Genomic DNA, 41,456 nt, shown 5'->3' on the forward strand with positions numbered 1-41,456 from the left:
CTCTCCGTGCGTGAGGATCGGCTCGGCCCATCCGAGCAACCCTCGTCTTTAATCGCACGAAAGGGCGGCCCACCGTTCTCCGCCTCGGAACATGACGTCTAGCAGGCGCTGGATATTATACTCGAACTTGCCGCCTTTGCTTAGGGGAACGACCAGCCCAACGTCTTCATGAGCCCGCGGATCTGGTTTGAGAGTTCGGTGGTGATCCTTACCAGCCTGGTCCGCGCGGCCACCAGCGTGCGGATCAGCATGCTGTCATAGCCCTTTACCCCTACCTCGCGATAGAAGCCGACCTCGGCCAGATGCGCCAAGCCATCGGCATCGTTGGCGTCCGTTTTGTTCGGCGCCATGTCGAGCGCGGTCTTGGCATGCCGGGCGTCGATGCAGATCGCCGGAAGCCCTTCCGCGCGCAATGCGTGATAGAACCACACCGACAAAGGACCGGTCTCGAACACCACCCGCTCTGCCCCTGCCGCCCGCTTGCGGACGACTTCCGCCACCAGGCTCGGATCGGAGGGGCATTTGCCGCGCCAGATCCGCTTGCCGCCACGCCGCACAGAAATCGCCGTCTCTTTCCAACGACACGTCGAGACCGATATATTCACACTGGTTGTTCTCCGTTGGATGCTTGGGCCCGGCATCCAGTCGTGAATGGCTGGCGGGTGCTCTTCACCAGAACAACCGACCTCGTCCAGAAGCTTCGGCCCGGGGGCGAGGATCGGTCCAGAAGGGGGCTAAAGATTGCAAGCGCGCGCAAGGCCACAACCGTGTCGTTTCAGAACCGAGCGTCGACGAAGTGTGCCAGTTGGGCACCCACCTCATAGTAGTTTTCCTTGAGCGCGCGGAAAGCCGGGGTTTCCGGGATAGTGACGGGAAGTGGCAGATCCGCGTCTCCGACATTCCCGAGAATATGGTCGGCCAGCACACGCCCAAAGACCGTGGCTGGCGAAATGCCACGGCCATTATAGCCGCAGATGCTGACTACATTCGATGCGAAGCGGTGAAAACGAGGCAGATGGTTACTTGTTGTTCCAATCATGCCATACCACTCGGCTTCGAATTCAACTGCACCGATCTGCGGAAAGAGCTTGCGAATGGCACGCGTAGCCCATGCTCGGTGGATCCTGGCACCCGTACCCCCGAGCGCACCGATACTGCCAAAAACCAACCGTCCCTCTTGGTCCAGTCGAAACGAACTCAAGATCTTCTTCGTATCCCAGCAGCCCTCGCGGTTGGGGAGAACCGACTTCTGTAGTTTGTCTGAAAGCGGCCGGGTTGCCACATTGAAATAAGGAAGATGTATCTGCTCATGCCTAAGCTCTTGCCAGGGCGCTTTAGTGTAAGCGTCCGTTGCTACTACGATCCAGTCGGCCTCGACCGATCCGCTCGCTGTGCGCACCGTCCACTTACCGTTTGATCGCCCGGTCCCGGTGACCCGACTTGAACTATATACCTTGGCTCCTGCAGAGACAGCAGCGCGTGCAAGTCCTCGCACATAACCGAGTGGCTGGATAGTTCCCGCGCGCAGGTCGAGAAGTGAGCCGGAATAGGCTGTTGTACCAATACGTGCCGACGTCTCCTCTGCATTGAGGAGCTTCACGGGCGCGCCCCGTTTCTGCCACTGCCGCTCACGTTCCCGGAGCTCATTTAGTCCCGCTTCCCCGACAGCGCAATGAAGCGTACCGTTCCTCACTGCCTGGCAGTCTATGGCATGCTTGTCGATCAGAGACCAAACTTCGGCAGGCCCATTACCGAGAAGGTGGAGCACCTGTTCACCGAAAGGTGCCCCTAGACTAGATTTCACATCGTCCGGCTTCATCCAGAGGCCGGCATTGACTAAGCCAGCATTGCGCCCCGAGGCGCCAAAGCCAATCTCCATTGCCTCAAGCACGCTTACCTTTACACCGGCTTGCGCCAGGTGCAATGCCGTCGAAAGTCCTGTGTATCCGCCGCCAACTACGACTACATCTTGCTTATGGGCGTATTGGAGAACGCTTGTATGTGGAGCCTTTGGCGCGGTTCGCTCCCAGAGTCCATGGGAACGACTGTTATTCAGCATGATCATCCTTTCATACTCCCGTTCACACGGCAAAACGCTGGGTGATGGCAATTTGTGGTTCGTCGCGGAGCGATGCGCGAGGGAGCATTGGGTCGTCCAACCCACTAGTTCGGCGGCATCAAGAAATTTCGCGCGGAGTCACAGAGGATGACAGCCCCTATCGACAGTGCCCGTTCATCGACCCGAAATCGCGGATGGTGAAGCGGATAGACCGCGCCAAGCTCCTCATTGCGGATGCCCAGCCGGAAATAGACCGAAGGACACTTCTCGCTGTAAAAGGCGAAATCATCGGCGGCCGTCCAACCCGGCGCGCTCAGCATATTGTCCTGCCCCAAAAGGCCGGCACCGGTTCGGCGGATGATCTCTACCATGTCCGGGTCGTTGATGACCGGTGGTTCGCCACGCCTCAGGTCCACCTCGGCACTGGCGTTGTGGCTTGAAGCCACGCCTTCTACAATCTGACGCAGCCTCTTCCAAGCATGCTGGCGGGTCGCTTCATGCCCGCTGCGGATCGTGCCCTTCAGCTTGGCCTCGGCGGCGATCACATTGTAGGCGCCGCCGCCTTCGATGCCAGTGATGGAGACGACCAGCGGGTCATACGGATCGATCTCGCGGGACACGATCTTCTGCAGCTCCGTCACTATCGAGCAGGCGACGGCGATGGCGTCGACGCCTTCGAACGGTTTTGCGGCGTGCGCGGAATTGCCGGTGACCGTGATGTCGAAAATATCGCACGCAAGCGTATACGGCCCCGCGCCGACCGCGATCATTCCGGTCGCGGTATAAGGATCGACATGGATGCCGATTGCCGCGTCGACGTCGTCCAGCAGCCCTTCTTCGACGACCCGGCGGCCGCCGAGCGGCTCAGCCTCCTCGGCAGGCTGGAAGATAATGCGAACGGTGCCGCTGAACGATTGCTTCTGGCGCTCCAGGAGAACGCTGGCGGCGTAGCCCATTGCGGCGTGAGCGTCATGGCCGCAGGCATGCATGACGCCCTTGCGCTCGGAGCTGAACGGCACGCCCGACGTTTCCATGATCGGCAGCGCGTCGATATCGGCGCGGATGACGACCTTGCGGTTCGACGGGCCGGCCGTGCCGACCACGTCGACGGCCAGGCCAAAACCGGCCACGGGCCTGATCCCGCTCAGTCCAGCGTCCTCCAGCGCCTCTCTCAGATAGGCCTGCGTCTCGCGCTCTTCGTTCGAGAGCTCCGGGTTGCGGTGAAGATGGCGCCGGACCTCCAACAACCGCTGCTCTAGCTTAGCGTCCATCAATCCGTTGCCGGCTTCAGCGTTTGACATGGATCTCTCGCGGGAACTGGGTCAGCGTTTCACAGCCGGTGGCGGTGACGAGGATCGTTTCGCTCACTTCGATCCCCCAGCCGTCCATCCACATGCCGAGGATGGAATGAAGCACGTTGCCCGGCTTCAGGATTGTCTTGTCGCCCTGGCGCAGGCTGATCGTGTGTTCGCCCCAGTCCGGCGGATAGGCGGCGCCGATCGAATAGCCGATGCGGGACTCCTTCTTCAGGCCGTAGCGCTGGATAACTCTCCGCCAGCTCGCCTCGACGTCTTCCGCCACGACGCCAGGCCCAATCGTCTCAAGCACGGCCTCCATGCCCTCGAGCACGGCCTTGCCAGTGTCGCCGACCTTCGCAGGCATGGCGCCGAGCTGAAGCGTCCTCGCCAGACCGGCGGCGTAGCGGCGAACGACACCGGCAAGTTCGAGCGCGACGGTTTCGTTGTCGCCAAAGCGGCGGTCGCTCCACATAATATGCGGCGCTGAGGCATTTTCGCCACCCAGTATGGTCGGCGGCACCGCGGTGATGTCGCCAGCGAAATCAGGCGAGCCGGCTATTTGGGCGGCCTGAATTTTCGCGATGGCGTCGCATTCGCGCACGCCCGGTGCAATGACGTCATAGGCCGCGCTAACCGCCGCCTCGGCAAGGCGAGAGGCCTTGCGGAGGTAGTCGATCTCGGCGTCCGATTTGACGCTGCGGATCCAGTTCACCAGAAGGTCGGCGTCTTGAAAGATCGCATTGGGCAGGCCCCTGGTCAGCCGCGCATGCGCCTTTGGGGAATAGTAGTAGGCCTCGAGCTCAATACCGATATTGCCGCGTCCCCAGCCCTTCTTCGTGATCCAATCGGCAATCCAGTCCATTGGATGGCGGTCGGCGCGCTGGACATGATCTTCCGGGAAGCCGACGACGTTTTCGGGCTTCATCCACGCCGTCAGCAGCCCGCCCGCTGCATCCATGGCGCGGCCGATCCAGACCGGCTCCTCGTCGGCGAGCGGCACCAGCACCATTTGCGGCGTATAGAACGACCAGCCGTCATAGCCGGTGATATAGTGCTGGTTGGCGACGTCGTTGACGATCAGCAGATCGAGGTTGCGGCGCGCCATTTCCGCGCGAATGGCGGAAAGCCTGTTCCGGTATTCGTGCGGGGGGAAAGGCAATGGGATCATATCGAGATCATCTTCCCTATCATTGGAGTGTTTATCTAGCGTCAGTGTTGGCAAGCAGGCGGGCTGAGCCGATTTGCGGCTAAAATCTACAAGAGCTCGCCGAACCCGCACCTCTTCGAATGCCCTTCGCTCGTTTGGTACGCTTAAGCATTGATCAAAAGCGCACCGTAGCCGACCTCAAGGCCAACACAGCTCGCGGCTAGTGGCAATTGGGCACCCTTTCGCTACGTCCCCACGATCGACTTGGAGGGCTCTATTTTCATGCGGACGGTTCAACCGCATTTTTTTTCGTTGGTAGACTGGTAATCGTGATTGATGCGGCGCGCATCCGTAAGCCTCGCGGTATGCTTTCGAGAAGTGCGATGCAGAGACAAAGCCGCAAGCCATCGCAATTTCAACAACCGGCAGACGCGAGCTGATGAGAAGCAGGTGCGCGCGTTCCAGACGAAGATCCAAGTAATAGCGGCTCGGAGCACATCCCAGTTCCCGCCTAAACAGCCGCTCGATTTGACGCCGCGATAGGCCGGCTGACCCCGCAATTTCGTCCAGTAGCAATGGCTCCGTGAGGTTTGATTCCATCTGGTCGATTACCTTGATGACCGCTTGGTGATTGAGTTGCACTCGAGAATGACGGGGTAGACGTTGGCGGTCGCCCGCTGCACGGATCCTGCACGCGATAGCTTTTTCGCAAATACGGTTGACGGCTGTCGTCCCATGATGCTGATTAACCATGCCGAGAAACATGTCAAAGGGGGCGTCGCCCCCGGCACAAGTGTGTAAGTGCCCGTCCTGTTCGAACGTGGTTTGAGCGGCTAGCACACTTGGGAACCGCTCAGAGAACATAGGAAATTGCTCCCAGTGAACCGCGCAACGCCGCCCTTCTGCAAGACCCGCTCGAGCAAGCACAATCGTACCACTACCTATCCCTATAAGGCTCCCGCGGCGGTTCCGACACTCTCGTAGCCAGGCATCAAGCTGTTTGTGCGGACTAGGAGCATTGCGGCTGCCGACAACCACAACAGCCGGTGCTGAGATCGATCGACGAGCTCTTTCACGCTCGATTAATAACGAAGAATCGGCGCAAACCAACAACCCGCAACTCGAGGCCGCAGGTTGCCCGTCATCCGAAATGACCTGCCAGCTATACACGTCCCGCCCCAACACCTCATTGGCGAGCCTCAGCGCTTCTACTGCCGACGAGAAGGCCTGGAGCGAAAAGGCCGGCAGGAGGTAAAAGTAAAAATTTCGGCATGTGGACTGCAAGTCTAGCATCCCGGCTGGTTCCTTTCCCGTATTCGACAGCATTCTAGCGATAGCCTGCCGGCCCGAGGCGATCGCCTCGGGATCCGAGCTAGGCTCTGCTCTCATGCCTGGGCGCTTTCGGCGCAGCCCCGTTGCGGTCGGGCCCGATTATTCTCCGATAAGCCTCACTTGATCTGCCCAATCACGTTGTCACCGGTAAAGGCTCCGTAGAGGGGCCCAAGCTGCGCCTGTTGAACGATCGGGCAGACCTTCAGGGCATCTCGCCACCGCCAATTCGGCTGCCGCCCGTCTAGATGCTAACCCCGTCCCGCGTAAGCTCATCCATGACGAAGCGCACTGCGCTTTCGGCGATTGCAACAATCTCTTCCGTCTCACCCTTGGTGGTAACGAGCGGTGGGGCAAAGCCAAGGATATCGCCATGTGGCATGGCGCGGGCGATCAGACCGCGGTCGCGCGCTGCCTTGGAGATGCGCGCACCAACCTTGAGGGTCGGATCAAAACGCTTCCTGTTGTCTCGATCGGCCACAAACTCGATTGCGCCCATAAGGCCAACGCCGCGCACTTCGCCGACAATCGGCAACTGCGCGAATTTCTCCTTTAGCTGCGCTTGGAAGAATGCACCAACGTCGCGAGCATTCCCCGGAAGGTCTTCTTTCTCGACGATGTCCAGAACTGCGTTGGCCGCGGCAGCCCCGATCGGGTGACCTGAATAGGTGTAACCGTGCGAGAATGCGCCGACTTTGTCCGCCCCGTCCTCCAGAACCTTGTAGACCTTTTCACCGACGATTGCAGCGGAAAGTGGGAAATAGGCCGAAGTCAGACCCTTTGCGATCGTGATGAGGTCTGGCTCGATGCCATAGTGCTGCGAGCCGAACATGGAGCCAGTCCGGCCGAAGCCGGTTATGACTTCATCTGCAACGAGCAGCACATCGTGCTTCTTGAGCACGGCCTGGATTGCTTCCCAGTAGCCCTCCGGCGGAGGCGTGATGCCGCCGGTGCCGAGCACCGGCTCGCCGATGAAGGCGCCAACATTGTCCGGGCCTAGGCGTTCGATCAGCTGATCAAGTTCCTCGGCGCGGCGCACTGAAAATTCGCGTTCGGACTCGCCTGGGTTTGCGCCCCAGTAGTGATGAGGAACACCAGTGTGAACGATCTGCGGGAGCGGGAGGTCCATGTGGTCATGGTAGAAGCTCATGCCCGTCATCGAGCCGGAGACGACGCTGCAACCGTGATAGCCGCGTTCACGCGAGATGATCTTCTTCTTATTCGGTTTGCCGCGAAGATTATTATAATACCAGACAAGCTTGGCCTGGGTCTCGTTGGCGTCCGAGCCGGACATGCCGTAGAACACTTTGCTCATCTTGCCAGGCGCCATCTTCACGAGGCGATCGGAGAGGATCGCGAGCTCGTCCGTCGTGTGCGCCGCATAGGAGTGATAATAAGCTAGGCGATAGGCCTGACGCGAGATTGCTTCTGCCACTTCGGTGCGGCCATAGCCAACGTTGACGCAGTAGAGGCCGGCAAAACCATCGATAAATTTGTTGCCGTGCGCGTCCTGAATGCGAATGCCCTTGCCCGCCTCGACGATGATCGGATCGCCTAGTTTTCCGGCGGCAAAGTCCTTGAGCTGCGTGAAAGGATGTAGAACAGCGTTTCTATCCCTCTCGCTGATATCCCTGATGTTGATAGTCATAGCGCTTTCCTTTCAGGCTGCGATGTTGCCGATGCACACGTATTTGGGTTCGAGATATTCGGCGAGACCGTGTCTTGAGCCCTCGCGGCCGAGTCCGGATTGCTTCCATCCGCCGAAGGGTATGGGAGCGCCAGTAAATTTCGGGGTGTTGACGGCAACCATGCCGTACTCCAGTTGATCGGTCAGCCGCAGGGCGCGGTTGAGGTCCCGCGTATAGACATACGCCGCAAGACCCATTTCCGAGTTGTTGGCTCGGGCGAGCATTTCCGCCTCGTCGTCGAAAACCAAGATTGCCGCCACCGGACCGAAAGTTTCTTCCTTGGCAATCAGCATGTCGTCCGTGACGTCGGCGAGAACAGTTGGGGTGACGAAATTGCCCCCGAGCGGACTGTCCTGTCCGCCAACAACGATGCGGGCACCGGCACAAAGAGCTTCGGAAACCTGTCGCCTGCACTTTTCGGCGACAGATGGTTTGGCCATTGGGCCAATGTTGACACCAAGCTCGAATCCGTGCCCGACTTTCAGTTTACTGGTGGCCTTCGCGAATTCTTCCACAAAGCGCAGATAGCTTCCCCGCTGGACATAGATCCTATTGGCTGCCAGGCAGTCCTGACCGGATGTGGCGAATTTGGCTGCCATGCATCCAGCCACGGCAGTCTCCAACGGTGCGTCATCGAAAATGATAAAAGGAGCATTGCCGCCAAGTTCAAGTGAAGCCTTCTTGAGGGTTTTTGCCGATTGCTCGAGCAGCATACGACCGACCTCGGTCGAGCCCGTGAAGGAGAATGCCCGCACATCGCTATGATCCAACAGCTGTTTTGAAAGCAGGGGAGCCTCTCCCGTGATCACTTGAAACACGCCGGCTGGCACTCCTGCCTCCTCGGCAAGACGGGCCAGCGCCAGAGCTGACAAGGGCGTTTCCGGGGCGGGCTTGACGATCATGGTACAGCCTGCAGCTAGCGCGGCGCCAGCTTTTCTTGTGATCATTGCCGACGGGAAATTCCATGGCGTGATTGCGACGGTCACTCCAATCGGCTGCATCCGCACGGCCAACTGACTTCCGGCAAGATGGCTCGGAATGGTCTCGCCATATGCCCGCTCGCCCTCCGCTGCAAACCAGTCAAGAAAGCTAGCGGCATATGAAATTTCACCCCGCGCCTCGGCCAAGGGTTTGCCTTGCTCGGCGGTCATGATCGCGGCAAGGTCTTCCGCATTCTCACGCATCCCAGCGGCCCATTTCTGCAGGTGTGCGCCCCGTTCCGCAGGAAGTACATCGCGCCATCGCAGAAATGCGGTTTTCGCAAAGTTGACTGCGTTGTCCACGTCAGACGTGTCACAGGCTGCCACCAGAGCGAGTTCCTCGTCAGTAGCCGGGTCCAGCACCGAGAGTGTCTCAGCCCTGGAGAGCCAAGCGCCCCCCACATAGGCGCATTTTTGCAGAAGGTCCTGCCGTTTGAGCCCCCTTAGTGCGGCGGTTGCTGAACCTTTCATGTGTAACTCCGTCAGTTTTCGATTTTACATCAAACTAACCGCGCGAGTGGGTCGGTTGGCGGCGCAATTCCAGGCCATCAAGGCGTTCTGCTGCGAACAACGGGCATTTTTCTGCGGATTTATCCATCTTATCTTTGTCTGTCGTGCCACGACCACCCACCAAGGAACGCTTTCAATAAGCCTCACGCCACGGAACGTGAATTAGTACCAGCTGGTTATCAGCCCTTGGGGCGGCGCTGGCCGGCTGCAGGGATGTTCCGCGTTTGTCTCCGGAGCACAGCGGGGGACGCGGATGTGCCTCCCGCTTGTTTCGGACAAGTGCGAGGTGCGGCGTCGCGCCGATATCTCCGCGAGTTCAGGAGATCACGAAGATGGCGCGTTGTGGCTGGGCAAGTCGTCAATACGTCGGCGCCGGGCTTTAGGTTCTCCGTCGGTCCCTTGAAAACGAACACTGAAAATGCTGCGAAGGAGCGCAGAAGCAGAAGGATGCGGTTCACAACACCGGCGTGTACCCTGGAGCGTTTGCTTATTGCCGGAGGCAGCGTAACAACGGCGAGTAAGCCGACAAATATGCAGAATAACTGCGTAGTCGTCTCACAACGAGCACGATCTCGACGAGCCTCCTCCTTTAACCTGTCACAAACGAATATTATTGCCTCGCCGGCGCGGCCGCGTCGGGCGGAGGATCAATGCCCAAACCATCGGAATACCTTGGCGCGACCCCTGCCAAATTCGAACAAGGATGCATATGATCACCAACTCGCCCCTTCGCCCTCGGGAGCTACCCAATCGCAGTTACGAGATTCTCATCTTAGGTGGAGGAATCGCGGGTTTGAGTGTCGCGTATCACCTCGCAAAAAACGGTAAAAAGGATGTCGCGCTTTTAGAGCGAAACACGCTTACATCTGGCACCACGTGGCATGCCGCTGGCTTGATCATGCAAACGCGCGGTACTCACGCGCTCACGGAGATTGCGAAGTACAACGCGGAACTCTACTCCGCTCTGGAGTCCGAAACCGGACAAGCGACGGGGTTCAAGCAAAATGGCACGCTTGGGGTCGCTAGAACCAAAGAGCGCCTCTATGAAACTGCACGCAATGCATCAATTGCTAAGAGTTTTGGGCTTGAGGCCCACATGATTTCGCCGAGCGAGGCTAAGCGGCTATATCCGGCCCTCAATCCGTCTATCATCGAAGGTGCAGTGTTTATCCCTGGAGACGGCCAAACCAATCCAGTCGACACATGCATGGCTTTAGCAATTGGCGCCAAGCAAAACGGCGTGAAGATCTTCGAGAATTCTGATGTTAACGACCTTTGGCAGACTTCAGAAGGTTGCTATCAGATCCGAACTAATGAAGGTGTCGTTGAAGCTGAAATTCTCGTACTCGCGTGTGGGCTTTGGACCCGCGATCTTGCATCCAAGCTAGGTGCGCGGGTCCCCTTGTACGCCGCAGAGCACTTCTATGTAGTGACCGAACCTATGGATTTTGTGACGCCGACCTTGCCTGTGCTGCGCGACACGGACGGCCACGTCTATTTGAAAGAAGACACAAGAAAGCTTCTTGTGGGCGCCTTCGAGCCGTGGGGGAAGCCGCTTCCGATGGAAAAGCTTCCGAAAGGAACAGCCTTCATCGAGCTCCGCGAAGATTGGGACCACTTTGAATTGCCGATGACCAAGGCAATAGAGATTGTTCCTGAGCTCGCGAACGCAGGCATCGCCAAGTTTTTCAACGGCCCTGAAAGTTTCACTCCAGATCTTCTGTTTATGATAGGTGAAGTGCCCGGACTGAAAAATCTCTACGTTTCATCTGGGTACAACTCGGAAGGTATTGAGTACGGTGCTGGAGCGGGGCGAGCTCTGGCGGAATGGATCATTGCTGGCGAGCCCCAGATGGATACCAGCTTCATCGATGTCGCGCGGTTTCATCCCTTCCAGATCAATAAAAGATACTTGCACGATCGTACAGTCGAAGTGGTGGGTCTTCACTACAAGATGCACTGGCCGGCTTACCAGCCGGAGACCTCCCGTGGCGTTAGGAAAAGTGCACTTCATGATCGATGGGCTAAGCTTGGAGCCAGCTTTGGTGAAGGCATGGGTTGGGAGCGTCCGCTGTGGTTCGCGGGGGAGGGGGAATCGACGAAAAACCTCTACTCCTACGATGAGCCGAACTGGTTCAAGTATACGAGTCAAGAGTGTAAGGCCGCTCGTAACGAGGCCATCCTGTTAGACCAAAGCTCATTCGGCAAGCATCTAGTGCAAGGTGGTGATGCGTGTCGTTTCCTTCAGTGGCTTTGCGCGGGCAATGTGGATGTGCCCATTGGAAAGCTCGTCTACACACATATGCTCAATCAAAAAGGTGGAATCGAGACAGACATTACAGTAAATCGGTTGTCACAGACAGAGTTTCTGATTATCTCCTCCGCGACCGTTCATCCTCGGGATAAGGCTTGGATTACAAAACACGTTAGGGATGACTGGAATGTTACGGTCACTGATGTCACGTCCGCTTATGCAGTCCTATCATTGCAAGGACCTAAATCCCGGGAGATTCTGTCCCAAGTTACCGATACAGATTTGGCAAATTCAGCGTTCCCATTCGCTACAAGTCAGGAAATCGATGTCGGGTATGCTCGCGTAATAGCCAACAGGCTGACTTATGTCGGGGAGCTTGGTTGGGAGCTGCATATTCCGACCGAGATGGCTCAGCACGTGTTTGATGTTGTTTGGGAGGCCGGCCAAGCCTTTGGCCTAAAGGCTGCAGGATACCACGCGCTTGAACATCTACGATCCGAACGCGCTTACCGAGAATACCAGCTGGATCTTACACCCGTCGACACGTTGCTCGAGGCCGGCTTAGGATTTACAGTTGATTGGAATAAAGAAGGTGGATTTATTGGGTGGGACGCGTTAACCTGTCAAAGAAATTCCGGCCCACTAAAGAAAAGGCTGGTATCGTTCAAGGTTCGCGATCCGAAACCCGTTTTATTTCATGAAGAACTTATCCGCTGCGACGGGGAGATCGTCGGCTATATTTCGTCCGGCGTGAAGAGCTTCACAATTGGAACTTCAATAGCAATGGGATATGTAAACCATCCCGCCGGTGTCACTAAGGATTTAATCGAAAACAGTCGATGGGAAATCGAGATCGCCGGTAAACTCTACGAAGCCGACGCGTCACTCCGCGCGTTTTTCGACCCAAATGGAGATCGAGCTAAGCAATAATGTTGCGCCGCTGCAGAGGAGAGGGAAAGTAGCTCTTCCGTGGTTGTGATGAAACCAGGTCAGCTAACACGCCCGAGCCTTCAAGCGTCCGATCTATGCCGGTGACCTTGCCCCCAGTTTCTATCCAGTTTTGAGTTCGTTTCCGGCGTGGGTTGTGCCCTGCTGGGCGGGTGAAGCGACGGGCGCTGTCGCGGAGCCTTTGGCATAGCGCAGCGCGAGCGACCGTCGCGGATTGAAAGTGCTGGCGAACTCGGCCGGTGTCTGCTAGGCGATTTGGGAGTGCGGCCGTGCGGTGTTGTAGTCGGCGCGCCACAGGGCGATGGCTACGCGCGCCTGAGCCAGCGAGGTAAACAGCGTCTCGTTGAGCAGTTCATCGCGCAGTCGGCCGTTGAAGCTCTCGATGAAGCCATTCTGCATCGGCTTGCCGGGCGCAATGTAATGCCATTCGACGCGGTTCTGATCCGCCCAGGAGAGGATGGCGTTCGAGGTGAATTCGCTGCCATTGTCGCTGACGATCATCCTCGGCCGGCCGCGCTCGGTAATGAGCCGGTCCAATTCGCGGGCAACCCGCATGCCCGAGAGAGACGTACCAACGATGAGTGCCAGGCACTCTCTCGTGCAGTCGTCGACGACGGCCATGATCCGGAAGCGGCGCCCGTCGGTGAGTTGGTCCGATACGAAGTCGAGCGACCAGCGCTCGTCGGGCCTCAGCGGCACCAGCATCGGCGCCCTGGTCCCGATCGCCCGTTTGCGGCCGCCACGGCGGCGAACGGCGAGCTTCTCCTCCCGATAGAGCCGGAACAGCTTCTTGTGGTTCACGATCAGGCCCTCCCGCCTCAGCATCACGAGAAGACGCCGGTAGCCGAGCCGGCGACGCTCCTGCGCGATCGCCTTCATCCGCTCGCGAACCTCGCGGTCGTCCGGCCTGCTGGTCTCGTAGCGAACCGTCATGCGGCAACAGCCGATGGCTTTACACGCCCGCCGTTCGCTCATCCCGAAGCCTTCCTTCAGGCGAGCGACAGCTTTCCGCTTGGCCGCGGGCGTCACCATTTCTTTCCCACAAGATCCTTCAACGCGGCATTGTCGAGCATGGCGTCGGCCAGAAGCCGCTTTAGCCGCGTGTTCTCGTCCTCCAGCGCCTTCAGTCGCCGAGCCTCGGAGATATCCATGCCGCCGAAGCGGGCCTTCCAGTTGTAGATCGAGGCGTCGCTGACCCCGTGCTTGCGGCACAGATCGGCAACCGATACCCCGGCCTCGTGTTCCTTCAAAATTCCGATGATCTGCTCTTCAGAGAAGCGGCTACGTTTCATCTCCTGGTCCTCTCGATGGGCCAGAACGAACTTCAAACCGGATTAGATCAGAGGGGCAAGGTCACCGGCAGTGTGCCCGCCGCCGCCTTCTAGGCCACCTCCCAAAGCAACGCGGCTGCCGTCGAGTTCGTCTCGGCGGCAGCCGGCCCAAGGCTTCCAGCTTCGTCGCAAGCAAGCTCTCCGAGACCGGCTGCAAAGTCATCATCTCGGGCAACCGCGCGTTGGGCACAATCCCCAAGCAAGCCTCGTCGGCCCCGGGCGGACCTTACCGTAGTCTTGCGGGATCGCGAGCGGGTCCGCCCCGACCGCTTAAGCCAAGTGGACACCTCGAAAAACCGGAAATCGAGGACGCATTTTGATTCACTTCGTCTGGTGATTTGCACGGAGGGGTTGAATGCGAGGGCAGGCTGGGTTCTGGGACATTGACGAGCGCTCTGTCCGGCTGAGCGAGGCCGGCGATCCACTGGAGAAGTTGAACGGGGTGGTCAAGAACGGCTACGTCTCCGACATTCATCACAAGAAACCGAAAGGCCGGCCGATGAGCGAGGCGATGGCACTGGCCGATGGCCGGCGCTCAAAGATCCGCGCTTTCGTCGAGCACGTCTTTGCGCAGCAGAACTCCCGCATGGGCCTGTTTGTCCGCACGATCGGCATCGCCCGCGCCCGCACCAAGATCGGCATGGCCAACCTCGCCTACAATCTCACCCGCTTCGTTTGGCACCAAGGGCGAACTCCCCCCGCATGACGGCGAGAGCGGCGGAAAACGTCGCCGCGATGCCGAAATCGGCAACCAGCATCAGCCCCAACGATAATCCAGCCACCGCCGCGCTTCAGGCTGTTCGCAATCTCATTGCCGCACCACCCACCTCTGGAAATGCCGGTGGTTCGAGATGTCCAAGTGCGGAGGCTGTCGGCATCATAGGCTTTGTCGGCCAAGAGCCTTTTTGGGCCTTGGCCACCATGTCGATCAAGGGAATGGCTATGGTGATGTCGGTCGATGTGCCAGGCGTTAACGCGAAGGCTACCGGTCTGCCTCGGTCATCGGCCAAAGCATGGATTTTGCTTGTTCTTCCACCACGGCGACCAATCGCTTCCGAGAACGCCCTCTTTTTGAGCCTGCCGCAGAGCGATGCGCCTTGACGTGACTGCGATCGATGGCAAGCTCATTGGGAACAGGTCCGGCAGCGGCCATCTTGGCCGGAAGGCGAGTGAATGATTGCAGAGGGAGCTCATGCGCAATCCGGTGATCACGGCGCGGATTCCGAAGCCTCTTCGACAGGTACGGCGAATCCGGCTTTGACACGGTCCATAATCACCATCGTCTTTACCCCCTTGATATCAGGGTTCTCATAGAAAAATCGGCGGGTGAACTGCTCGTAATCCTCCATGCTCCGCGCAGTCACGTAGAGAACGAAATCGGCATCTCCGGTGACATAGAAACCGCTGACGACCTCGGGTGACGATTTAATAACCCTCTTAAATCTGTCAATAATGTCAGCGCGCTCTCGCTCGAGGCTGACTAAAACAAGCATTTGAACTAGTCTGCCAACCGCCTTCGGTGACACGATCGAGACGTCAGCTTCGATTATGCCTTCAGCCCGCAGCCTCTTCAAGCGCCGTTGACAGGCAGTAGCAGACAAGCCAGCCATTTCACCGACAACTTCAGATGTCAGCCGATTGTTTTTTTGCATTATCTCAAGAATACGAGCATCAATTCGATCATACCGCATATCACCCCCAGCGATCAGCCGTTTTCGCCACAATATCCATGGTTTGTTCAAGGAGAGCGCCCATCAGCAGTCGGGGGCTACGACATCGTAGCACTATCTCGAACAGACTGGCGATTCAAGCCAAAATGAACTGGATCGGTTGAGCCTCAATGTGCGTACACGCCCAACCTGCTCTGTAAGCGCCGTGCTCGTCTGAACATGGGGCTTTGACGGGTTCAAGTCTCGTAGTCACACTGCACAGGCCGGAATAGCTTGGGTTGGAACGAGAACGCTCACCTTGACCCGACTTGCGCCCACCTCCCAGGGCGGACCTGCCCGGGGCCGCTAGCTTAATTCTTCAGGGCGCCTCTTTGCTCGGTGTCGAAGCCGCCCGCAAAGTCGCTCTCCGCTCCGAGTGAAACAATTTAGTAAACTGCACAAATGGACCGGTTCGCCTGAGGCGCGCCGCGCAGCTCGCTCGTATGCTGCGAGGAAAATCTTAAGGCGCATGCCCACTTTCCGTGGCTTTGCCGTCGGTCAAGAGCTGCGACAGTGCGTCAGCAAGGAGTTTGCGTCGATCATGCAGGAAAACTCCTCCAGGTTCTGGAGCGCGCACAATTTCGACGTTAGTCGCGGCTTTTCTGAGATAATAGAGCGTAAAGCTAATGTAACCTCAACGAAATAGAAATGGTTGGCATCAACAACAAAGGAGGAGGAACTATGAACCGCAAACCTTTCTTGGCGACGTTGTCCACTGTCGCAATCGCGGCGCATTCGTAAGCCGCCGAGCTTTGGGGCGCAGTCGCCGGGCGATCTGCGAGTCCGGCTCTACGGCAACGTCGGAAGGGCCAACATTGAAGCCGTTCGAAGCTGAGACCGGGATAACAGTCACCCCGATCACCGACGACATCACATTGGCCCAGCTTGAGTTAATGACAACACAGAATAATGTTACAATCGATGTGATTGCTGAGAGCCCCGCCTCAATGCTCGTGGGGGAAAGGGTTATCTCGAGAAGATAGACTATTCGATATACCGAAAGGAAGAGCCTCGGCGGTCGTACTCGAGGTCGGCGCACAAAGCCGGAAAGACGCCGATGATCAACGACCCCTCGGATTATCGGCTCGACGCCATACCCTTCGGCGGTTTCAAATACGGCAGCATGGGCAGGGAAGGCGTGCTTCGCCTATGAGGACATGACTCAGCCCACCGTCGTTGGCATCAATCGGGGATAAGCAGAGTTCTCGAAGGATGATATCGCAGCCATGAAAGCACAAGTGTTGTGCGAAGCGCAAAAGGCTCCAGCATTCAGGGGCTTGGACTCTTCGGAAGGCATGATCTTGGGGACCGACACTATTTATTGTGACTACCGCACCGAACATGATCCACTAGGTTCCATGAGCGTACCGGTGGATCGTTACTACGGTGCACAGACCGCCAGAGCGGTGGAGAACTTTCCCATTTCGGGCATTGCTATCAAAAGCATGCCGTTCGTAATTCAGGCGTTGGCCCATGTGAAGATTGCGGCTGCGCAGGCGAATTGCGAGGAGGGCGTCCTCGTCGCGGATAAGCGAGACGCCATCGTTGAGGCTTGCAAGGAAGTGCTTGACGGGAAGCACAATGACGAGTTTCCCGTCGACGTATTCCAAGGCGGCGCGGGCACCTCGACAAACATGAATATGAACGAAGTTCTCGCTAACCGGGCGAGTGAGTTGCTGGGGGGAGTTCGCGGCGAAGGGCGGTTGGTTCACCCCAATGATGAGGTCAATCGTTCCCAATCGACGAACGATGCATACGCCACCGCTGTGCGCCTGTCGGTGATTCCTGCAAGCCGCACTCTGCGCGGCGCGCTCGTCGTTCTTGCCGATGCCCTAAAAGCCAAAGCGCAGGAATTTGAGCATATCCGCAAGCTCGGTCGCACGCAGCTTCAGGACGCGGTACCAATGACGCTTGGTCAGGAGTTTGGGGCTTTCTCGACGACGATTCTCGAGGATTGTGAGCGCCTGAAGGAGACCGAGCAGCTTTTCCTCGAAGTCAATCTCGGCGGAACTGCGATCGGAACAGGTGTTGCAGCGACGCCATCTTACCGAGCCCGCGTGCTGGAGCATCTGTCGCGCAATACCGAGCTCCCGCTGATTGGCTCGAAGGATCTCTTCGAGGCAAGCTGGGACATGGGCGCCTTCATGTTCCACATGGGGCTGCTGAAGCGGACCGCTGCAAAACTGTCAAAGATCGCGAACGATTTCCGGCTCTTGTCAAGTGGTCCGCGCGGCGGCATCGGCGAAATCCTACTTCCAGCACTGCAACCCGGCTCATCATTAATGCCTGGCAAAGTGAACCCAGTAGCGGCCGAAGCGCTCAACCAAGTGTGCTTCTTTGTCTATGGGATGGACACGACAGTCGGAATGGCCGCCGAAGCCGGTCAGCTACAGCTCAATGCCATGGAGCCAATTATCGTCTTCAGCATCCATAATGCCATGGAGCTCCTGCGTAAGGCCGTACTGACGTTCACGGCAACCTGTGTGGAGGGCGTCAGGGCCGACGCTCCCAAGTGCGAAGCGAATCTGAAAAGAAGCACTGCGTTCGCAACGGAGCTTGTGACCACCATGGGCTACGAGGCGGCTGCTAAGATCGTGAAGGAGAAGCTGGCGAGCTGAGGGTTCGGGCTGAGTTGGCTGAAGAAGGTCATCTGGTGATTAGAAGCGAATAGACGTGTGTTTCCCCGGCCCTCTAGGGCAACTTGGCTGTCGTCGAAGAAGCTCCGGCGGCAGCCACTTTTTTCGCAAGGATTACTCCGCTCGCCGCCGAAGTTTGGCACGTAAATGTACCCAGACAGGTTGGATCCTCCAGGTGGTCCGTAATATATTTTTTCGATCTGTTATAATATTGCGGTATATCAGCGGCACGCACAGCTCGAAATATCTTCAATGTTTTTTTTGCAAACGCAATAACGCCGCTAGTCGTTGGCAAATCGGACATGTCTGCACGGCCTGCACAAGGTGGCAGGCGAACGGTTGTGCAGGCTGATAGCGCGACAACGAAATCACCGACGCGATCATGGAGAAAACGAATGCAGCAAGGCTGGACAAGCTGACTGATCTCACCGCAATCGAAGGCGATGGAAGCAACATCGAGAAGGCTCTGGCGGGGCTGGCTGAAAAGATCGGCTTTGGCGGCTATGCGTTTCTTTAAGATCTAGCCCGGTCATATGTTTGGCGATCTCGAACTATCACCCAGATTGGCAGTCCGAATACGAAGCTATTCCCGCGGACGCGGCTCCCCTCCGCACGGACGAACGCGCGACTGATGACGATTGGACGCGACCCCCTCACCAAATCGGAAACCGTCACAATAGCTGCCATCGAACAGGGCGTTCCATCTCTCGTCGATGCGCGGTAGATCATCGCGGACTTCGACGCCATGATCCGCAAGAAGGACGTGAAGGAGTTGACGTCGTGGCTTGAGCGCGCTTCAAAGCCTCGTGGCTTCTTTCGGCAACGGCGTCACAAAAGACCAACAGGCGGTCCGGGCCGCGATCGTATCGCCGCGGCCCAACGGGGCAGACCGAAGGCCAGATCACACAAGCCGGATTGATCGGGGCGACCTGACCTTCGCCTACAGAAAATGTGCGTCAGAGCCCCATTTGTACGGCTATCCAAGGTCCCCGGTTCGGCGCCGTTACGACCGCGCCTCACCATCATCACCTCAAACCTGCCCTTTTGAAGACCGACGTCAAGCGTTAGCCTGATTAGGCCGATCTCCGCATATTTTCCTCGCTATTTGATAAAACATTGCAGCCATTGAGCGTATAGCCCCTCCGTTTGCAGTCAATCGGCGTGAGGCGCGTTATACATTTAATCTATAGTTCACCCTGAACAACACACGTTGAACGTCGTGGGGTTGGTTTTGGGCAGAAGACCTTCGTAACTTGGTGGGCGCTTCTGCCGCGGGATCCGCTGTTCGAATCGATAGCCGATGCAAAGAAAGGCCGGGACAGACCATGGGACTCGTGTGCTTAGTGCATGGCGCCCTCGATAGGAGTTTTCAGGATGCAAATCGTCAAGGATGTCAACTTGGATTGAGGATTCTATGAAGAAAAATACGCACGAGAACTGTCATCCGGTCCAACACGGTGGCGGCTTTGATATGGTCGGTTCGGTCGCAACGAACGTTGCGGATGGTTTCACGATGGTAGCGGTTGGCGACCTTATTGTGACGCGACCGCTGACCAAATGCCAAGATGCCGGCTTTGGTGCTGTCGTCGAAATCCTTCATGGTGCTGATGTCACATTTGGCAACATGGAAACCAATATTTTCGATGTTCGGTCGTTTGCCGGAAGCCCGGCAGCCGAGTACGGGGGAGCATATCATGCTAGCCTGCCGGAGCTCGGGCCTGATCTTAAAGCAATGGGATTTAACCTGCTTAGTTATGCGAACAACCATTCACTTGACTGGGGCGTTGAAGGCATGCGTGAGACGTGTCGGGCGCTTGATCAGAGCGGGATCGTTTATGCGGGTGTGGGCGAGAACCTAGCACAAGCAGGTGCCGCACGCTTTCTCGAGACTACACGAGGCCGCGTGGCATTGGTGTCCCTTGCTGCATCGTTTACGCCGCTGTCTCGCGCGTGCGATTCCGCTGGCGAGGCGCCGGGCAGACCAGGGCTTAACGGCCTTCGTGTGGTTCGACGTGTCGTGGTCTTGCCGGAAATGCTTGAAAGCTTGCGTCAACTACGTGATGCATTGCCCGATTCCAAACCTGGAGTTCGATCGACCCCCGATGCGGTCTCAGGGACGACAGAGGAGCGGCCCGAGCAGGTCGACGATGGTGAGAATACATCAGGGGTTGTTGTTGCTGGCGTGACATACAAGACGGGCGACAAAGTTGGCTACAGCTATGAAGCGGACCCTCGCGATGTCGCTGACATTCTACGAAACGTTCGCCGGGGCAAGCAATTCGCCGACTTCTGTATCGTCACGAATCATGGTCACCAGCCAGGGAATTGGAGCCAGGAGCCGCCTGATTACGAACGATCGTTCGCGCATATGCTCATTGATGCCGGAGCGGACGCGTATATCGTACATGGACCGCATCAGTTGCGAGGCATCGAGATCTACAAGGGTCGGCCGATTTTCTATAGCGTCGGAAACTTCATCATGGATGATCTCCGGACTCCCATAGGGGCTGACATGTTCGCCGCTCACGGTAAGGATCCCAGAAACGACACGGATGCCGAGGTGTCCGTGGCCGAGATGACACGGGGATTCTCAAATCCCGTTTTCTATGAGAGCGTTGTTACCGTCAGCAAATTTGAGCAGAATAACCTTGCCGAATTGCGGCTGTATCCGATCGAGCTTGGTCACACAAAGAGGTTTGCCAATCGAGGCGTCCCGCGGCTCGCCCGAGCGCCGCAAGCAAGAGCCATTCTGGAGCGCCTACAGAACCTCTCCAAGCCATTCGGGACCGAGATCGCCATTGAGAACGATATCGGTTGCATCAGACTGCGGCCAAGTTCGGCGTGAGGCAGGTACATTAATCGATGGCTTTCCATTCAAGCCTCGATATCAAAGGTGGCTGAATGCCATCCGCGCTCAAAGGAGAGTCTGTGGTATTCGCACGGACACAATTGCTGAATCATCTGCCGTCGGCACAACTGGTCCTCTCTGCCTGCCCTATGTACCCGGTGGCCGTCGCCAAACGGCAGCCTCTGAGATTGCCGTCATCATTCTAGTTACGGCCACTTCATTACCGCGTGCGGCGTAGCTGTGTACGTGCCAACCCGGGAGGGCTCAACAAGTGCCAAAGATAAACCGCGAGCGATTGCTCTCAGATCTCAGACGGTTCGCCCAATTCGGAGCATACCGGACAGGTGTCCATCGCCCGACCTATTCGCAAGAGGACATGGACGCACGCCGTTGGCTTGCTCAGCAATACGAAGCCTTAGGCCTTGAGGCCCATATCGACGGGGTTGGCAATGTGTTCGGCATGCCGCGCTCCCCACGTCAATCGCTGTTGATCGGATCGCACGCAGAGTCCCAGAACCATGCAGGATGGCTCGATGGGGCGCTTGGCGTGATCTACGGCCTTGAGATCGCCCGGGTCTTCGCGGAAACACCGGACTGCGCCGGTCTTCCCATCGCACCGGTCGCATGGGCGGATGAAGAAGGCCACTACGTCTCGATGCTCGGCAGTCGTTCATTCGTCGGTGACATCCAAGAAGCCGAGATCGACCGCGCGGTGAATGTCGATCACGGGCTGCCACTCAGGGAAGCGCTCCTTGCGGCCGGCCTGTCCGGCGTGCCCCGATCTCTGGGGAAGCCGGGGCGCTACGTCGGTTATCTGGAAGCACACATAGAACAGGGCGACGCGCTGGAAGCCTCGGGCAAACGGATCGGTGTTGTCACGAGCATCGTCGGGATCTGGCAGTACTCAATCGTCTTTCACGGCCTCCAGAATCACGCCGGCACGACGCGGATGGCTATCAGAAAGGATGCCGGCGTCGCTGCAGCAATGCTGGCCATGGCCATTGCCAAGCGCTTTCCAAAAGTCGCCGGTCCGCGTACCGTCTGGACCACAGGCCGCATTACGCTGGAACCGGGCGCTCCCAGCATCATTCCGGGCAAGACAGAAATGCTGTTCCAATTCCGGGATTCAGAGATGGCGGTGCTTGAGCGCCTCGATGCGGTACTAAGGGAACTGGTGGAAGAGACCGCGATGAGATCCGGCTGCCGTGCTGAGATCGAGCGGACCGAGACCGGCAAGCCATGGCAGATGCATCCAGCCTTCCAGACAGCGATAGAGAATGCGGCCGCACGTCATGCACCCGGCGCGTATGTGAGGATGCCAAGCGGGGCCAGTCACGACGCACAGATTGTGGCTCGCAAGCTGAGGGCCGCTATGCTTTTTGTGCCAAGCGTAGGCGGTATTAGCCACTATTGGACTGAAAACACAGACGATGCCGACTTAATACTCGGTTGCCAAGTACTGGCTGACGCCGCGGAGATGATCCTGCGTGGCGAATCAAGCTAACAGCAACAACTGTGCGTCGGAGTCCTCTTCCGTGCTGGTCTAGCCTGTTACGATGGCTGCGCGGCAGATCACACCCGCCAAATGCGCAGAAGTTGGACTTGGGCGAATGTGCGAGTGTCACCTGAATAGTCGTTAGGATATTTGCGGCGGCGGCCTGCCGGCCGAAAACTCCTCAGTCCTCTACCTTTTCCTTTTCACAGGCAAAAATATGACATCTTCTGACGTTTTGAACGCAGTATTCGAGCATATCGAGGCGAACCGCACCTCCTTCCTCGATCGCCTGATCGATTACCTTCGGCACCCGAGCATCAGCGCCGAGAATGTCGGCATCGCCGAAGTCGGCGCGCTGCTGGTCGAGATGCTCACCGGGATCGGGCTCGAGACCAGCCTAGTGCCGACCGCAGGGCACCCGATGGTGGTCGCGCGCTGGGAGAAGGCTCCGGGCAAGCCGACCGTTGTGCTCTACGGCCATTACGACGTGCAGCCAGCGGACCCGATTGAGAAATGGCACACCCCGCCTTTCGAGCCGACCATCCGTGGCGGGCGCGTTTACGCACGCGGCGCGGGTGATAACAAGGGCCAGCATTTTGCACAACTCCTGGCAATTGAGTCCCACCTCAAAGTGCATGGCGCGCTTCCGTGCAACGTCATCCTGCTATTGGAAGGGGAGGAGGAGATAGGCAGTCCGAACATTGCGGATTTCGTGCGGGCTAACAAAAATATCCTGAAAGCCGATCTTGCCGTCACCGCCGATGGCCCGCGTCATGCCAGCGGCGCCCCTGTAATTAAGTTCGGTTCGCGTGGCGAGGTGTCTTTTGAACTGCGCTGCCGCCACGCTAACAGCGATTTGCATTCGGGAAACTACGGCGGTGTCGTGCCCAACCCTATCTGGACCTTGGTGCATTTGCTCGGCACGATGAAGAACGCCGATGGTGAAATCACAATCGAAGGTTTCCACGACGAAATTGAGGCACCTTCACAAGAGGAACTGACCGCAGTCAAGCGCTTGCCGCTCGATATCGAAGCGTTCAAGCAGAAGCTCGATCTCTCTAGGCTGGACGCCCCTGAAGAAAGGCCCTTCTACGAACGTCTTTGCTTCCGGCCGACCCTGACGATCAATGGCTTTCATGGCGGCTACGGCGGCGCCGGGGCCAAGACGGTCTTACCAAGCGAAGCTTTCGCAAAATGCGATATTCGACTCGTTGAAGCGCAGGACCCTTCTGACATCTTCCGCAAGGTGGCTGACCACGTAGAAAAACATGCGCCTGATGTGCAGGTTGTGGCGATGGGAGATATGTTTCCCTCCAAGACATCGATTTCGTCCCCTTTCACAGCGCCACTGTGCCGGGCTTTCGTGGCTGCGCAAGGCGTTGAGCCTCTGCTAATTCCGGCCGGATTCGGGAGCCTACCCGGATATGTTTTCACTGGTATCCTCGGTATACCTGCTTTCGTCACACCTTACGCGAATCACGACGAAGCAAACCACGCGCCGAACGAAAATCTAGAGCTCAACTGCTACTACAGTGGAATTCGCACGGGCGCTGCGTTGTTGCACGAACTTGGGCTGTTGCAACTTCATGTGCGCGAGGGCAATGAAGCGCAATAGATGGCCTTGGTGAGCTTCGAGTAGCTCAGATGGAGCACTCTCCTCCACGTAATGGCGACGCGACGGACGTCTTGAGAGTCACCGCTGTTCTCAGGCCCGGCCTTGAGTGGTGCGGGGGCGCCCAGGGCAGCAGGTCGTCGAGTTGGCTTTGCGGATGGCCGGCGACGATGCGGGTGATGACGTCGGTGAGGTAGGCGTACGGGTCGACGCCGTTGAGTTTTGCGGTTTCTACGAGCGAGGCGATGGTCGCCCAGTGCTCTCCACCGCCGTCGGAACCGGCGAAGAGCGCATTCTTCCGATTGAGGGCGATTGGCCTGATCGAGCGTTCGACCACGTTGGAGTCGATCTCGACGCGGCCGTCGTCGAGGAAGCGACCAAGTCCGGCCCAGCGCGAGAGCGGGTAGCGGATTGCTTCGGCGAGCTTGCTCTTCTGGCTGACCAGGGCGAGCTTCTCGCGCAGCCATGGCTGGAGGGTATCGATGACGGGGCGGCTTCTCTCCTGGCGGGCGGTGCGCCGCTCTTCGGGCGAGCGTCCCCGTATCTCGCTCTCGATCCTGTAGAGCTCGGCGATGCGCTGGAGCGCCTCCGTGGCAATCGGCGCGGGTCCGGACTGGGCCAGTTCGTAGAAGCGTCGACGGACATGCGCCCAGCAGAACGCCAGGCTCACGGCATTGCGCTCGGCCAGCGCCCGGTATCCGGCGTAGCCGTCGACTTGCAGGATCCCAACGAAGCCCTGAAGGTGGCGCAACGGCTGTTCAGCCTTGCGGTCGGGCGCATAGAGATAGGCGACGCCGGGTGGAGCGATCCCGCCCCAGGGGCGATCGTCGCGGGCGTAAGCGAACAGCTGGCCCGTCTTGGTGCGGCCGCGCCCGGGATCGAGCACCGGCGCCGTGGTCTCGTCGGCGAAGAGCTTGCCGGACGCCTTCAGCCGCTCGAACAGCCGCTCGTGGATCGGCCGGAGCAGGAAGGCTGCCTTGCCGACCCAGTCGGCGAGCGTCGATCGATCCAGGTTCACGCCTTGGCGGGCATAGATCTGCGCCTGGCGATACAACGGAAGGTGGTCAGCGTACTTGCCGACCAGAACATGGGCGACGGTCGCCTCGGTCGGGATGCCCCCCTCGACAAGCCGTGGCGGAGCCGCCGCTTGCACAACGACCTCCTCGCAGCTCCGGCAGGCATACTTCGGCCGGCGCGTGACGATGACGCGGAACTGGGCCGGCACGATGTCGAGGCGCTCGGAGCGATCCTCGCCCATGACGTGCAGCATTCCCTTGCAGCACGGGCAGACCTTGTCGGGGATGTCGATGACCTGCTCGATACGTGGCAGGTGCGCGGGCAGTGAACTGCGGTTGGCGCGGCGCTTCCTGGCGCGAGCCTCGCGTTTAGCAGGATCGGCGGTGTCCTCCGCGGCGAAGCCCTCCGCCTCGACCTGCTCGGCCTCTTCCAGGCCCAGCAGCAACTGGTCGACCGGCAGGCTCTCTGCCCTGCGGCCGAAGCGGTGGCGCTGCAGTTCCTTGATGATCTGGCGCAGCCGCTCGTTCTCGGCGCGCTCCGCCGCGAGCATCGCCTGAAGCGCGATCGGATCGTTGGTCTGAGGCTCGGCCGGGTTGCTCACAAGGCCGATTCAATCATGCATTCCAATGCTTTGCCAGCGCCTCTAGCCATGGAATCAACTTGCCGCGACCGGCGCGCGCGTCTCGCGGGCGTCATGCACGCGCCTCCAATCCAACCCTTCCAGGAGCGCCTGCAATTGCGCCGCCGACAACCTCACCACGCCATCGGTGATGGCAGGCCAGCAGAACTTCCCGTCGCCAGCAGGCACACGCCGGTGCCGTCGAAGTACACCAGCTTGACCCGGTCGGCGCGCTTGGCCCTGAAGACGTAGACCTCGCCAGAGAACGGATCGGCGCCCATCGTCTCGCGCACCAGCGCCGCCAGGCCTTCGGCCCCCTTGCGGAAGTCCACCGGCTTCGTCGCGACCATCACCTTGACCACACCCGTCGGCCCGATCACGACGGCGCCTTCAGCCCACGGATCACCGCCGCCACCGTCCTGGCGTCGGCGCCACGACCGACCCGCATGGCGACGCCGTCAACAGCTCTATCACGCCGGTTTCTCGCGCGGCCTTCCGCTGCCGTGTCGATCTCGTGCGCTTCCCCGCCGGTTCGGGCTCCTGTGCCGCGACCACCGCTGGAACAAACAACGGCTCCGGTGCCGGCGCATTCGCCAACGGCACCCGCGCGGACCGGCGCCAGGCGAACAGCTGCTGCGGGGACAATGCATGTCGCCGAGCCACCGCGCTCACCGTCTCGCCAGCATCGTAGCTTTCCGCCACGATCCGCGCTTTCTCCTCCGGCAACCATTCGCGCCGCCGTCCAGAACCCGTGAATATCTCAAGCCGTCGAACCGGCTCCTCGTCCCTGGACTTAAGCGTAAGCTCTGAAATCGTCATGTGTCGAAGCCCTCAAAGGCTCCGAGCATCGTCGCTCACGACAACGCGCGAAAGGTGCCAACGGGATAGCGCTTACAACGAAGTAACGGCGGTCGGGGTTGATTTGGCAAAGCGTGTTTTTCAGGTTCATGGGGCGGGTGCAAAAGGCCGCCCTGTTTTCCAGAAGAAGCTTCGCCGTGAGGAGGTTCTGAGCTTTTCGCCAAGTTGCCGCCTTGTGTTGCCGGCATGGAGGCATGTGCATCATCGGGTGCGCGAGATTCGCGCTCTTGGCTATGACGCCAAGTGATTTCCGGCTTGGTACTTTAAGCCCTATGTGAAGTTATGGCTAGGTGAGCATAACTTGACTTGGACTAACCCGCTCCGCGATTGCGGAGCGGCAAGGAGGGTGTGGTGGCACCTGGCAAAATGTTCAACCGCCCGCCCGCACATGGAAAAAATTCTGACACTCCCGCCGACAGGAGGGGCGGTTGTTGCGTTTCGAGGACGCCGCGGCGATCGTTTGAAACTTCTCTATTTTGATGGCCAGGGCTTTTGCCTTTTCAAAAGCTTATCGCCATGCATAGGCGGCTACTCTAGCAAGCCGGCGGATATAAACCTTAGCTGAAGTGTGTTTGTAACCAACCTGGGAGAAATGCGCCGCAATGCGGTCCATCTCTTCACCTAGCGCCCCGCTGCGAAGGCGCCTGAACACACTCGGATATTTGAATTAAGTTCCAACATACCACTCTCTCAGGAATACCGTGGCCGAGGAAACCGTGACCAGATACTATGTGGCGGCAAAGCTCACCAGCATGGCTGAATGGCAGGCTTCTGGCGCATGCCGCCACATACCGAAGTCCGGCACGTAAAATGGGATCGGCACCCCCAACTGTTTACGCACCAGCGATAGCGACGGGCAGTAGAATCCCGCTTCGCCCAACGTTCATCACAGCATCAAAGCTTGCGCGCGACTGAAAACCTGCTAGGCGGCCACCGAATACATAACAATCTATTCCATACGGCATTTTTTTTAACGACCGGCTTGGCTGGTGCAAAGCCGTAACCTCTCCGGGCCTGACGTACTCTTGAACGACGTACGGGTCGCGGCTGGCCCGATCCATGTGTTCCTCCCACACCTCGGAGGATGTGAGACGTCCAACCAGGACATGCTCGCCGCGCGTCGCGTTCGAAGGCTTCAGAACGAGGTTGGCCTTGTTCTCCCGGATGTGGCCGATGAGTCCGATCCGACGCCGTTCCGGGTCAGTTGTTGCTCCCGCTCTAACAAGACGGGTCCATGGAATATGACGTGAAATAAACTCGATCTGCTCGGCGTTGAAGTTCGAGCTGAATCGATCATCGCTGAGTACAGCAAGGATAGCCTTATCAGATAGTACGCACTGGGCGATCCACGGGTTTATTGAAACTACTTCGTGAGCCGCGCACGCGTGTAAGTAGGCCATACATTCCGTAGATTTAATCGTTTCTCTGACATCAAGTTTATTGTAAACCAGTTCTATGAGTTCGCCATCCGGCCCGACTAAACCACTAGGCGTTCGCTTCATTGCGGTAACATCTAGCAGCGCGGCTTTGACACCTGCGTCTCTTAGGCCGTTCACCATCCACTCTACTTCGTTTGTAAAGCGGCCGCGAAAGTTGACTACGGCGGCGGTTCTGAGTTCGCGGCCAGTCGTAGCACGATAGGCAGACGCCAGTTCCCAGACAAAGCAGTTGGGATCTTTTGCGAAAGGCTGCTTGCCCACGTCGAGCAACAGGCCACGTGTCAATGGGTTGGGTATCCGGGTCCAGACTTTCGCGGCGAGGCCGTTCTGAATAACCCCGCCAGGCCCTTCGGTGTTCGTTTCAATTATTTTATAATATCCATCGTTGCCAATAAGGCCATCCAGGCGGCATATTCTTACAATCGGCCGATGTTTTGGAAGACGAGTAACCAAATGCCGCAAATGTTTGTAGGTTGGAAACAAATCTTGCACGTCTTCATTGCAGCAATACATCTCGGCGGCGATATCAAGCAGCTTGACTACCATCTCAGCGGTAGCGCTGAGGTGATTTGCCAGTCCGCAGTCTATCGCGAGGGGCCGGAGACATACGGGATACGCCCGCCCCTCAAAGTGCATGCCCGCCTCTGCAATCGCGCTGGACAGTTCGTCTTGAGCGTCCCAGATCGCGCCTGAATCGCGAGTTGCGAACTCGCAGAGTCGGCGCTCAATTCGTGCATCCGCCTGGCTGATTGCAGGCGCTATTGCAATTTCCGCGGGGCCTGACCCCATCTGAGTTGTCATGAGCAGCTCCTATCTAGTGGCCTTGTGGTATTGCGTTTGCGAGAACCGACATATTCTTGGGACAGTGCGAGTTTAGCTCTGGGATCGAGCCGGTCTGGCGTCAGCAGACGGCCGGAGCGCGCGAATCTCAGCTTCGTATGGCGTACTGGGTCGGGCCATTTTCTGCCCCGTTTGGTCGCTGACAGGACTTAAAAGATAGTGTGTTGACGTTTTTCAGAAACTGCCAAATCTGGTGGCTTGACGCTTCCAGAGACCGCTGCCTCTCTTCGCTGATGTCGAACCACGTCGGCCCACCGCTACTGGCGGGCTTCGGTAACGGGGTCGGGTGCAGTCAAGTCCAAAAGAGATGGCAGCGAGTGGTTCGGCAACAGACTGTGTCGGCCGATTGAGGACTGTTCATTCCGAGCGCGGATCGTGTCCCAGAGAGTGGTGTAGCTGACGGCTTGGTCGCCGTGCTCTCCGGTATGGGCCGGGCTGATCAGCGTGCCACTGCTGGCAGGCTGATGAGGGGATCATCACTCATTTGGCTGATCGTTTCCAGGGTCATGTATCTGGCGCGCTGCACGGCCCATTCGTCGTTCTGTTCGAGCAGGATCGCGCCAACCAGGCGGACGAGGGCGTCGTCATTTGGGAAGATTCCGACGACCTCGGTGCGCCGCTTGATCTCGCCGTTGAGACGCTCGATCGGGTTGGTCGAGTGCAGCTTGGCGCGGTGCTCCTTGGGGAAGGTCATGTAGGCCAGCACGTCGGGCTCGGCGTCGTCCATGATTGTCGCCAGCTTCGGCACCTTCGGTCGGATCTGGTCGGCGACGGCGCGCCATTGTACGGACGCGGCCTCAGGCGTCTCCTGGGCGAAAGCGGTGGCGATGAAAGCGGAGACGACCCTGCGGCCGCTCTTACCGGCATGGGCCAGCACGTTCCTCATGAAGTGGACGCGGCACCTCTGCCATGTCGCGCACAGCACCTTGGTGACGGCCGCTTTGATGCCTTCATGGGCATCGGAGACGACGAGCTTGACGCCGCGCAGGCCGCGACGTGTCAGTTTGCGCAGGAACTCCGTCCAGATCGGCTCGGCCTCCGACGTGCCGACCTCCATGCCCAGCACCTCGCGCCGGCCGTCCGCACTGACGCCGACAGCGATGATGACGGCGACCGAGACGATCCGGCCGCCGCGGCGAACCTTCAGGTAGGTGCTCAATCCATAGGTATGGCCAGTCGCCCTCGATCGGCCGCTCGAGGAAGGCCTTCACCTTGCCGTCGATCTCCTCGCACAGCCGCGAGACTTGGCTCTTGGAGATGCCGCTCATCCCCATGGCCTTGACCAGGTCGTCAACCGACCGGGTCGAGATGCCTTGCACATAAGCTTCCTGGATCACTGCGGTCAGCGCCTTCTCGGCCATCCGGCGCGTTCGAGGAAACCCGGGAAGTAGGAGCCCTTCCTGAGCTTGGGGATGGGCAGTTCGACGGCGCCGGCCCGCGTCTCCCAGTCCCGGTCGCGGTAGCCATTGCGCTGGGCGAGCCGCAGCGGGTTCTTCTCGCCATAGGCGGCGCCGGTGGCCGTGCCCACCTCCATTTCCATCAGCCGCTCGGCGGCAAAGCCGATCATCTCCCGCAGCAGATCGGCATCCGGGGTCTTCTCCACGAGCGTGCGCAGGTTCATCATGTCGTCGGTCATCGGTGGTCCTTCCGAAATGGGTTGGCGTCAACAACCAAACCCTACCGGAAAGCGCCGATGACCACCGCAAAGCCGCTCGCTCGCTACAGCGCTACCAACGGCGCGCTCGCGAGCGGCTTCGCTACCGCCGAGCTACACCACCTGTGGGGAGTACGTCATGCCAAGCTGATGATTGCTTGTGGGTGCAAGTCCCATCCGGCCAAAGCCGTAGCGGGCAAGCCGGGACCCAGTCTTGCGGGCGTGGCGGCAACGCGGGGTCTGAAGTGTAGACAGGAGCCATGCGGGGTGCGGGAATGAGCCTCGAAAGGTGAATGTTCGCGGAGGCCGAGTGTGTTCCCTATTCACTAAGGCAATATGAGCATCGTCGCTACGCGAGACGATGCCGCTCCGCCGGGGTCGATGGCCGGATCACGCATGGAAGGTAATCATCGGAACATGAGAGGCCCGACCGGGTCCGCTGGATTGGTCTCCAGCGGGGGACAGCAGCAAGGTACTGCCAGAGCTGCCGTCCGAGCTGAGGTCGGGAGTCGGACTGGTTCATAGTACCCGTGAAGCCGTCGAAGGAAACGAGGCGAGTGGAGGGAAGGGACCAGCCTGAGGGGAGCCTGCGCGAGGAGGCCAAGGTCCGGACACAGAGCCGGGTTGCCTTGCCGCTGAACCTCGAGCGGGTGAACGCGGCGGCCAAGCATGCTGCCCAAACCCGGTTCACGGCCCTGCTGCATCACGTCGACGAAGAAGCCCTTTACCGGGCGTTTCGGCGACAGAAGCGACAGGTGAGTGCTGGGGTCGATGGGATGACCGTGGCGAAATACGAAGAGGGTCTGACGGATAACATCCGTGATCTCTGCGAACGGGTCCACACCGATCGCTACCGGCCACAGCCGGTGCGGCGGGTTTACATTCCCAAAGCCGATGGCGGTAAACGGCCTCTCGGGGTGCCGGCGCTGGAAGACAAGATCGTCCAAAGCGCGGTGGCCGAGGTGCTGAGTGCTGTCTACGAGGTCGACTTCCTGGGATTCTCCTACGGCTTCCGGCCGGGGCGGAGCCCCCACATGGCGCTTGATGCCCTGCATACAGCGATCATGAGCCAGCGTGTGAACTGGGTGCTCGATGCCGACATTCGCAGCTTCTTCGACTCGGTCGACCACGAGTGGCTGCTGCGGATGGTGGCGCACAGGATCGCTGATCGTCGTATCCTACGGCTCATTGGGCTGTGGTTGCGGGCTGGCGTCCTTGAGAGCGGCGAGAAGCAAGAGACGGACAGGGGTACCCCGCAAGGGGCGGCCATCAGTCCGCTCCTCGCCAATATCTTCCTGCACTACATCCTCGATCTCTGGGCCCACCAATGGCGTCGCCGCCATGCACACGGTCGCGTTGTGATCGTGCGTTACGCTGACGACTTCGTCATGGGCTTTGAGAAGAAGGCCGATGCAGAGGAGATGCTGTTGGCCCTCAAGGCGCGGTTGGCCGGCTTTGGCCTGACACTCCACGAGGACAAGACGCGGTTGATCGAGTTTGGGCGGTTCGCGGCCCTCTCACGACAGCGGCGTGGCGAGCGGCGACCGGAGACCTTCGCCTTTCTGGGCTTCACCCACTACTGCGGGCGGACCCGGGATGGCCGGTTCATCGTGAAGCACAAGACGGAAGGGAAACGCCTGACGCGCAAGCTGAAGGCGCTGCGCCAGGATGCCTGGCGGCTCATGCACGCGCCAATGGCTGCGCAGCACAGGTGGTTCGCCGCCGTTCTGCGTGGACACTACGGCTACTACGGCAGGCCGCACAACTATCCAGCGCTCAACGGATTCCATCGGCAAATGCGCCGGATATGGCTACGGTGTCTGAGACGGCGCAGCCAGAAAAGCCGGCGCATGGGCTGGTCGGAGTTCGAGGCCCTGACGGCGCGCTTCCCCCTGCCAACTCCGCGCATCACTCGAACTTGGGCGCAAGCACGGATATGACGCGGGTTACCCTCGGGAAGAGCCAGGTGCGGGAAATCCGCCCGCCCGGATCTGTGAGGGCGAAAGCCGAATGGCTGAGCTACTCGACCACGACCCGAGCGCGTGATCGCGAAAAGAGCGCTGGATCGCATCCCTTCTTCTGAGACCACCTCGGGTTCATGCTTCGGTCCGTGGTCAGCGCGAGGGCTGCCATCATGATGCTGGTCCAGTGTGTTAACCCGATTTGCCCATCTCGTAAGCAGCGGGCCAGCCTCCAATCCGATCACTACTATCTCGTCGCCCAAGGCTCGAAGGAAGTCGTGGAGTGCCTTTGGTTCACTCGGAACCTGGGCCTCCTTCACGATCTTTCCATGTTCTGCGGCGTGGCAATCAACGTGAGGCTTCTATCCCAGGTTGCTATGTCGTGTTGTACAACCGGAACAGACCACACTAAGCCCTGGGTAACATCACGCCCACAGAATTCGCCGTCAAAAATGCTGCTGGAAAAACAGGCCGCATTAGGCAGAAATGTAGCTTCGGACTTTCCGTCGAACTGGAGGTAACAAGGTCTCAGAGTCCGCATACGAAGAAGGCAACATGATTGGCGCGCGCGCGTGGGCGCGGCGGGCTCTATGATGGCGTTGTGTGACGGTCAGGCGGCCTGCTGATCGGTGGCTTGTCGGCTCACGCAGGCGCTTCCATTCCTAGGGTAGTAGTTCGTGCAGACGCGAGGCGGGAACATCCGCAATGCGGGCCAGGGCGTCGGCAAGCCAGGCTTTCGGGTCGACGTCGTTGAGGCGTGCCATGAGGTATAGGTCCATGTGCGCCCGGTCGCGCACTTGTCCTTCGCCAGGATGCGAATGGTGGTTCGTCCCCATGAGGGCGCTCGGCCGCGAGCACATGGCCTCGACTAGCTGGAAGAGCGGCATGACGGCGATGGTTCCGTGGCTGTCGACCTGATCGGCCAGCGTCGACAGCGGCAGGTCGATCCCCTCGGCCACTACATCGGATGGAGCGAGTACGAACGGAACCAGGAACTGCTCGCGGCCAATGCTTATGACACAGCCGGCGGCGTCAAGTCGGGCCGCGGCGGTCGCGCGCTGCTCCCGGGTTTCATCTCCTGTGGTCAATGCAGGTGAAGACTGGTTGTCATGTATGCCGGACGCGGCCAAGGTTATCCGGTATATCGCTGCGAGCGCGGCAACCTCATGATGGCCCAGGCGCGATGCATGTCGTTCAACGACTTTCGCACCGACGCGGCGGCGACCCGCGAATCGCTGGAGGCGGTTGCGCCGATGGCGATCGAAGCGGCGTTGCGCCAATGTTCGGCGACGATCAGATCTTGCTTGGCGCCACCTGGGCCGGGAGATACGGCCTCAGATTGCTCCTACTCGTCAGGGGTCGGAAATGGTGTGATGGACCAATCGATCAAGTCGACGGCATGCTGAAGTATCGCCTCGGTCTGCGCATGGGTAGGTGAAGCGGCGATGACATGTCCGATACAGTCTCGGTAGTCGCCTTTTCTGACGATCGGCGTATTGGGTTTAACATAGAATTTGGCCTCGGCGACACCTGATACGGCAGCCGCTTGACTGTCGCCACCGATCCAATCGAGGGCGCCATCGCGTTCAGCCACCAGGAACCGCGCGGCCGCAGTGTGCGAACGCCTTTTACGCAAATCGCATTCGTCGCCGATGACAAGCTTGATGTGTTCGGTGATTAGATCGACACCGTAAGCCAGCTGAACCAGTTGGGGAGCGGGAGTGCCATGAAGCCGCGGATTGACTTCAATGACGACTGGGCCATCCTTCGTCCACCGGAATTCAATGCCCGTTGGCCCCCAGCCAAGGCCGAGAGCTCGCAAACAGCTTAATGAAACTTCGGCGATGCAGTTACTCTCCTCATCAGACAGAAGGGCCGGCAAGGTGAACTGGCGATAGACAAAATGCGGAGGAGGGCCGAAGTCACAGGTGCCAATCCCAATCACCTCGTTTCCCATTATTTCAACGGTATAATGGGGGCCTTGTGCGAATTCTTCGACCAGGATACTCGGCGAGGATCGCCATAGGTGCTTCTCGCCCAACAGATGGGTCGTATATTCGGCTATGTCGTCGAGGTTGCGGCACAATCGGACTCCAATACTGCCGCCGCTGCCCACGGATGGCTTAAGAATCACCGGCAGGCCGATCTCCGCGGCAGAGCTTTCAACATCCCTCGCATTTGCTGCCAAGCGATAGGCAGGCATTGGAACGCCGGCCTCCGCGAGGAGTTGATGTTGAGTAAATTTGTCCTGGCATTGTTCAATGGATGCGGGATTCGGTCCCGGTAGATCGAAATGCCGGCAGAGCTTGCCAACTGTCGCGTAGGCCGCAGATTTGCCCACAATACCAGCAATATCATAGATCGCACGTATCCGGGAACATTCGAGGATCAGCGCATCGAGATTGCTTGTATCGACACGCATTGTCTGAATCTTTTCCACCGCAAGATAGTCGTAGCAAGTTGGGTCAGCCGAAAGGATAATTGGATGAAGGCCAAGACGCTGGGCCGCTTGGACGTATAGCAGACCACAACCCCATGGACCGCCTTCAACCAGGATGAGCGCTTTTCTTCCCATTGCTGTTGAGCCTCCGTTGCGAGCTATGCGGTGGTCAGAGTGTAGATCGGCATCAGCTATTTTGGCCGTAGCAGTCCCTTAGACCTACGATGAAGGTACCATTGTCGGCGCTCTGCAGTCGGCAAAGATTCGGTAAAATTAGGTGAAGGATCTGTTGCAACATGTTGGTTGCCGGCGGTGTGGAATGGAGCGTCTCGAGGATCTGATCTGGGCCGTGACCGATGCCGTTCTGGAGGAAGTGGCCGAATGGCAGAACCGGCCTCTCGATGCGGTCTATCCGCTCGTCTTCTTCGACGCGATCCGGGTCAAGCATCAGGGACGAGGGCTTCGTGCGCAACAAGGCCATCTACATCGCGCTCGGCATCCTGCCCGACGGCACCAAGGAGATCCTCGGCATCTGGATCGAGCAGACCGAGGGCGCCAAGTTCTGGCTGCGCGTCATGAACGAGCTGAAGAACCGCGGCATCGCCGACATCCTGATCGCCGTCGTCGGCGGCCTCAAGGGCTTTCCCGAGGCGATCGGCGCCGTCTTTCAAAACACGACGGTCCAGACCTGCATCGTGGGCCTGTTGAAGAAGTGCCGTCACGCTCTTTGATACCACTAAAACCGAGGGCGTGTGGATCTCTCGGGACAAGTCCGTCGGGAGCCTGATGACTGGGCGGACAGTGGACGGCGTATAGGGGGGATGAGCCGGATGCAGGCTTTTGCGCGGAACTGCAGGAACCAGGTCCTGATGGGAGCCGTGTGAGCTGAGAGGTTCACGCACGGTTCTGAGAGAGCGGAGGCGCGCAAGCGTCTCCGCTACTCGCCAACGCGCGTATTTTGACCGTTTTCAAGCACTTGTCCCTGGCTGGCGGCACCGCGGCCTGCAGCGGTGCTTGACCATAAAAGGCGATGTGGCGCTCCAGCATCGGCAGCAACCGCTCGCTGTCGCGCGAATTGCCGCCTCGATCACCAGATCGAGGACCATGCCGCTCCTGCCAGTGATCAGGTTGAGCTTCGGCGTCGCGGCTGCCTTAGACGATGATATGGGCATGGGGTTCGAACAGGCTGATCAGCTTCTCGCCAGCCGGTACCGGCTCGCCGGCCAGCACCCGCCGTTCGCTCTGATTGATAATACGTTCGATCAGCGGCCGATAGTGGCGGACCTGGCTCTGCCACAGTTCAATAAACGGATTGCCAAAGGTCGCGTGTGCGATCGCGATCAGCTCACGGTTACCCATGGCATCTTGTACGCTCATCGAAAAGCGGCGCCATACTGCTGTTAACTCACGAGACCATTTGGTTTGAGCTTTCCTTTTGGCGACATCAAGTCGCCTCGGACTCCAGAGCATAGGCGCCGGTCTCATCATGCACCTCGCGGCCGGTCAACGGAGGGTCGAAGACGCAGACTAGAACCAATTCGGTCTCGGCACACAGCAGGTGAGCGTCATGCTTGTTAAGCGCATAAATGATGCCCGGTCGTACGACATGTACCTCATCCGCCTGGAAGTCCGCAATGGAACCCGTTCCAGAGATGCAGTAGACCGCCTCGAGGTGGTTCCGATAGTGCATCTTGAGCCGAGCGCCCGGCTGGATCGTGGTGATATGAAAGGAGAAGCCCATCCCATCGTTCTTGAGGAGCAACCGAATGCTTTCCCAGCTCGACGTCTCAACACGCCGGGCTGTCAGTTTCTCCTCATTGAGATCCCTGACAATCATGATTCACCTCGTACGCTGCCGTATTCCTGACGCCGATCACGCTTTCGATCGCGTGGTCGAGGATGTCGAGGCCGTGGCTAAGCTGATCGTTCCCAATGACAAGGGGCGGCAGGCATTTCACGACCTCGTCTTTGGGACCGGCAGTCTCGACGATGAGGCCCGTCTGGAAGGCGGTCCTGACGACCTGACGGGCAACCTCGCCAGACTTCAGATCGAGGCCCCTCATCATGCCACGACCCTTGGCTGATATTCGCCCTGGACCGTACTTCCGTGCGATCTGCTCAAGTCGGTTTTTCATCAGATTGCCTTTCTCGCTGACGGACACTGCAAAGCTCTCCGTTCGCCAGAAGTGCTCGAGGGCTGCTCTGGCGGTCACGAAAGCATGGCAATTCCCGCGGAACGTGCCGTTGTGCTCTCCCGGCTCCCACCTGTCGAGTTGTCGATCAATTAGGACGAGGGCCATGGGTAGGCCATAGCCCGATATCGATTTCGCCATCGTGACGATGTCCGGGCGGAGACCGGCCGCCTCGAAGCTGAAGAATGCATCGGTCCGGCCAACGCCCGCCTGAACGTCATCTACGATCAGCAGAGCTCCGTGTTTGCGCGCAATGGCCGCCACCTTGCGCAGCCACTCCGTGCCGGCGACGTTCAGGCCGCCTTCGCCTTGAACTGTCTCGACAATCACCGCCGCCGGCGCGTCGACTCCGCTGGAGGGATCTGAGAGCAGGCGATCAAGATAATCGGCGGTGTCTACAGCGGATCCAAAATAGCCGTCATAGGGTAGCCGCGTGACACCGCCGAGCAGCTGACCGGCGGCCGCGCGGTGGTATCGGTTGCCGGTGCAGGAGAGAGCGCCAAGGCTCCCGCCATGAAAGCCATTGGTGAAGGCTATGATGTTGGGCCGACCAGTGATCTTGCGCGCTAGCTTGAGGGCTGCCTCGACCGCGTTCGCGCCGGTCGGGCCTGGAAACTGCACCACATAGTCTAGTTGTCGCGGCCTAAGGATCGTCTCCTGGAATTCTCGCAGAAAGGACTCTTTGGCTTCGTTATACAGATCGAGGCCATGGGTGATGCCGTCGCCCTCAATGTAGTCGGCGAGCGCGGATTTCAGCTCTGGAGGATTGTGCCCGTAATTTAAACTCGAGCAACCCATGAGAAAGTCGATATAGGCCGTCCCATCTCGCGCAAATAGATGAGTCCCTTTTGCCTTCGCGAAAACTACGGGAAAGCTTCGGGCGTAGCTGCGCACTTCAGACTCAAGATGATTGAAGATAGCGAATTCCTCCTCGTAATCTGGCGCACTTTGGAGAATCGTCGTTTCTTCCTTACTTAAATATTGACTTGGCATGCCAACGGGAATGGTTGCGGGACATAGGGAGCGTTCGATAGGGCCGATCGCTATCGTGTACTCGCTCTCATGCTGTCCCTTAAAATGAATATCGCGATCGAACCGCACAGCCTGCCGGATTGACGCGCGCAAACTCCGAGCCACACCTGCGAAGAGCAACTTGGACGTCGTGTTGCGAAGCGTCACCGTGGCCTTGATGTGCGTCACGCTCTCGCAAGATGGCCTGTTCAGGGCTGAGATGATCAGCCCTTTGCCCACCCCCAAGTTGCGTACCTCAGGATGCACGGCAATCTGCCAAATGAAGAGCGTCGACGGCTCGCTTGGCCGCCGGTAAGCGGCCAGCCAGCCAACGATCTCTCCAGCTCGCTCCGCGAGCACGCAGGTATCGGCGAAATCTGTGCAGAGCAGGAGCTCACAGTAAAACGAGTTGCGGTCTAGTTGCGGGCAGAGCGCGATAAGACCCCGCACATCGGCTGCATGACTGTCTGTCGGTTTTCGGAATGTCACTGGCGGCAACTGCACGCTGCGTGGCAACGAGAAGCGCTGGCTATCACTGACCATTCGAACCCTCCCGGCGAACACCAGTGCCGCCTCGCGTCGTGTTTCACGAGAGGACTTCTCAAAAGTCATACCAACTGCGCCGAGGGAGCCTTAGACATATTTTTCTCCGTTTTGTTCAATGACTTGTACCCGGAGTGCAGCATGCAGCCAGGCCGAAAACAATGTGTCGCGGATTCGACAAACACGACAGTAGGTGTCGGCTGCCCCCCGTTTTCTCAGGAATGGTGACGGGGTGAGCGAGGCATGTTTTTGGTCTGCGACTACATTTCGAAGAGGTACTTTGCCGTGGATCTGGCCGGAGTGACTATCCCATCGTATTCCAAGATCGTGTCCACAGACGTGGTGTAGCTGACGGCCTTGATCACCGTGCTCTCCGGCATGGGCCGGGATGATCAGCGCGCCACTGCCGGCAGGCTGGTGACGCTGCCCGCCTGTCGGAACAATCTGGTTCCAACAGGCTGCGACATACCAGCCGCCAGCGCAGTATCGCTTATCATCCTCTGCGCTTTCCCCAACCAGAATCGTTGGAGTTCAGATCGCCCCGCAACTGGCGGCCGTCTCGGTGACGGCAGCGGCGCTCGTCCAGAACGGTGTGATCGTCGCTTTCGAATGCCCATCGCAACCTCCTTCGTTCAGGTGTTGCGATGACCGCTTGAACCCGCCCAATATACGAGCGAGTGCAGTTCCAGCGGCTGATGACCGACCAAGGCATCACCTGTTCGATGAGCTGGTCCGGCAATGTCTGGGACAATGCGGCGATGGAGAGCTTCTTCTCGTCACTCGAAGCCGAGAGAGGACGGCCCGCAAGGTCTACAGGACGCGGGATGCCGCCAGGGCGGGTTTGTTCGACTACATCGAGCGCCATACAATCTCAAGCGCCGCCACTCGACGCTGGGCTACCCCCCCCACAGTCGCTCTAATGCGGTTCAAGTCACCCACGTATATTGGTAGCTATGACGACCTTGAGGGCAAGCTATATTCGCTCTCGAAACGAAAATGTTGAAATAAAAATCACTAGAAGGGTTTGAGTGTTGTTCCGGAGAGGCGCGCCCGACTAATGACGGATTGGCGTTTAACGGAAAGCTGCTCCGTTGTCGGTAGGGCAGGGTGGCAGGCATAGTGACGATGGTGATGTTGCGGTTCGGCCGAAGCCTCAATGGCGGTGCTGCCAGTTTGCGGTAGAACCGCGAGCCTCACAGGCGAGCGAGGATCGCAGGAACGCTTAAATATCAGCATTAGGAAGGCGCGACGGTGAATAAGATCTTTGATCACAGCAACGTTATGTATGTGAAAAATGTCCCTCGAAAAGGCCGCGGTGTATTTGCTAACACCCCGTTCACGGCTGGAGATGTAATTGAACGAGCGCCAACGTGGGGATTTAATAGTGCGGAAGTCGCACTACTAGATCGTACAGGTTTGTTTGAATATTACTTTGTGCGTCATGATAGACAACTTAAAAACGATTCTAAGGCCGGATACGTTATTTTCGGATTTATTTCAGTAGTGAATCACTCTTCGCTGCCGAACGCGAAAATATTTTGGTCGGATGAAGATTCTGGCGCGTGGGCTACGCTTGTAGCAGCAAAATACATAAAGGTTGGCGAAGAAATAACCCACCACTATACGAATATCTCTTCTTATCCACATTATATCAAATTCATTGAATGAAGCGCATTCGCCAGGCGGGATCCTGAGCACCCGCGCAATATCCTCGGGATGGGGTCAGCACCTTCACCTCGCGGCACACTGTGCCCGTTTCGTCGACGATGCAAATGCGGTCTCCTTCACCGAGACGTCCAATCCTGCACAATGTTTCATGCTACGCTTCTCCTTCCCGATAGCTTGTGGCTGTTCCAGGGAACCGACCACGGTTTATCATCAGCTCGAAGCGCAGCAACTTGATGGCGTCACCGCCAAACGATGAGGCTCAAGCCGAATACCCCAACTGTCGATCATGCCCGCCGTGGGACTGGCCTCGCGCCCGGCTCGTTCACGATCCACATCGTGGACGGTCTGAACAGAAACCGTCGCGCCAGTTCTCGCAACCAGCCATAGACCGTCTGCCAGGCTCCAAAGTGGATCGGCAGCATCCGCCAGCCGCAACCCGAACGGACCAGGTAGCGCACCGCATTGATCACCTCGATAATCAACCTCGCGCGGACGGCCACGCCGCCCAGGCTTGGGCATCAGCGGCGCGAACTGCTCCCACTCCTCATCCGTCAAATCAGACGGGTAGCGCTTGGTCTTCTTGGGATCTGGGCCATCCGGCCACGGCTCTCCTTTGTCCACATCCACAGCTTGAATCAGGCAAGCCCACATGCTCGACGCCCTCCAGCGCGATCCGATCCCGCTCGCCGACCGTGCTTACGACAGCGACGCCATTCGCGGCCTCGCCGCAGAGAAAGGAGCCTGGCCAACATCCCGCCTAAGAAAACCCTAACCGGCAGCTTCTCTTTCAGCGCATGGGTCTACAAACAGCGCAACCTCGTCGAGCGATACTTCAACAAGCTCAAACATTTCAGAGGCATAGCGACCCCAACGACCGCGATCCGCGAAACTTTCTCGCAGCGATCAAACTCGCTTCAGTTCGCATATGGTTGCGGGCTTATGAGTCTGCGGCCTAGCTAGTCTCTCATGTTCCCTGTCAAGGTTGAAGGCAAGAAGGCTCGCCTGCTTGGCAGGTTTGCGAAGCAGTCGGACCGGCTGAAGCTGCACAGGGCTGGGGGTGGAGCTCAGAGACGACGGTTGATCAGACTCTCATCCGCGGGTTGGGTACCGGCCTTCCGTATCTTCGTCTCGGGGCTGTCCTCGGTCTAGAGGGCGGGCGTCGGGCGCATCGGCTTGGCCACATAACTAGCGACGGGAGTTCCCCACCGTGGCCCCACCCCCAACACTGTGCAGCGGGTTGGGTCGAGACCGGCTATGACGGCGCGACCTCCCGACCGATGGCCCACAAGAAGGCGGCCATCTCGCGTGCGATCGCAGCCACGACCACCGGCGGCTTCTTGCCGGCGGCGCTGAGGCGACGATAGCGGGCG

Annotated in this window: 22 protein-coding genes and 16 pseudogenes; 14 read left to right on the forward strand and 24 right to left on the reverse strand. The window is 58.7% G+C overall.

Annotated elements, in window-relative coordinates; all coding sequences use genetic code 11:
* Positions 1 to 99 precede the first annotated feature (99 nt).
* From NKK51_RS30085 to NKK51_RS30115, 7 genes and pseudogenes are all read right to left on the reverse strand, one after another.
* Positions 100 to 645, reverse strand: a pseudogene (locus NKK51_RS30085) (IS110 family transposase); the annotation flags it as partial.
* A gap of 130 nt (positions 646 to 775) precedes the next feature.
* Positions 776 to 2,059, reverse strand: a complete 1,284-nt coding sequence (locus NKK51_RS30090) for an NAD(P)/FAD-dependent oxidoreductase (RefSeq protein ID WP_352555864.1) — start codon at positions 2,057 to 2,059, stop codon at positions 776 to 778.
* 104 nt (positions 2,060 to 2,163) lie between these two features.
* Complete coding sequence (locus NKK51_RS30095; protein WP_352555833.1) at positions 2,164 to 3,360, reverse strand: M20 metallopeptidase family protein; 1,197 nt, start codon at positions 3,358 to 3,360, stop codon at positions 2,164 to 2,166.
* Positions 3,347 to 4,525, reverse strand: coding sequence for a M24 family metallopeptidase (locus NKK51_RS30100; protein WP_352555835.1), 1,179 nt, complete (start codon positions 4,523 to 4,525; stop codon positions 3,347 to 3,349). The genes NKK51_RS30095 and NKK51_RS30100 overlap by 14 nt, the downstream gene beginning before the upstream one ends.
* A gap of 177 nt (positions 4,526 to 4,702) precedes the next feature.
* Positions 4,703 to 5,893: a GlxA family transcriptional regulator gene (locus tag NKK51_RS30105; RefSeq protein WP_352555837.1), complete on the reverse strand. Its 1,191-nt coding sequence runs from the start codon at positions 5,891 to 5,893 to the stop codon at positions 4,703 to 4,705.
* Between the two features lie 184 nt (positions 5,894 to 6,077).
* A complete protein-coding gene (locus NKK51_RS30110; protein WP_352555839.1) occupies positions 6,078 to 7,481 on the reverse strand; it encodes an aspartate aminotransferase family protein in 1,404 nt (467 codons plus the stop codon).
* A gap of 12 nt (positions 7,482 to 7,493) precedes the next feature.
* Entirely contained in the window at positions 7,494 to 8,972 is a 1,479-nt protein-coding gene (locus tag NKK51_RS30115; protein ID WP_352555840.1) for an NAD-dependent succinate-semialdehyde dehydrogenase, read from the reverse strand.
* Between the two features lie 748 nt (positions 8,973 to 9,720).
* Here NKK51_RS30115 and NKK51_RS30120 point away from each other — a divergent pair.
* Positions 9,721 to 12,195 carry a GcvT family protein gene (locus NKK51_RS30120; RefSeq protein WP_352555842.1) on the forward strand — a complete coding sequence of 825 codons (2,475 nt, stop codon included), beginning with the start codon at positions 9,721 to 9,723 and terminating at the stop codon, positions 12,193 to 12,195.
* A 120-nt stretch (positions 12,196 to 12,315) separates the two neighbouring features.
* Here NKK51_RS30120 and NKK51_RS30125 read toward each other — a convergent pair.
* A pseudogene (locus NKK51_RS30125) lies at positions 12,316 to 13,505 on the reverse strand (IS3 family transposase).
* 496 nt (positions 13,506 to 14,001) lie between these two features.
* Between NKK51_RS30125 and NKK51_RS30130 the strand changes: the two are divergent.
* A pseudogene (locus NKK51_RS30130) lies at positions 14,002 to 14,250 on the forward strand (IS5/IS1182 family transposase); the annotation flags it as partial.
* Positions 14,251 to 14,399: 149 nt separating this feature from the next.
* Here NKK51_RS30130 and NKK51_RS32460 read toward each other — a convergent pair.
* Both NKK51_RS32460 and NKK51_RS30140 read right to left on the reverse strand, forming a co-directional pair.
* Positions 14,400 to 14,712 (reverse strand): annotated as a pseudogene (locus NKK51_RS32460) (transposase); the annotation flags it as partial.
* Positions 14,713 to 14,752: 40 nt separating this feature from the next.
* Complete coding sequence (locus NKK51_RS30140; RefSeq protein WP_352555866.1) at positions 14,753 to 15,235, reverse strand: Lrp/AsnC family transcriptional regulator; 483 nt, start codon at positions 15,233 to 15,235, stop codon at positions 14,753 to 14,755.
* 1,244 nt (positions 15,236 to 16,479) lie between these two features.
* Between NKK51_RS30140 and NKK51_RS30145 the strand changes: the two genes are divergently transcribed.
* The 6 genes and pseudogenes from NKK51_RS30145 to NKK51_RS30165 all read left to right on the forward strand — a co-directional run bounded on the left by NKK51_RS30145 (position 16,480) and on the right by NKK51_RS30165 (position 23,847).
* Positions 16,480 to 17,871 (forward strand): aspartate ammonia-lyase, encoded by a 1,392-nt coding sequence (locus NKK51_RS30145; RefSeq protein ID WP_352555844.1) that lies wholly within the window; start codon positions 16,480 to 16,482, stop codon positions 17,869 to 17,871.
* A 400-nt stretch (positions 17,872 to 18,271) separates the two neighbouring features.
* Positions 18,272 to 18,406, forward strand: a complete 135-nt coding sequence (locus NKK51_RS30150) for a hypothetical protein (RefSeq protein ID WP_352555846.1) — start codon at positions 18,272 to 18,274, stop codon at positions 18,404 to 18,406.
* Between the two features lie 78 nt (positions 18,407 to 18,484).
* Positions 18,485 to 18,810, forward strand: a pseudogene (locus tag NKK51_RS32465) (ISL3 family transposase); the annotation flags it as partial.
* Between the two features lie 493 nt (positions 18,811 to 19,303).
* Entirely contained in the window at positions 19,304 to 20,734 is a 1,431-nt protein-coding gene (locus tag NKK51_RS30155; protein ID WP_352555847.1) for a CapA family protein, read from the forward strand.
* Positions 20,735 to 21,008: 274 nt separating this feature from the next.
* On the forward strand, positions 21,009 to 22,241 hold the full coding sequence (locus NKK51_RS30160; protein ID WP_352555849.1) for a hydantoinase/carbamoylase family amidase: 1,233 nt from the start codon (positions 21,009 to 21,011) through the stop codon (positions 22,239 to 22,241).
* A 208-nt stretch (positions 22,242 to 22,449) separates the two neighbouring features.
* Complete coding sequence (locus tag NKK51_RS30165) at positions 22,450 to 23,847, forward strand: M20/M25/M40 family metallo-hydrolase (RefSeq protein ID WP_352555851.1); 1,398 nt, start codon at positions 22,450 to 22,452, stop codon at positions 23,845 to 23,847.
* Between the two features lie 25 nt (positions 23,848 to 23,872).
* Here NKK51_RS30165 and tnpC read toward each other — a convergent pair whose 3' ends face one another.
* The 3 genes and pseudogenes from tnpC to tnpA form a co-directional block, all read right to left on the reverse strand.
* The gene (tnpC, locus tag NKK51_RS30170; protein WP_502902524.1) at positions 23,873 to 25,411 is read right to left on the reverse strand and encodes an IS66 family transposase; all 1,539 of its coding nucleotides are present in this window, start codon (positions 25,409 to 25,411) and stop codon (positions 23,873 to 23,875) included.
* A 105-nt stretch (positions 25,412 to 25,516) separates the two neighbouring features.
* Positions 25,517 to 25,830, reverse strand: a pseudogene (gene tnpB, locus NKK51_RS30175) (IS66 family insertion sequence element accessory protein TnpB).
* Between the two features lie 52 nt (positions 25,831 to 25,882).
* Complete coding sequence (gene tnpA / locus NKK51_RS32470; RefSeq protein ID WP_502902523.1) at positions 25,883 to 26,299, reverse strand: IS66-like element accessory protein TnpA; 417 nt, start codon at positions 26,297 to 26,299, stop codon at positions 25,883 to 25,885.
* A 427-nt stretch (positions 26,300 to 26,726) separates the two neighbouring features.
* Between tnpA and tnpB (NKK51_RS30185) the strand changes: the two genes are divergently transcribed.
* Positions 26,727 to 26,903 carry an IS66 family insertion sequence element accessory protein TnpB gene (gene tnpB / locus NKK51_RS30185; protein ID WP_352555853.1) on the forward strand — a complete coding sequence of 59 codons (177 nt, stop codon included), beginning with the start codon at positions 26,727 to 26,729 and terminating at the stop codon, positions 26,901 to 26,903.
* Between the two features lie 268 nt (positions 26,904 to 27,171).
* Here the strand turns inward: tnpB (NKK51_RS30185) and NKK51_RS30190 are convergent, their stop codons facing one another.
* Together NKK51_RS30190 and NKK51_RS30195 are read right to left on the reverse strand one after the other, a co-directional pair.
* Entirely contained in the window at positions 27,172 to 28,578 is a 1,407-nt protein-coding gene (locus NKK51_RS30190) for a hypothetical protein (RefSeq protein WP_352555855.1), read from the reverse strand.
* A gap of 478 nt (positions 28,579 to 29,056) precedes the next feature.
* Positions 29,057 to 30,253: pseudogene (locus NKK51_RS30195) on the reverse strand (IS256 family transposase).
* Positions 30,254 to 30,801: 548 nt separating this feature from the next.
* Here NKK51_RS30195 and ltrA point away from each other — a divergent pair.
* Positions 30,802 to 32,211 carry a group II intron reverse transcriptase/maturase gene (gene ltrA, locus NKK51_RS30200; protein WP_352555857.1) on the forward strand — a complete coding sequence of 470 codons (1,410 nt, stop codon included), beginning with the start codon at positions 30,802 to 30,804 and terminating at the stop codon, positions 32,209 to 32,211.
* 683 nt (positions 32,212 to 32,894) lie between these two features.
* Here ltrA and NKK51_RS30205 read toward each other — a convergent pair.
* The 3 genes and pseudogenes from NKK51_RS30205 to NKK51_RS30215 all read right to left on the reverse strand — a co-directional run.
* Positions 32,895 to 32,993: pseudogene (locus tag NKK51_RS30205) on the reverse strand (transposase domain-containing protein); the annotation flags it as partial.
* An 8-nt stretch (positions 32,994 to 33,001) separates the two neighbouring features.
* A pseudogene (locus NKK51_RS30210) lies at positions 33,002 to 33,185 on the reverse strand (IS66 family transposase); the annotation flags it as partial.
* Positions 33,186 to 33,577: 392 nt separating this feature from the next.
* Positions 33,578 to 34,807 carry an ATP-grasp domain-containing protein gene (locus NKK51_RS30215; protein ID WP_352555859.1) on the reverse strand — a complete coding sequence of 410 codons (1,230 nt, stop codon included), beginning with the start codon at positions 34,805 to 34,807 and terminating at the stop codon, positions 33,578 to 33,580.
* 181 nt (positions 34,808 to 34,988) lie between these two features.
* Between NKK51_RS30215 and NKK51_RS30220 the strand changes: the two are divergent.
* Positions 34,989 to 35,400, forward strand: a pseudogene (locus NKK51_RS30220) (IS256 family transposase); the annotation flags it as partial.
* Between the two features lie 268 nt (positions 35,401 to 35,668).
* Here NKK51_RS30220 and NKK51_RS30225 read toward each other — a convergent pair.
* The 4 genes and pseudogenes from NKK51_RS30225 to ectA all read right to left on the reverse strand — a co-directional run.
* Positions 35,669 to 36,022: pseudogene (locus NKK51_RS30225) on the reverse strand (ISNCY family transposase); the annotation flags it as partial.
* Between the two features lie 94 nt (positions 36,023 to 36,116).
* The gene (locus tag NKK51_RS30230) at positions 36,117 to 36,509 is read right to left on the reverse strand and encodes an ectoine synthase (protein ID WP_352555860.1); all 393 of its coding nucleotides are present in this window, start codon (positions 36,507 to 36,509) and stop codon (positions 36,117 to 36,119) included.
* The gene (gene ectB, locus NKK51_RS30235) at positions 36,487 to 37,857 is read right to left on the reverse strand and encodes a diaminobutyrate--2-oxoglutarate transaminase (protein WP_502902525.1); all 1,371 of its coding nucleotides are present in this window, start codon (positions 37,855 to 37,857) and stop codon (positions 36,487 to 36,489) included. The genes NKK51_RS30230 and ectB overlap by 23 nt, the downstream gene beginning before the upstream one ends.
* A gap of 45 nt (positions 37,858 to 37,902) precedes the next feature.
* Positions 37,903 to 38,487, reverse strand: a pseudogene (gene ectA, locus NKK51_RS30240) (diaminobutyrate acetyltransferase); the annotation flags it as partial.
* Between the two features lie 591 nt (positions 38,488 to 39,078).
* On the opposite strand from ectA, the pseudogene NKK51_RS30245 reads away from it, so the two are divergent.
* Positions 39,079 to 39,369 (forward strand): annotated as a pseudogene (locus tag NKK51_RS30245) (integrase core domain-containing protein); the annotation flags it as partial.
* Between the two features lie 300 nt (positions 39,370 to 39,669).
* On the forward strand, positions 39,670 to 40,086 hold the full coding sequence (locus NKK51_RS30250) for an SET domain-containing protein-lysine N-methyltransferase (protein ID WP_352555862.1): 417 nt from the start codon (positions 39,670 to 39,672) through the stop codon (positions 40,084 to 40,086).
* A gap of 252 nt (positions 40,087 to 40,338) precedes the next feature.
* On the opposite strand, the pseudogene NKK51_RS30255 reads toward NKK51_RS30250, so the two are convergent.
* Positions 40,339 to 40,709, reverse strand: a pseudogene (locus tag NKK51_RS30255) (transposase); the annotation flags it as partial.
* 53 nt (positions 40,710 to 40,762) lie between these two features.
* Between NKK51_RS30255 and NKK51_RS30260 the strand changes: the two are divergent.
* Positions 40,763 to 41,042: pseudogene (locus NKK51_RS30260) on the forward strand (IS5/IS1182 family transposase); the annotation flags it as partial.
* A gap of 296 nt (positions 41,043 to 41,338) precedes the next feature.
* On the opposite strand, the pseudogene NKK51_RS30265 reads toward NKK51_RS30260, so the two are convergent.
* A pseudogene (locus tag NKK51_RS30265) lies at positions 41,339 to 41,456 on the reverse strand (IS110 family transposase); the annotation flags it as partial.

Source organism: Mesorhizobium sp. M0011, from assembly GCF_040324155.1.
In the GTDB taxonomy this organism is placed as follows: Bacteria; Pseudomonadota; Alphaproteobacteria; order Rhizobiales; family Rhizobiaceae; genus Mesorhizobium.

What these genes read in the sequence shown, in the direction of transcription:
- NKK51_RS30190 (WP_352555855.1), bottom strand. Translation starts at nt 28,578, where the DNA reads ATGACAACTCAGATGGGGTCAGGCCCCGCGGAAATTGCAATAGCGCCT.
- tnpB (WP_352555853.1), top strand. Translation starts at nt 26,727, where the DNA reads ATGGAAAAAATTCTGACACTCCCGCCGACAGGAGGGGCGGTTGTTGCG.
- NKK51_RS30165 (WP_352555851.1), top strand. Translation starts at nt 22,450, where the DNA reads ATGACATCTTCTGACGTTTTGAACGCAGTATTCGAGCATATCGAGGCG.
- NKK51_RS30105 (WP_352555837.1), bottom strand. Translation starts at nt 5,893, where the DNA reads ATGAGAGCAGAGCCTAGCTCGGATCCCGAGGCGATCGCCTCGGGCCGG.
- ectB (WP_502902525.1), bottom strand. Translation starts at nt 37,857, where the DNA reads ATGCCAAGTCAATATTTAAGTAAGGAAGAAACGACGATTCTCCAAAGT.
- NKK51_RS30140 (WP_352555866.1), bottom strand. Translation starts at nt 15,235, where the DNA reads ATGCGGTATGATCGAATTGATGCTCGTATTCTTGAGATAATGCAAAAA.
- NKK51_RS30145 (WP_352555844.1), top strand. Translation starts at nt 16,480, where the DNA reads ATGAAAGCACAAGTGTTGTGCGAAGCGCAAAAGGCTCCAGCATTCAGG.
- NKK51_RS30120 (WP_352555842.1), top strand. Translation starts at nt 9,721, where the DNA reads ATGATCACCAACTCGCCCCTTCGCCCTCGGGAGCTACCCAATCGCAGT.
- NKK51_RS30230 (WP_352555860.1), bottom strand. Translation starts at nt 36,509, where the DNA reads ATGATTGTCAGGGATCTCAATGAGGAGAAACTGACAGCCCGGCGTGTT.
- tnpC (WP_502902524.1), bottom strand. Translation starts at nt 25,411, where the DNA reads ATGCTCGCGGCGGAGCGCGCCGAGAACGAGCGGCTGCGCCAGATCATC.
- NKK51_RS30215 (WP_352555859.1), bottom strand. Translation starts at nt 34,807, where the DNA reads ATGGGAAGAAAAGCGCTCATCCTGGTTGAAGGCGGTCCATGGGGTTGT.
- tnpA (WP_502902523.1), bottom strand. Translation starts at nt 26,299, where the DNA reads ATGACGATTTCAGAGCTTACGCTTAAGTCCAGGGACGAGGAGCCGGTT.
- NKK51_RS30155 (WP_352555847.1), top strand. Translation starts at nt 19,304, where the DNA reads ATGAAGAAAAATACGCACGAGAACTGTCATCCGGTCCAACACGGTGGC.
- NKK51_RS30150 (WP_352555846.1), top strand. Translation starts at nt 18,272, where the DNA reads ATGGAGAAAACGAATGCAGCAAGGCTGGACAAGCTGACTGATCTCACC.
- NKK51_RS30115 (WP_352555840.1), bottom strand. Translation starts at nt 8,972, where the DNA reads ATGAAAGGTTCAGCAACCGCCGCACTAAGGGGGCTCAAACGGCAGGAC.
- NKK51_RS30090 (WP_352555864.1), bottom strand. Translation starts at nt 2,059, where the DNA reads ATGCTGAATAACAGTCGTTCCCATGGACTCTGGGAGCGAACCGCGCCA.
- NKK51_RS30100 (WP_352555835.1), bottom strand. Translation starts at nt 4,525, where the DNA reads ATGATCCCATTGCCTTTCCCCCCGCACGAATACCGGAACAGGCTTTCC.
- NKK51_RS30095 (WP_352555833.1), bottom strand. Translation starts at nt 3,360, where the DNA reads ATGTCAAACGCTGAAGCCGGCAACGGATTGATGGACGCTAAGCTAGAG.
- NKK51_RS30110 (WP_352555839.1), bottom strand. Translation starts at nt 7,481, where the DNA reads ATGACTATCAACATCAGGGATATCAGCGAGAGGGATAGAAACGCTGTT.